56 protein-coding genes and 2 tRNA genes (2 of these 58 only partly in view) are annotated in these 57,671 nt (G+C 34.1%); 46 read left to right on the top strand and 12 right to left on the bottom strand.

The window, feature by feature from the left end; all coding sequences use genetic code 11:
* Positions 1-556: the 3' portion of an AAA family ATPase gene (locus ABW637_RS12800; protein WP_367585093.1), read on the top strand. Its footprint begins 437 nt before the window's first position; the window shows 556 of its 993 coding nt (coding positions 438-993); its start codon lies off the left edge, out of view; the stop codon is at positions 554-556.
* Positions 556-1,890 (top strand): DUF58 domain-containing protein, encoded by a 1,335-nt coding sequence (locus ABW637_RS12795; protein WP_367585092.1) that lies wholly within the window; start codon positions 556-558, stop codon positions 1,888-1,890. The genes ABW637_RS12800 and ABW637_RS12795 overlap by 1 nt, the downstream gene beginning before the upstream one ends.
* Positions 1,891-2,028: 138 nt before the next feature.
* On the opposite strand, the gene ABW637_RS12790 is transcribed toward ABW637_RS12795, so the two are convergent.
* Positions 2,029-3,612 (bottom strand): hypothetical protein, encoded by a 1,584-nt coding sequence (locus ABW637_RS12790; protein WP_367585091.1) that lies wholly within the window; start codon positions 3,610-3,612, stop codon positions 2,029-2,031.
* A gap of 305 nt (positions 3,613-3,917) precedes the next feature.
* Here ABW637_RS12790 and ABW637_RS12785 point away from each other — a divergent pair, with 305 nt between their 5' ends.
* Both ABW637_RS12785 and ABW637_RS12780 read left to right on the top strand, forming a co-directional pair.
* Positions 3,918-4,340 carry a DUF2141 domain-containing protein gene (locus tag ABW637_RS12785; RefSeq protein WP_367585090.1) on the top strand — a complete coding sequence of 141 codons (423 nt, stop codon included), beginning with the start codon at positions 3,918-3,920 and terminating at the stop codon, positions 4,338-4,340.
* A gap of 155 nt (positions 4,341-4,495) precedes the next feature.
* Positions 4,496-5,446: a LysR substrate-binding domain-containing protein gene (locus ABW637_RS12780; RefSeq protein ID WP_367585089.1), complete on the top strand. Its 951-nt coding sequence runs from the start codon at positions 4,496-4,498 to the stop codon at positions 5,444-5,446.
* A gap of 18 nt (positions 5,447-5,464) precedes the next feature.
* Here ABW637_RS12780 and ABW637_RS12775 read toward each other — a convergent pair whose 3' ends face one another.
* The 3 genes from ABW637_RS12775 to ABW637_RS12765 all read right to left on the bottom strand — a co-directional run bounded on the left by ABW637_RS12775 (position 5,465) and on the right by ABW637_RS12765 (position 7,174).
* Entirely contained in the window at positions 5,465-5,662 is a 198-nt protein-coding gene (locus tag ABW637_RS12775; RefSeq protein ID WP_201920392.1) for a hypothetical protein, read from the bottom strand.
* Between the two features lie 136 nt (positions 5,663-5,798).
* Positions 5,799-6,599, bottom strand: a complete 801-nt coding sequence (locus ABW637_RS12770; RefSeq protein WP_367585088.1) for a TIGR00266 family protein — start codon at positions 6,597-6,599, stop codon at positions 5,799-5,801.
* Between the two features lie 119 nt (positions 6,600-6,718).
* A complete protein-coding gene (locus ABW637_RS12765) occupies positions 6,719-7,174 on the bottom strand; it encodes a DUF4442 domain-containing protein (protein WP_367585087.1) in 456 nt (151 codons plus the stop codon).
* A gap of 154 nt (positions 7,175-7,328) precedes the next feature.
* Here ABW637_RS12765 and ABW637_RS12760 point away from each other — a divergent pair, with 154 nt between their 5' ends.
* The 5 genes from ABW637_RS12760 to ABW637_RS12740 all read left to right on the top strand — a co-directional run bounded on the left by ABW637_RS12760 (position 7,329) and on the right by ABW637_RS12740 (position 11,758).
* Positions 7,329-7,781, top strand: coding sequence for a DUF4870 domain-containing protein (locus ABW637_RS12760; protein ID WP_367585086.1), 453 nt, complete (start codon positions 7,329-7,331; stop codon positions 7,779-7,781).
* Between the two features lie 52 nt (positions 7,782-7,833).
* Positions 7,834-8,169 (top strand): PadR family transcriptional regulator, encoded by a 336-nt coding sequence (locus ABW637_RS12755; protein ID WP_367585085.1) that lies wholly within the window; start codon positions 7,834-7,836, stop codon positions 8,167-8,169.
* Between the two features lies 1 nt (position 8,170).
* Positions 8,171-9,928 carry a PspC domain-containing protein gene (locus tag ABW637_RS12750; RefSeq protein ID WP_367585084.1) on the top strand — a complete coding sequence of 586 codons (1,758 nt, stop codon included), beginning with the start codon at positions 8,171-8,173 and terminating at the stop codon, positions 9,926-9,928.
* A 65-nt stretch (positions 9,929-9,993) separates the two neighbouring features.
* Positions 9,994-10,713, top strand: coding sequence for a head GIN domain-containing protein (locus ABW637_RS12745; protein WP_367585083.1), 720 nt, complete (start codon positions 9,994-9,996; stop codon positions 10,711-10,713).
* A gap of 184 nt (positions 10,714-10,897) precedes the next feature.
* A complete protein-coding gene (locus ABW637_RS12740; protein ID WP_367585082.1) occupies positions 10,898-11,758 on the top strand; it encodes a GIN domain-containing protein in 861 nt (286 codons plus the stop codon).
* 62 nt (positions 11,759-11,820) lie between these two features.
* Here ABW637_RS12740 and trxB read toward each other — a convergent pair whose 3' ends face one another.
* Positions 11,821-12,789: a thioredoxin-disulfide reductase gene (gene trxB / locus ABW637_RS12735; protein ID WP_367585081.1), complete on the bottom strand. Its 969-nt coding sequence runs from the start codon at positions 12,787-12,789 to the stop codon at positions 11,821-11,823.
* Positions 12,790-12,962: 173 nt separating this feature from the next.
* Here trxB and ABW637_RS12730 point away from each other — a divergent pair, with 173 nt between their 5' ends.
* The 12 genes from ABW637_RS12730 (at position 12,963) to ABW637_RS12675 (ending at position 22,888) form a co-directional block, all read left to right on the top strand.
* Positions 12,963-13,340, top strand: coding sequence for a nuclear transport factor 2 family protein (locus ABW637_RS12730; protein ID WP_367585080.1), 378 nt, complete (start codon positions 12,963-12,965; stop codon positions 13,338-13,340).
* Between the two features lie 61 nt (positions 13,341-13,401).
* On the top strand, positions 13,402-14,025 hold the full coding sequence (locus ABW637_RS12725; protein ID WP_367585079.1) for a trimeric intracellular cation channel family protein: 624 nt from the start codon (positions 13,402-13,404) through the stop codon (positions 14,023-14,025).
* Positions 14,022-14,471: a PaaI family thioesterase gene (locus tag ABW637_RS12720; protein WP_367585078.1), complete on the top strand. Its 450-nt coding sequence runs from the start codon at positions 14,022-14,024 to the stop codon at positions 14,469-14,471. The genes ABW637_RS12725 and ABW637_RS12720 overlap by 4 nt, the downstream gene beginning before the upstream one ends.
* Positions 14,472-14,477: 6 nt before the next feature.
* Entirely contained in the window at positions 14,478-14,888 is a 411-nt protein-coding gene (locus ABW637_RS12715) for a hypothetical protein (protein ID WP_367585077.1), read from the top strand.
* 13 nt (positions 14,889-14,901) lie between these two features.
* Positions 14,902-15,354 (top strand): GNAT family N-acetyltransferase, encoded by a 453-nt coding sequence (locus tag ABW637_RS12710; protein WP_367585076.1) that lies wholly within the window; start codon positions 14,902-14,904, stop codon positions 15,352-15,354.
* 234 nt (positions 15,355-15,588) lie between these two features.
* Positions 15,589-15,915, top strand: a complete 327-nt coding sequence (locus ABW637_RS12705) for a hypothetical protein (protein WP_367585075.1) — start codon at positions 15,589-15,591, stop codon at positions 15,913-15,915.
* A gap of 118 nt (positions 15,916-16,033) precedes the next feature.
* Positions 16,034-18,148 (top strand): TonB-dependent receptor domain-containing protein, encoded by a 2,115-nt coding sequence (locus ABW637_RS12700; RefSeq protein ID WP_367585074.1) that lies wholly within the window; start codon positions 16,034-16,036, stop codon positions 18,146-18,148.
* A gap of 72 nt (positions 18,149-18,220) precedes the next feature.
* Positions 18,221-19,480, top strand: coding sequence for a PepSY-associated TM helix domain-containing protein (locus tag ABW637_RS12695; protein ID WP_367585073.1), 1,260 nt, complete (start codon positions 18,221-18,223; stop codon positions 19,478-19,480).
* Between the two features lie 35 nt (positions 19,481-19,515).
* Positions 19,516-20,259: a PepSY domain-containing protein gene (locus tag ABW637_RS12690; protein WP_367585072.1), complete on the top strand. Its 744-nt coding sequence runs from the start codon at positions 19,516-19,518 to the stop codon at positions 20,257-20,259.
* A gap of 203 nt (positions 20,260-20,462) precedes the next feature.
* Positions 20,463-20,897, top strand: coding sequence for a hypothetical protein (locus ABW637_RS12685; RefSeq protein WP_367585071.1), 435 nt, complete (start codon positions 20,463-20,465; stop codon positions 20,895-20,897).
* A gap of 68 nt (positions 20,898-20,965) precedes the next feature.
* Positions 20,966-21,793: an OmpA family protein gene (locus ABW637_RS12680; protein WP_367585070.1), complete on the top strand. Its 828-nt coding sequence runs from the start codon at positions 20,966-20,968 to the stop codon at positions 21,791-21,793.
* Between the two features lie 141 nt (positions 21,794-21,934).
* Entirely contained in the window at positions 21,935-22,888 is a 954-nt protein-coding gene (locus tag ABW637_RS12675) for a bifunctional helix-turn-helix transcriptional regulator/GNAT family N-acetyltransferase (RefSeq protein WP_367585069.1), read from the top strand.
* A 131-nt stretch (positions 22,889-23,019) separates the two neighbouring features.
* On the opposite strand, the gene ABW637_RS12670 is transcribed toward ABW637_RS12675, so the two are convergent.
* The gene (locus ABW637_RS12670; protein WP_367585068.1) at positions 23,020-24,354 is read right to left on the bottom strand and encodes a GntP family permease; all 1,335 of its coding nucleotides are present in this window, start codon (positions 24,352-24,354) and stop codon (positions 23,020-23,022) included.
* 163 nt (positions 24,355-24,517) lie between these two features.
* On the opposite strand from ABW637_RS12670, the gene ABW637_RS12665 reads away from it, so the two are divergent.
* The 3 genes from ABW637_RS12665 (at position 24,518) to rraA (ending at position 27,660) form a co-directional block, all read left to right on the top strand.
* Positions 24,518-25,972 (top strand): SLC13 family permease, encoded by a 1,455-nt coding sequence (locus tag ABW637_RS12665; protein ID WP_367585067.1) that lies wholly within the window; start codon positions 24,518-24,520, stop codon positions 25,970-25,972.
* 10 nt (positions 25,973-25,982) lie between these two features.
* Positions 25,983-27,107 carry a glycerate kinase gene (locus ABW637_RS12660; RefSeq protein WP_367585066.1) on the top strand — a complete coding sequence of 375 codons (1,125 nt, stop codon included), beginning with the start codon at positions 25,983-25,985 and terminating at the stop codon, positions 27,105-27,107.
* 64 nt (positions 27,108-27,171) lie between these two features.
* Positions 27,172-27,660 carry a ribonuclease E activity regulator RraA gene (gene rraA / locus ABW637_RS12655; RefSeq protein WP_367585065.1) on the top strand — a complete coding sequence of 163 codons (489 nt, stop codon included), beginning with the start codon at positions 27,172-27,174 and terminating at the stop codon, positions 27,658-27,660.
* Between the two features lie 16 nt (positions 27,661-27,676).
* On the opposite strand, the gene ABW637_RS12650 is transcribed toward rraA, so the two are convergent.
* Positions 27,677-28,903: a DUF418 domain-containing protein gene (locus ABW637_RS12650; RefSeq protein WP_367585064.1), complete on the bottom strand. Its 1,227-nt coding sequence runs from the start codon at positions 28,901-28,903 to the stop codon at positions 27,677-27,679.
* Positions 28,904-29,154: 251 nt separating this feature from the next.
* Here ABW637_RS12650 and ABW637_RS12645 point away from each other — a divergent pair, with 251 nt between their 5' ends.
* Positions 29,155-29,604, top strand: coding sequence for a hypothetical protein (locus tag ABW637_RS12645; protein ID WP_367585063.1), 450 nt, complete (start codon positions 29,155-29,157; stop codon positions 29,602-29,604).
* A gap of 239 nt (positions 29,605-29,843) precedes the next feature.
* On the top strand, positions 29,844-30,071 hold the full coding sequence (locus ABW637_RS12640) for a hypothetical protein (RefSeq protein WP_367585062.1): 228 nt from the start codon (positions 29,844-29,846) through the stop codon (positions 30,069-30,071).
* A gap of 215 nt (positions 30,072-30,286) precedes the next feature.
* Here the strand turns inward: ABW637_RS12640 and ABW637_RS12635 are convergent.
* From ABW637_RS12635 to ABW637_RS12615, 5 genes are all read right to left on the bottom strand, one after another.
* A tRNA-Pro gene (locus ABW637_RS12635) sits at positions 30,287-30,361 on the bottom strand.
* A 32-nt stretch (positions 30,362-30,393) separates the two neighbouring features.
* Positions 30,394-31,428 carry a cytochrome d ubiquinol oxidase subunit II gene (locus ABW637_RS12630; RefSeq protein WP_367585061.1) on the bottom strand — a complete coding sequence of 345 codons (1,035 nt, stop codon included), beginning with the start codon at positions 31,426-31,428 and terminating at the stop codon, positions 30,394-30,396.
* Between the two features lie 2 nt (positions 31,429-31,430).
* Positions 31,431-32,732, bottom strand: a complete 1,302-nt coding sequence (locus ABW637_RS12625) for a cytochrome ubiquinol oxidase subunit I (protein WP_367585060.1) — start codon at positions 32,730-32,732, stop codon at positions 31,431-31,433.
* Between the two features lie 179 nt (positions 32,733-32,911).
* The gene (locus ABW637_RS12620; RefSeq protein WP_367585059.1) at positions 32,912-36,043 is read right to left on the bottom strand and encodes a starch-binding protein; all 3,132 of its coding nucleotides are present in this window, start codon (positions 36,041-36,043) and stop codon (positions 32,912-32,914) included.
* A gap of 441 nt (positions 36,044-36,484) precedes the next feature.
* Positions 36,485-39,814, bottom strand: a complete 3,330-nt coding sequence (locus tag ABW637_RS12615; RefSeq protein ID WP_367585057.1) for a starch-binding protein — start codon at positions 39,812-39,814, stop codon at positions 36,485-36,487.
* 405 nt (positions 39,815-40,219) lie between these two features.
* Between ABW637_RS12615 and ABW637_RS12610 the strand changes: the two genes are divergently transcribed.
* From ABW637_RS12610 to ABW637_RS12515, 20 genes are all read left to right on the top strand, one after another.
* The gene (locus tag ABW637_RS12610) at positions 40,220-40,576 is read left to right on the top strand and encodes a hypothetical protein (RefSeq protein ID WP_367585056.1); all 357 of its coding nucleotides are present in this window, start codon (positions 40,220-40,222) and stop codon (positions 40,574-40,576) included.
* 209 nt (positions 40,577-40,785) lie between these two features.
* Positions 40,786-40,863, top strand: a tRNA-Pro gene (locus ABW637_RS12605).
* Positions 40,864-41,094: 231 nt separating this feature from the next.
* Entirely contained in the window at positions 41,095-42,210 is a 1,116-nt protein-coding gene (locus tag ABW637_RS12600; protein WP_367585055.1) for a PQQ-dependent sugar dehydrogenase, read from the top strand.
* A gap of 1 nt (position 42,211) precedes the next feature.
* On the top strand, positions 42,212-42,676 hold the full coding sequence (locus ABW637_RS12595) for a c-type cytochrome (RefSeq protein WP_367585054.1): 465 nt from the start codon (positions 42,212-42,214) through the stop codon (positions 42,674-42,676).
* A gap of 104 nt (positions 42,677-42,780) precedes the next feature.
* Positions 42,781-43,551: a hypothetical protein gene (locus ABW637_RS12590; protein WP_367585053.1), complete on the top strand. Its 771-nt coding sequence runs from the start codon at positions 42,781-42,783 to the stop codon at positions 43,549-43,551.
* 55 nt (positions 43,552-43,606) lie between these two features.
* The gene (locus tag ABW637_RS12585) at positions 43,607-44,689 is read left to right on the top strand and encodes an anhydro-N-acetylmuramic acid kinase (RefSeq protein WP_367585052.1); all 1,083 of its coding nucleotides are present in this window, start codon (positions 43,607-43,609) and stop codon (positions 44,687-44,689) included.
* 79 nt (positions 44,690-44,768) lie between these two features.
* Positions 44,769-45,377, top strand: coding sequence for a uridine kinase (gene udk, locus ABW637_RS12580; RefSeq protein ID WP_367585051.1), 609 nt, complete (start codon positions 44,769-44,771; stop codon positions 45,375-45,377).
* Positions 45,378-45,415: 38 nt separating this feature from the next.
* Entirely contained in the window at positions 45,416-45,775 is a 360-nt protein-coding gene (locus tag ABW637_RS12575; RefSeq protein WP_445012722.1) for an FtsB family cell division protein, read from the top strand.
* Positions 45,768-47,135 (top strand): methylmalonyl-CoA mutase subunit beta, encoded by a 1,368-nt coding sequence (locus ABW637_RS12570; protein WP_367585050.1) that lies wholly within the window; start codon positions 45,768-45,770, stop codon positions 47,133-47,135. The genes ABW637_RS12575 and ABW637_RS12570 overlap by 8 nt, the downstream gene beginning before the upstream one ends.
* 88 nt (positions 47,136-47,223) lie before the next feature.
* On the top strand, positions 47,224-47,850 hold the full coding sequence (locus ABW637_RS12565; protein WP_367585049.1) for a hypothetical protein: 627 nt from the start codon (positions 47,224-47,226) through the stop codon (positions 47,848-47,850).
* Positions 47,851-47,973: 123 nt separating this feature from the next.
* The gene (gene scpA, locus ABW637_RS12560; RefSeq protein ID WP_367585048.1) at positions 47,974-50,106 is read left to right on the top strand and encodes a methylmalonyl-CoA mutase; all 2,133 of its coding nucleotides are present in this window, start codon (positions 47,974-47,976) and stop codon (positions 50,104-50,106) included.
* 80 nt (positions 50,107-50,186) lie between these two features.
* On the top strand, positions 50,187-51,068 hold the full coding sequence (locus tag ABW637_RS12555; RefSeq protein ID WP_367585047.1) for an SDR family oxidoreductase: 882 nt from the start codon (positions 50,187-50,189) through the stop codon (positions 51,066-51,068).
* Between the two features lie 139 nt (positions 51,069-51,207).
* Positions 51,208-51,972, top strand: coding sequence for a ParA family protein (locus ABW637_RS12550; RefSeq protein WP_367585046.1), 765 nt, complete (start codon positions 51,208-51,210; stop codon positions 51,970-51,972).
* Positions 51,973-51,978: 6 nt separating this feature from the next.
* A complete protein-coding gene (locus ABW637_RS12545) occupies positions 51,979-52,887 on the top strand; it encodes a ParB/RepB/Spo0J family partition protein (RefSeq protein WP_367585044.1) in 909 nt (302 codons plus the stop codon).
* A complete protein-coding gene (locus ABW637_RS12540; protein ID WP_367585043.1) occupies positions 52,877-53,461 on the top strand; it encodes a DUF5683 domain-containing protein in 585 nt (194 codons plus the stop codon). Before ABW637_RS12545 ends, ABW637_RS12540 begins: the two co-directional genes overlap by 11 nt.
* Positions 53,462-53,517: 56 nt before the next feature.
* Positions 53,518-54,216 carry a 4-hydroxy-tetrahydrodipicolinate reductase gene (gene dapB, locus ABW637_RS12535; RefSeq protein ID WP_367585042.1) on the top strand — a complete coding sequence of 233 codons (699 nt, stop codon included), beginning with the start codon at positions 53,518-53,520 and terminating at the stop codon, positions 54,214-54,216.
* Between the two features lie 51 nt (positions 54,217-54,267).
* On the top strand, positions 54,268-55,845 hold the full coding sequence (gene lepB / locus ABW637_RS12530; protein ID WP_367585041.1) for a signal peptidase I: 1,578 nt from the start codon (positions 54,268-54,270) through the stop codon (positions 55,843-55,845).
* A 14-nt stretch (positions 55,846-55,859) separates the two neighbouring features.
* On the top strand, positions 55,860-56,483 hold the full coding sequence (locus tag ABW637_RS12525; protein ID WP_367585040.1) for a WbqC family protein: 624 nt from the start codon (positions 55,860-55,862) through the stop codon (positions 56,481-56,483).
* 254 nt (positions 56,484-56,737) lie between these two features.
* Positions 56,738-56,968 (top strand): acyl carrier protein, encoded by a 231-nt coding sequence (locus ABW637_RS12520; RefSeq protein ID WP_367585039.1) that lies wholly within the window; start codon positions 56,738-56,740, stop codon positions 56,966-56,968.
* A protein-coding gene (locus ABW637_RS12515) for a cytochrome P450 (RefSeq protein ID WP_367585038.1) crosses the window boundary here: on the top strand, positions 56,947-57,671 show its 5' portion. The gene runs 478 nt beyond the window's last position; only the first 725 of its 1,203 coding nucleotides appear in the window; its start codon is at positions 56,947-56,949; the stop codon falls past the right edge of the window. Before ABW637_RS12520 ends, ABW637_RS12515 begins: the two co-directional genes overlap by 22 nt.

Genomic DNA, 57,671 nt, shown 5'->3' with positions numbered 1-57,671 from the left:
AGACGGAATTGAAAATAAAATGCAGAGTCCACTTCTGGTATTTGCAACACAAAACCCTATAGAACAAGAAGGCACTTATGCTTTACCCGAAGCGCAATTAGATCGCTTTTTGTTTAAAATTAATGTGGGTTATCCTTCAGTTGAAGAAGAAGTAACCATTCTAGAAGGACATCACCAAAGAAAGAATGCTGTTCCTACAGAAATGATTCAGCCGGTTCTAAATGCCAAGCAAATTGCAGAGTACCAGGAAATCATTAAAAGCATCATCATAGAGAATAACTTATTAAAATACATTGCCTCTATTGTAAACAATACCCGAAACAATGGAAATCTTTACCTTGGGGCATCTCCCAGAGCATCTATAGCGATTATGAATGCCTCAAAAGCAATGGCGGCTATTAGTGGTCGAGATTTTGTTACTCCCGATGATATAAAAAAGGTGGCAGCCCCTGTGTTAAGGCATCGAATTATATTAACCCCAGAAAGAGAAATGGAAGGTTTTACAGCCGAAAAAGTAGTATTGCAGATTATTGAAACAATAGAAATACCTAGATAGTGAAAGCTTTTTTAAAGAGTTTATACCTAAGACAATTATTTTTTACGCTACTCTTTTCGATAGCGGCACTTTTTATTGTTTCCTATTTTTTTGAAAACTTGTTTAGCATTGCTAAACTTTTACTCTTTATACTTCTGGGCGGACTTATATTTGACATTCTACTGTTATACAGAAATAAAATAGGCACTCAAGCTCATCGAGCCCCGCCCGAAAAATTATCAAATGGTGATCAAAACAATATTGAGATTACCATAGTTAATCGATATCAATTTACGAGTGCCATTAAAATTATCGATGAGTTGCCAATACAGTTTCAGCATAGAAATTTTGCTATTGAATCGCGTCTAAAACCTTCTGAAGAGAAAAAATTCATCTACGAATTACGACCTACCCAACGCGGTGAGTACCACTTTGGAAACCTTACCATTTTCACCTCCTCTCCATTAGGACTTATCGCAAAAAAAAGGCAGTTTTCTACTAATGTAATGGTACCTAGCTATCCTTCGTTTTTACAACTTAAAAAGTATGATTTTATAGCCTTTACCAATAAGTTAAGACAATACGGACTTAAAAAAATAAGAAGAATAGGCCATACACTAGAATTTGAACAAATTAAAGAATACGTATCTGGTGATGATATCCGAAACATTAATTGGAAGGCCACTGCCAAAAAAAACCACTTAATGGTAAATCAATACCAGGACGAAAAATCGCAGCCTATATATTCTGTTATCGATACAGGTCGTGTTATGAAAATGCCTTTTAATGAGTTAAGCTTATTAGACTACGCTATTAACGCCACTCTGGTAATTTCGAATATTGCTATCAAAAAGCAAGATAAGGCGGGTATGTTTACATTCTCTAGAAGAGTAGAAAACACTATTGTAGCGCAACGAAGACAAAGCCAGATGAATTTGATACTGGAAACGTTATACAACATCAACACAGATTTTGCAGAATCAGATTTTGCACGATTATATATAGATGTAAAACGTAATATTACACATCGAAGCTTACTTCTACTATATACAAATTTTGAAACTCTAGATGGATTGCATAGACAACTACCTTATCTACAAGCTATTGCTAAAACTCATTTATTAGTGGTTATTTTCTTTGAAAACACAGAGTTGAAATTAGTATTAGACCAATCTGCCGTCTCTACCAAACAAATTTTTGAAAAAACCATTGCCGAAAAATTCGTGTACGAAAAGAAAATGATTGTTAATGAATTAAGTAAACATGGCATCCATTCGATACTTACGGCTCCAGAGGATCTTACCATAAACACTATCAATAAGTATTTAGAAATTAAAGCCAGAGGACTTTTGTAATTTTCAATTTAAAAACTCAAATTGATAAGTATAAAGTTATTATTAACCTCCCCATAACAAAAAAGTTCGTGCGTTACATACTTTTGGCATATAACACACGAACTAATAGCTAAGATTATTATTCCCCCTTGCTCTTAACTATTCTAAATATTTCCAGCCTTCCAGAAAGTCTTCCCAATTGTTTTTAAAATATGCCGCAGGAGGATAGGATCCAGGTTTAAAAATACCTGCATACATTTGTGTATTACCAACTTTGTAGGATTCAAAATCAATCATACGAAACCCTTTTGATTCTAGTTCACTCCATTTATTACGAAATTGAGTCCAGTTACTTTTAAAATAAGCCGCTTTTGCATACGATCCAGGCTTAAATATTCCTGCATACATTTGCTTATTCCCAACTTTATACGATTCAAAATCGATCATACGAAATCCTCTTGATTCAAGATCACTCCATTTAGCCACAAAATCATTCCAATTATCTTTAAAATATGCAGCTCTGGCATAGTTTCCTGGCTTAAAAATCCCGGCATACATTTGTTTATTTCCAACTTTATACGATTCAAAATCGATCATACGAAACCCTCTTGATTCAAGATCACTCCATTTAGCTACAAAATCATTCCAATTATCTTTAAAATATGCAGCTCTGGCATAGTTTCCTGGTTTAAAAATGCCTGCATACATTCGCTTATTCCCAAGCATATATGATTCAAAATCAATCATACGAAACCCTTTCGATTCGAGATCGCTCCATTTGTTACGAAATTGAGTCCAATTATCTTTTATATACGATGCACTATCATAACTTCCTGGCACAAAAATACCTGCATACATTTGTCTATTACCCACTCGATATGATTCAAAATCCATCATACGATACTCTCTACGCCTAGGAGCATCAATCAATACGCGTCCGTGTGGTATTTCTTGTCCATTAAAACTTTGCCATCCACTATGAAGCGTAGTTTGGTTATGCACATACGTTTTAGCAGATCCTTTTCTAAATTTCATTGCTTTAGCACTTCCATTCTTCTCTACATGTATATGCAAATGCGGACCGGTTGAATTACCAGAGTTCCCTACTCTACCCAAAAATTGTCCTTTTACAATATTAACCTGATCTGCAGGGTCATACATAACATATTGGTTTTCGTTATTAGTTGATGCGGGAAAAGTAGCTTCTTGTATATCACATAAACTTAATGGTATAGACCCAGGAATCATATGCGCATATAATACACGAGATCCATCAGCATGTTCTACCCATAACATATTACCTCCTCCTGGAATCAATTTTGCTGCTACAAAGGGGTGTTTTGTTCCATCACCAGGGTTTTCTGGGGCATTACGCCATCCTCCAATTATTTTACCGTTTGCAATGGCGTATATCGGTTTTCCGTAAATAACATCATCAGAATTTTTGCTTCCATCGGTTCCCGCTTTTAGATGCGTCCATTTGTTATTACCTATATAGCGTTTTACATGAATATCTTTACCTTTTTGTTGAATCCCCGCTGCATGATTCCTTGTATATACCCGTTCCTTAGGTTTTATATCTTCTCCCCTAAACGGAAATTCATAAAGAAGTTGTCCCAATGGAAGAATGTTCAAGCCTTTTTCTGAAGTTTCCTCAATTGAAGTAGTAATTTCATCCTTTTCGCAAGAGATAAATGAGATCAGAAACGAGCAAATCAATAGCCTTAATTTAGTAGTTTTCATAAATATGGTTTTAAGAATTATATGTGAATCTATACTATTAAAAAAGGGGTAGTTGTTGATATCACATAAATGTATGCAAACGCCATCGTACTTCTTACATACAATGTATGGCTGATAGGTTTGAATTGATAAGACTCCTTTTTGAATTGATATTTGACAATACTCATCCTAGCAGATAGTATCTAAAAGCTAAACTACATTCTATCCCTTAAAAATAACAACTCGGTACTTTCTTTTGGCATATAGCTATAGATATATAGACATTTGAATCATCAAAAATCAAATAACTATAAAACTTTAAATACATGAAAACTCTCGCATTAATTATTGTCTTTCTTATTTCGAACTTTATATCTCAGGCACAAGAAGAAACTAAAGGAATAACTATTACCGTTACAGTTCCGAATGTAACAAGTTCTGAAGGAGATGTTGTTTTTGGACTCTACAACGAAGATACTTTTATGAAAGCAGCTCCCATACAGGGGCAAAAAAGCAAAATAACAGAAGGTATTGCAAAAATCACATTTACCAATGTTCCCGAAGGTATATTCGCAATCTCTTGTTTTCATGATAAAAACAGTAACAATCGAATGGATTTTGAAGACAACGGAATGCCAAAAGAAAGCTATGGAGTATCTAATAACAACATGAGCTATGGCCCACCAATGTGGAGCGATGCAAAGTTTGAAGTTGGATCTAAAGATATGGAGATGGAAATTAGAATGTAGGAACAGATTATATTCATTAATCAAAAAAAGGAAATTATCTGTAGTGGATAATTTCCTTTTCTTCAATATCAAACAATAAACAAAATAAATTTTTAATTAAATATTAATAGTTTTTATCAATAGCTTTATTATTTTTGTAGACCAATTTGATAAAAATGACAATCACACAATTAAAATACGTTCTTGCGGTAGCAGAACATCAAAACTTTACCAAAGCAGCAGAAAAAACTTTCGTTACTCAACCCACCTTAAGTATGCAAATCCAGAAACTTGAAGAAGAACTGGATATCCTTATTTTTGATCGTAGTAAAAAACCGATAGCACTTACCGAAGTTGGAGCTAAACTAGTGCAGCAAGCAAGAAATATTGTTAATGAAAGTGAGCGCATACAAGACATTGTAGATCAACAAAAAGGATTTATCGGTGGTGAATTTAAACTAGGTGTTATCCCAACAGTTATGCCTACTTTACTTCCAATGTTCTTAAACAATTTTATAAAAAAATATCCCAAAGTAAAATTAAAAATCGAAGAGTTAAATACAGAGACTATTGTAGAACGACTCATGGATGGACATCTAGACGCTGCTATTGCTGCTACTCCATTAGAAAATGAAAATCTTAAGGAAAGAGTGCTATATTATGAGCCTTTTGTAGGATATATACCCTCTACACACCGACTAAACCAAAAGAAAAAGATTGACACCGGAGATCTTGATATCGATGATATGCTTTTACTAGAAGATGGGCATTGCTTTAGAGATGGTATTATTAACTTATGCAAAACCAAAAAAAGTTATGATGAAGATCATTTTCAGTTAGAAAGTGGAAGTTTTGAAACACTGGTAAAGTTAGCAAACGAAGGCTTAGGGATGACACTTCTACCCTATTTACATACGTTAGATATAAAAAATGATGAAAAAAGTAATCTTCATTACTTTAATGAACCATCCCCTGCAAGAGAAGTGAGTTTGATTTTTAATAAAAGTGAGTTAAAAATGCAAATTATAGATGCACTGCACTCTACAATTGCTGGTGTAGTAAAGGGAGCCATTGCTTTTCAAAACGTGCAAATTATTAGTCCTCTTCAAAAAACAAAAAGCGACTAAAAAGTCGCTTTTTTTTTATTATGTTTTTAAATAAATTAAACAAGATTGTAATTCTGGTTGTTTAACGGTCAGAGATTGAATCCAAATTTTTAATTCTTCAATCTCATGTGGAAGTAATCTGTTTAGTGCTTTAAGAACTTCCTTTGTAAAAAGATTAACATCAAAACTTACTTTTCTTAGTACAGTTTTTGTGTAATCAAACATTGCTCTAGCCATAAATTAATAGGGGTTTAAAAAAATGTTAGGTTTAAACAAGTAATTGTAGGAATAGGCTTACGTTTTTAAAATTAGTATACGCTAATATATGCAAATAAAACTAAAAACCTGGTCATTTAGCGCATTTTTAACAATACTAAAAACTATTATCGCCATCTAAAAGATCTCCTATACCTCCCAGGATACTTCCTTCACCTTTACTTTTACCTCCTCCTCTGGGAGCTAATGCTAATACTCGATTTGCCAATCTACTAAACGGAAGGGATTGTACATACACTACCCCTGGCCCAGTTAAAGTCGCAAAAAACAGACCTTCGCCTCCAAAAATTGTGTTTTTTATCCCTCCAACAAACTCGATATCATAATTTACATCTTTAGAAAACCCAATAATACAACCGGTATCAATTTTTAATTTCTCTCCAGGTTGCAATTCTTTTCTCGCAGTAGTTCCTCCTGCATGTACAAAAGCCATACCGTCACCTTCAAGTTTTTGCATAATGAATCCTTCTCCTCCAAATAAACCTCGACCTAATTTTCTTGAGAATTCAATTCCAACAGAAACCCCCTTTGCAGCACAAAGAAAAGCATCTTTCTGGCAAATAAACTTCCCGCCATAGTTAGTTAAATCTATCGGTATTATTTTACCCGGGTATGGAGACGCAAAACTTACCTTTTTTTTCCCGGAAACTTGATTATAAAAAGCAGTCATAAACAAGCTTTCTCCTGTTAACAGACGTTTACCTGCTCCAAATATTTTTCCCATGACACCTTGGTTTTTAGCAGAGCCATCTCCAAAAATAGTGTCCATTTTGATACCATCCTCCATCATCATAAAACTTCCAGCTTCAGCAATTACGCCTTCCTGTGGATCAAGTTCTATCTCTACATATTGCATTTCTTCACCAATGATCTCATAATCTATTTCGTGTGCAGTCATAATTAAATGTATAGTTTTTAGTTACCTGTTCGCTTACAGGTAGATTAATGAATCTTTTCTTTATCAGTAAACAATTTTAGAAATGTGTTACAATTAAATCTTCATTTTACTATACATTATTAACTTTTCACCTTTACTGTCCATTCAAAATTAAAAGTAGACACCTCTATCCCTTCTTTATTAGTACCTATAGATTTCATCCATACGGTTTGCCCCTCTCCGGTTTCTATTGTTTTTTGGATTGCATCTGCTACCAAATGCCCATCATTACATACAAATGTAATTCTACCTGTAGCCTTTTTAGTAAAAGTTGCATTATTATTGGCCACCAACATGGATATTTTTTTTCCACTATTTCTTATATACCCCGTTACTAAAGCACCGGTTGTTAATTCTGCGGCCATACCTTGTACAGCCCAAAACATAGAATTGAACGGATTTTGATTGATCCATCTATGTTTTACTGTAACGGTACAATTATTTCTATCGATTTTTTTTACCCGTACTCCGCACATCCAAGCAGAAGGTAATTTAAGTAGTAAGAATGAATTAAGTTTTCCAGGAGTGATATTCATAGTATTTGCTTTTAATTATGACAATATAGGTAAAAGAATGGTCTAGAAAAAACATCTTAAATCTTAAATTTATGTTAAATTATGGTACTATGTTTTGCATAATACCTTTTTAAAGATATATATTTGCATAAGAAACTATTATATACTTTTAAAAATGTCAATCAATAATCATAAAAATATTGCCGCTTTCATGCATCTGGGTGTATTTTCTAAATACTTTATCCCTTTCGGAAATTATATCGTTCCCATTCTTTTATGGACAACGAATAAAGATAAATCAGACTTTATAGATACTAATGGTAAGGAGGCAATTAATTTTCAGTTAAGTATTTTATTATATACTGTAGTATTAGGAATATTATCATTTCCATTCTTCATTTTTAATGTTTTTGGAGATGCGACCATTACGGATCTATTTCATTTTAATGATATATCAATCAACTTTTCAGATCCGGGAGGATTTAGAACTCTAATTGGAGCATCCTTTATTGGCATTATTGCATTAATTGGTTTTTTTCTGGAAATAATTTTTGTGATAACAGCGGCATTAAAAGCAAACAAAGGTGAAACATATAAGTATCCTCTTTGTATACGATTTATAAAATAACCATCAATCATCAATCAAAAAATGAACAGTTTAACTTTTAAAAATTAGTTTTATGAAGATCGAAAACACAAAAGCGCAAATGCGCAAAGGTGTTCTGGAATATTGCATACTTTCTATCCTTAAGGACGATGATGCCTATGTTGCCGAAATTTTGGAAACCCTAAAAGATGCAAAAATGTTAGTGGTAGAGGGTACAATTTACCCTTTATTAACGAGACTAAAGAATGCCGGATTGCTAAGCTATCGATGGGAAGAATCTACATCTGGGCCTCCTCGTAAATATTATGGCCTCACAGAAACAGGAAAACTATTTCTAAAAGAATTAAATACCACCTGGGACGAATTACGACATGCTGTAAACCTGGTAACCAAACAAAAAAAGAAGTAAAATGAACAAGACAGTTAATATAAATTTAGCAGGTATATTTTTTCATATCGATGAAGACGCTTATCTAAAACTGCAACGTTATCTAAATGCCATTAAACGTTCGTTTACCGATTCGCAAGGTAGAGATGAGATTATTGCAGACATCGAAGCTAGAATTGCAGAATTATTTAGTGAAAAAATAAAAGACGAACGACAGGTTATCGGCGATAAAGAAGTAGACGAAGTTATAGCAGTAATGGGACAACCGGAAGATTACAGGCTAGATGAAGAAATCTTTGAAGATGAACCCAAAGCGGCATCTCAAAAATCGAGAACATCAAGAAATCTGTTTAGAGATACTACAAATTCTTACGTCGGAGGAGTAAGCTCAGGATTAGGTCATTATCTAGGCATAGAACCAATATGGATTCGATTAGCATGGATATTGTTTACAATATTCTCTAGTGGAGCCTTCATACTTATCTACATAGCATTTTGGATTTTTGTTCCTGAGGCTAAAACCACTGCCGATTTTTTGGCAATGAAAGGAGAAGCAGTTAATATTAGTAATATAGAAAAGAAAATCAAAGAAGGGCTTGATGATGTCACCGATACCGTAAAAAATGTAGACTATCAAAAATATAGCGATAAAGTAAAAAGTAGCTCAACTACTTTCTTTGAAGCCTTAGGAGATGTGTTATTAGTCTTATTAAAAATATTCGTAAAGTTTATCGGTGTACTTCTAATCATAGTGGCCGGAGTTACTTTAATTAGTTTATTTATTGGATTATTTACACTAGGCACCTTTGGATTTATGGACACACCATGGGTAGAATACTTTGAAGTAAGTAATCACCCAGAAGTTCCATTATGGTTACTCTCTCTAATCACCTTTTTTGCTGTAGGAATTCCATTTTTCTTTTTATTCATCCTTGGGTTACGAATTTTGATAAGTAACTTAAAATCTATAGGAACCCCCGCCAAACTTGGTTTATTAGGAGTATGGATAATTTCAATTATAAGCCTAGCTGTTATAGGGGTTAGACAAGCAACTCTAGAAGCATACGATGCCGAAGTAATTACAGAAAAGAAATTATTACCGGTTACCAGTAATGATACCTTAACTATTAAAATGGAATCAAATAATAGATACGTAAAACACCTTAAACACAGAAATGATTATAAAATCAAGAGAGACTCGCAAGGTAACAGGATAATTGTGATACAGGATATAGAACTTTATTTTAAAACGTCAAAAAGAGATTCTATGGTAGGTATTACTATAGAAAAGAAAGCAGAAGGAAGATCATATGATGAAGCATCACAAAGAGCCGAAGAGTTAGATTATGCTTACGAACTTGATGGCAACCACTTGTTACTAAATGGATATGCAATTACAGAGTATGCCAGTAAACATAGAGACCAAGAAGTTAATGTAATACTTACCCTACCAGAGGGAATCACAATATTTGCCGATAAAAACACATCTGGGTTTAATAATTCCTGGAAATACGATGACTATATAACAATTGATAACAAAGAAGGTAAATATATCAAGGTAGTCGATGGAAAATTTGAATGTGAAAATTGCCCAGAAAAAGGAGAAGAAAATGATTGGGAATACAATGAATGGCAGGATGATGATGAAGTGAAAATTAATATCAACTCTGATGATCAAAATACTAACCTTAAAATTGATGAAGACGGAGTACGACTCAAAAGTGAAGAAGTAGATATAAAAATAGACGAAGACGGAATAGAAATTAAAACCGATAATTAAATCAATCCTTGCAATAAGCAAGATCAATCAAAAAACGAACAGTTAAATAATTAAAATGTAAAACCATGAGCACACTAGTCAAAATTTTAGTAACCTTTTGTTTATCGATAGCCTGTTGTTCCTGCAATGTAGTCTTCGATGGGATTAAGGGACAAGGAGAAGTTGTAAGAAAAGAAAGAACCATTAATGAAAACTTCGATGCTATAAAGGCGAGTAGAGGATTAGATGTTATTCTGATACAGGACGAAAGTAGAAAGGTAATCGTAGAAGCCAATAAAAACCTGCATGAACATATCGAGGTATATGTAAAAGAAAATACACTTTATGTAACTTCAGATCAAAACATATATTTCGCTGATGAAAAAAATGTATTTGTATCGTATGATAAATTAAACCAATTAAGGGTGAATAGTGGGGCCAGTATAACTTCTGAAGAAGCTGTAAAACAAAAAGACATCGAACTTAGAGCAACCAGTGGAGCAGATATCAAGCTAAACATAAAGGCAGAATCTGTAACTTCTTCGGCTACTAGTGGAGCCATGATCGACCTAGCAGGAAAAGTGAATTTTCATAAAGCAAATGCAACCAGTGGAGCGAACTTACGAGCAGAAGACCTTTTAAGTCTTGTCTCTGAAGCCAAGGCTACTAGTGGAGCTTCGATCCGAATTCATGCAAAAAACCAATTCACAGGAAAAGCAACCAGCGGTGCTGATGTGTTATACTATGGAAAACCAAAAAAAGTATCTGAAGTAGATAACTCTGGAGGTAACGTAAGAAGACAATAAATATAATTAACCCCCAACCGAACCAATCAAAGCCAAAGCCTCTTCAAAAAGGGGCTTTTTCTAATTAATCATTTTTATGTAATTCCTCTTTTATTCTCCAGTCTATTATATTTGTAAACAAGTTTCGCCAATCACTATACTTAAACAAAAAAAAATCTGTTATAATTATAAATTTCACACAAATATGAGAACACTTCTGTTAGTATTACTTTCATTTCTTTTATTGGGAAATGTTTATGGACAAAGAGAAAAAGTTAAGGGCAATAAAATAGTGAGTACCGAAGAACATACCTTAGAAAGTTTTCATACTATAGAAATATATGAAAATTTCGATGTAACTCTAGATGAAAGCAGTGATAATATGCTAAAGATTGAAGCAGATAGTAATCTACAGGAGCTTATCAACTTTGAAATTGTTGATGGTATATTAACGATAAAATCTAACAAAGATTTGCGACGCGCTAAAGCTTTAAATATTGAAATATTTTATGCTTCAGAACTAAAAAAAATTGTGTTACATAACAAAGTAAATGTAAAATCTTTGTCGCCTATAACTTCTAGCCAAATAACAGTAGAAGTAAATGACAATGCCGAGGTCTTTTTAACCACAGATACCAATAAAATAAACTGTGTCTCCAATGGTAAAGCCCATGTAGAGTTACATAGCACTGCTACAGAAGTTATTTATCAGATAAATGAAAACTCAGAAATAAAAGGAATCGTTACGGCAGATAGTCTTAAAGTAGATTTATATCAAAAAGCGTCTTCAGAACTACAGGGAGAAGTACAATCCATGTTACTACGGGCCGATAACGAAACCGACTTTTATGGTGAAAAATTAAGTTCAAAAAAGATGTCTTTAGTTGGTGAAGGTTCTAGTGACTGCTATATATTGGTTAATGAAGAAATAACCATTGAAGCCAGAGATAAAACTGAGATATTTTTACTAGGTGAACCTAAAATCAATATCAATACTTTTTCTAATGAGGCTACATTGTTTAAGAAGAAAATAGATTATGTGCCTAGCAAATTAAGATTAAATTAATAAAAAGGCGTCTTACATATGATAAGTAAGACGCCTTTTTTTAATTCTTATTCTATTTGTATTTATGCAGAAACTTCTTCGCTAGTCTCTACTGTTGCCAGATAGCGTTCTGCATCTAATGCTGCCATACACCCTGTTCCTGCCGCAGTCACTGCTTGTCTGTACTCTTTATCCTGTACATCTCCAGAAGCAAATACACCTGGTATATTGGTTTTGGTAGATTTACCTTCGGTAATGATATATCCTGTATCATCCATATCAACCTGTCCTTTAAAGATATCTGTATTAGGTTTATGCCCAATTGCAATAAACAATCCTGTAATTTCGATTTCAGATTTCTCTCCAGTTTGGTTATTTACCATTCGTAATCCTTCTACAACCTGCTCTCCCAATACTTCATCAACCTCAGTATTATATAATACTTTAAGATTTGGAGTATTATTTACTCGATGTTGCATGGCTTTAGAAGCTCTCATATAATCTTTACGCACTAACATCGTAACACTAGAACATATATTTGCCAAATAAGTCGCTTCTTCTGCAGCAGTATCCCCTGCTCCAACTATAGCCACATCTTGATTTTTATAAAAGAAACCATCACAAACAGCACATGCAGATACACCACCACCTCTTAATTTTTGCTCACTAGGAATTCCTAAATATTTAGCTGTCGCTCCTGTAGAAATAATTACAGATTCGGCTTCAATCTGTGTTGTACCATCAATGGTAATTTTATGAATCCCTCCTACTTCGGTACTAAAATCAACTGCAGTTGCCATTCCGATACGCACTTCTGTACCAAAACGTTCTGCTTGTTGTTGTAGTTGCACCATCATTGTTGGGCCATCAATCCCTTCCGGGTAACCGGGGAAATTATCCACCTCGGTAGTCGTTGTCAATTGTCCCCCAGGCTCCATCCCTGTATACATAACAGGTTTAAGATCAGCTCTAGCTGCATATATTGCCGCAGTATATCCTGCAGGTCCTGAGCCTATAATAAGGCATTTAATTCTTTCTATTGTGTCAGACATAGTCATTTCGTTTTTATCTGATGTAAAAGTAGCAATTTGACGATAAACCTTACATTAAAGTTATTAAGAATTGTTATTAACCCATAAACTTCAATTATTGAATTTTTTCTTACAACTCAATACTATTACATTTACATCTATATAAAAGTCATTTGCAACTAAAACTGTCGTATATGAATTTAAAAGAAAATAAGAAAAATGCAATCGCATTTTACAAAGCTGCTTATGAAGGAAATCCTAAAGATGCTGTAAAGCAATTTGTTGGTAAAGAATATATTCAGCATAATCCTGATGTTGCAGATGGAACAAAGGGGTTTATCGATTATTTTGAAAGAATGCAAAAAGAATATCCTGATAAATCAATTGAATTTGTTAGATCTATTGCCGAAGGAAATTTAGTAGCACTTCATACGCATCAAATATGGCCTGGAAATGATGAATATGTTACAATGGACTTTTTTAGGTTTGATGAAGATGGAAAAATTTGTGAACACTGGGATTCAATTCAGCATATTCCTAAAGATTCAGCGAATCCTAATAAAATGTATTAACGCAAAAAACCTGATAACAAAACATTAAAACGCACTGAACTCATCTTTTTTCTATACAATTATGACATTTTTTGATGTATTAGATATTTTAGGAACAGCCGCCTTTGCAATTTCGGGAGCATTGAGCGCAATGAAACGAAGACTTGATCTTTTTGGTATTTTTATCATTGCTTTTGTAACCGCGATTGGTGGGGGGACAATACGGGATATATTAATAGGAAGCACACCTGTTTCCTGGATGCAAAACACCACGAATTTATATCTAATTGGTGGAGTTACTACCCTATCCATTATCTTCAGAAACAAATTAAATTATCTTAAGAAATCTCTTTTCTTATTCGATACTATCGGATTAGGTATTTTTACGATTATTGGGGTAGAAACAGGTATTCAAGCTAACTTAGAGCCTATAGTTTCTGTTGCTTTAGGAGCAATGACAGGGTGTTTTGGAGGAGTAGTGCGGGATATTTTATGTAATGAGATTCCAGTAATTTTCAGAAAGGAGATCTATGCCACCGCTTCGATAGCCGGAGGAATTTGTTTTATGGTATTACATTCTTTTAGTGTTAATCAAAACATAATATACTTCTCTACTACCCTTTTTATTATTATCATTAGATTACTTGTAGTAAAATACAAGGTATCACTACCATCATTCTTTGTCAAAAATCAAATTATTAAATGAAATTTGAACCTAAATCGGACAACTACAAAAAAAAAGTAGAAGAAAGCTTTGAGCGCCAGCAATTCATGAAATTGATTAAAGCAGAATTAGTAGATGTTCGACCTGGTTATTGCGAAATTCAGGTTCCTTATCATTCAAATCTTACGCAACAGCATGGTTTTTTTCATGCGGGTGTAATAAGTACAATAGCAGACAATGCAGCTGGTTATGCTGGTTTTTCATTGATGGAAGAAAGCTCTTCTGTATTAACCGTAGAGTTTAAAATTAACTTAATGACTCCCGGAGATGGAGAATTACTAATCGGAAAATCTAATGTGATAAAAAACGGAAGAACATTGACCATTTGTAAATCTGATGTGTACATAATAAAAAATGGAAAGGAAAAGTTATGTGCAACTGCACAATTAACATTAATTGAACTTAAAAATAGTCCTGATAAAAAATGATTTGAAATGGAAGAACACAGAAAACTCACCGATTCAAAATTTCTTAAAGAATTTGCAAACTGCACTTTAACTCCTACTCTTTTTACTCATGAAGCCCATTTACGTCTGGCCTGGGTTAACATTAACGAATATGACGTGAATACTGCTTGCATATCGATTCCAAATCAGATCCTAAAATTTGCTACTAAACATGATGATCCCGATAAATTCAATAAAACTATTACTATCGCAGCTATAAAAGCAGTACATCATTTTATGCAAAAATCAAGATCAACCAGTTTTCAGGATTTTATTAACGAGTTTCCTAGGCTTAAATACAACTTTAAAGAATTACTGGGGTATCATTATAGTATTGATATTTTCAATTCTGAAAAAGCACAAAAACAATATATCGAACCAGATTTACTGCCTTTTTAACATCAAAATGTATATGAAGTACAGAAAAGCTACCCTGGATGATGTTTCAATTATTATACAAATGATTGCTAATGATGAATTGGGTATAACAAGAGAAAACTATCAAGATCCACTACCAAAACAATATCTTGAAGCTTTCAAAAATATAAATACAGACCCTAATCAGGAATTAATTGTAGCAGAAAGTGATAACCAGGAAATTATAGGAACACTACAACTTACTTTTATTCAATATTTAACGTACCAAGGAGGAATACGAGCTCAAATTGAAGCTGTTAGAATTAGAGAAGATCAAAGAGGTCAAGGTATTGGGCAAAAAATGTTTGAATGGGTAATAGAACGCGCAAAACAAAAAGGTGCACACGTACTGCAACTTACCACAGATAAAAAACGCTCAGAAACTATCAGATTTTATCAAAAACTAGGGTTTAAAGCTTCTCACGAGGGTATGAAGCTTCATTTCTAAAATTGACTCCCGATATCTTCAATCAAAAATTAATTTTCCTTTTCAATACATAGTATAACATTGTATAATAGGCTACATTAATTAAGAAATAAATCCCATTTTTTAACACCTCCTTATTCATTCTTTAGTATAAAAGAATAATCAAATTTAGTACTTTTGCACGAAAATTATCATTACTTGATAAGAGTTGTTTTCTCCATATTGCTGTTTGCCTCTTTTGCCATACGCCCGGCTATGGAAATTAGCACTGTTTTGTATTATCAACTCAATATTGATACTATCGTAGAAAAATATTGTGTTAATAAAGAGCGACCAAGATTAAATTGTAACGGAAAGTGTTATCTAATGACACAAATGAAGACTGCCAATAAACCATCTTCATCAGAAAAATCTGAAACCATTATTATTACAGAAGCTTTTATCCCTTTATTTTTTCAGGAAAACACTTTTCAATTAAAAAATATCATTACCAACTATAATATAACACATAACTGGAAATCTCATCATCTACAAGTACTAGAGATTTCTAACACTATCGACCACCCTCCTCAGTACATGTAATACCATATACACTTATTATTATTTTCAAGTCAATTTCTGACTTGAAGCAATCATTTATTAACATTTTTGTAGAGTGTTACACCTACACTCTTTTCTTAAAACCTATAAACCAATAACAATGAAGAAATTTATTATACTCGTATTACTATATACGAGTTGGACCAGTTATGGTCAAGAATCAATAGACTTAGAAGAAGTTCTAGTCACATCTGCAAGTAGAGAAATCCAAAAACGTTCTGAAGTGCCAGGATCTATTGCAACTATTAATGCAAAAACTATTGAAAAAACAAAAGCTTTTGGTATAGATCAATTAGTTAACCAGGTTCCAGGAGTATTTATGTCAACCTCAAGAGCTGCTAGTAATGAGCAACACTTTATGGCGGTACGCTCTCCTATCTCAACAAAAGCTTTGTTTTTATATCTAGAAGATGGATTACAAATTAGACCTACTTCGGTATTTAATCACAATGCATTATTAGAAATGAATGATACTTCTTTTGGTCGTATAGAAGTATTAAAAGGACCCGCATCAAGTATTTATGGCAGCGAATCAATTGGCGGAAGTTTCAATTTCATTACCAAAAACCCTACAGAGAAACTAAGCGGTAGCGTTGGCTTTCAGGCTAATGATTTAGGATTAAAGCGTTATGAATTTGAAGTTTCGGATCAAACCAGCGAAAAATTTGGTTTCTATCTAGGCGGACATTATGTGCAGCGCGAAGATGGTCCTATAGAACATAGTGACTATGAAAAAACCGCGGTTACCTTTAAAACAGTATATGATATAAATACCACTACAAAATGGACAACCGTTTTTGACATTGTAGATTATCGATCAGACATGAGTGGTTCATTAAGCGAAACTGATTATACCAGTGGAAATTATGAGAGTGACCAGACTTTTACCGAAAGAGAGGCTATTTCATTTAGAACCAGAACTACCTTAGACAAATCGTGGAATGATCAGAACAAAACGTCATTCAATGTAATCGTTAGAAATAATCGAATGGATCAAAATCCGTCATATAGGGTTCGTCAATTTAGAGATCAAGGACAATTAACCGGTTTTGGATCTGGAGAAGTTAATTCTAATCAGTTTAAAAGTTTTGTGGGTTTAATTCAGCATAAATTAGATTTTAACTTTGCAAATTCTTCTTTGATTGTAGGAGCTACAACAGATTATTCTCCACAGGATTATGTGGCAGAAACAACCGACATTATAGTAGATCCAGAAACTGGAAGAAATCTTGACTTTACCATTAACACAGGAGATTTCATTCTTAATTATGAAGCCAATATTTTTAATTACGCCTCTTTTTTCCAATATGAAATATCTCCAATTGATGCGCTTAAAGTTACCGCAGCGCTTCGTTATGATGGTTTTGAATACGATTATGATAACCTGGCCAATGGGACTGTAGGAGTTGATGATTCGATTGATAATTTCAATAATCTAACACCAAAGCTTGGCATCAATTATAATTTTAATACTAAGGCTGGTGTGTATACAAACTACTCGCAAGGGTTTACTCCTCCTCAAGTTTCTACACTATATCGTAATCGAAATGAGTTGCGCGGAATCAAACCCAGTCGTTACCATAATTATGAACTAGGTGGATACTTTACGATGTCCTCAAAACTAAAGTTAGATGCAGCTGTATATCTTCTCGAAGGAGAAAATACGTTAATTACACTAAGGGATGTAGATGATAATTTCTTCAACACTAATGCAGGTAAAACTAGATCTTATGGTGTAGAGTATGGCATCACTTGGTTTCCTATTAAAGAATTATCTATCACTCATAATGGGAGCTATGCGCAGCACCGATATGTAGAGTTTTTTGAACGAGGAGTTGATTATTCTAATACAGACAGAGAAACGGCCCCTAATTTATTAGGCACATCCTTAATTACTTATCAGAAAAATTTTAAAGATGATTTTGGTTTCAGCATTACTGCAGAGCATGAATTAGTAGGAGAATACAACACTAGTTTCGAAGGACAAATAGATAACGAAGATGGAACCTTTGATACCGCAACCTATAATGGGCACAATGTTTTTAATGTAAGAGCCAATGTAAGTTTTAAAAGTTTTGAAGTATGGGGTCATGCACTTAATATTTTTGATGAACTGTATGCAGCACGGGCTTCATTTAATCGATTTAGAGGAGAAAATAGCTTCACAATCGGTAACCCAATAGCATTTCACTTTGGAGCAAAGTATAATTTCTAATAAAAAACAAACCTCACAGGTTTGCAGTACATTCAATACTTTATGCCTGTGAGGCTTAATGCAAATAAAGAAATGAAAAAAAACGAAAAACTAAATAAGTGGCTGTGGAAATGGCATTTTATAGCGGGGGTTATCTCGCTTCCATTTATACTCATACTTTCAATAACGGGAGCAATCTACCTTTTTAAAGCCGATTATGAGGCTCCCAGACAACAACACATTAAAGAAGTTGTGGTACAAGGGGCTCCAATTTCTTTACAGCAACAATGGCAAATTGCCAATACAAATGCAGTTAAAAAACCTAATGCCGTCATCTTAACCACCAAAGCAAATCAAGCTACAGAATTTGTTTCAGGGCGTTTTGGTGGAAAAAGCAGCGTATTTGTGAATCCGTATTCTGGAAAAGTTTCAGGAAAGATTGTTAGTAGTAAAACCGATATGTTTAAAATCCGGAAGCTTCATGGTGAACTATTGATGGGAAAATTTGGAACCAAAATCATAGAGTTAATTGCAAGCTGGATGGTAGTTTTAATTCTTACAGGCCTATATGTCTGGTGGCCATCGAGAGGCTGGAGCTTAAAAGGTTTTTTTATACCAAGAGTACGCGAGGGTAAAAGAGTATTATTTAGAGACTTACATGCTATAACAGGATTTTGGGTTTCAGGCTTATTAATTCTTATTCTAGCAGGAGGTTTTCCTTGGACCGATGTGGTGGGGTCGAATTTCAAACAACTTCAAAAAATAACAAATACAGGTTTTCCAGCGACCTGGGATAGTCGACAACTACAATCTCAACCAAAAGAAAATGCACTAACATTAGACCAAATGGTTGATGTAGCCGGAACTTTAAACCTTACGGGTATAGTAACGCTTCATTTTCCAAAAGGCCCTAAAGGAGTGTTTAGTGTATCTAATTTTAACCCAAGTGATCTAGGTTCTCAAAAGAAAATTCATTTTGATCAATATACAGGAAAACAACTCCAATTTAATGATTGGCAGAATGTTGGGATACTCATGCGGGCAAGAATGTGGGTAATGGCTTTTCATCAAGGCGAGTTTGGTGCCTGGAACTGGTGGTTAATGTTCTTTACAGCTATAATTTTAGCCATAATGAGCATTTCGGCTTTAATATCGTATGTGCTTAGAAAACGTAAAGGCAGTTGGGGAGTACCAAAAGTACCGATAACGTTTAAAGTAGGGTATGGTATAATCGCTATAATAGGTATCCTTGCTCTTATATTTCCTTTATTTGGGGCTAGTCTATTAGTGATACTTATCTTTGATTATATAAGAAATATAAAAGAGAAAAGAAAAGTAGCTATTTCGAGCTAATAAAGTGGTTTAATTTTTTTCAATACGAAATCAAAATGAAAAAAAGAAAAGTAATACAATTAACTCGTAAATGGCATCGATATCTTGGTGTTGTTCTGGGAATCCAGTTTTTATTATGGACAATAGGAGGGCTTTACTTTAGTTGGACTACCATTGATGAGATTAGAGGTGATCATCTAAAAAATGAAGCTCCTTGTATTCCTAAAGATTTTGCATACGTTTCTCCAGAAGTATTTTTAACAACACTACTTAATAAAAATGATGATCTCATTTCATTAGAACTAACTTCTATCTTAGAAAAACCAGTGTATCGTATACAGTTTCTTTCTGAAGGAAAAAAGAAAGCGCTACTTATCAATGCAAAAAACGGAAAGTTAAGACACGCTATTAGCAAAGAAGAAGCCATTAAAATAGCCGAAAAAAAGTTAAACATAAATGCTAAAATCAATGCTATTGAATATATAACCGAGACTGGAAATCATCACGAATATCGCCGACGTCCTCTTCCGGCTTATGCTATTACTTTTGATCAACCCGCCAATACCACTGTGTATATATCAAAAGAGTATGGCAATGTCCAAACTTTTAGAAATAATCAATGGCGGATATTCGATTTTTTGTGGATGTTACACACTATGGATTATCAAGAGCGTGATAATTTTAATAATATACTTCTACGTGCTTTTTCTCTCTTTGGAATTTTTACTATTCTTTCTGGGTTTACACTTTATATACTGACTTCAAAAACACTAAATAAAAAAAAGAAACTTATAGAATAGCTAAACTTCATATAGCGCCTATATTTTAACTTATATTGGCACTATTTGTATCAATTTTCATTAATATCAACGTATTTTAACAGATCGGAAAATAAGCAAAAACCCTAAAACTATATAATGCTGCAAAGCTTTAGCAAGAGAAGGAAAAGTAATATCTTTGAAATAAAATTACCCGCACTATACAACTTTAAAATTTTTAAATTATGAAATTATCGTTTTTATATTCAGTATCTCTGATATTGCTGATATGTGCATCTTGCAATCAGCTTACTGGAGAAGAACAAAAATTTGACACATTAATGCAAGAAGTGATCGATGTACATGATGAAGTGATGCCTAAAATGGGAGAAGTAAGCACCTTAATCAAGTATCTGGATCCAAAAATCGACACTACAGCCGTAGGAAAAACTCATGCTAAAGCGCAACAAGATCTAAAGGATTCGTATGACTTTATGATGAAGTGGATGAGTGATTTTAGCGACACTTTTCCGCATGAAAATGAAGACAGTAAAATGAGTGCAGAAAAGCTATCTTCACAAATGAAACTACTACAGGAAGAAAAAGTTAAAGTACATCAATTAAAAGATCAAATCAATTCAAGTATTAAAAATGCTAAAAAGCTATTAGAAAAGTCATAGCGTACTGTTACTTTGTTATTTGTAAAAAAGTTTTACTTTAGCAGCTGCAACAAATCATATTCAAACCGATGAAAAAAATTATTTTATTAGCCTCTGTTCTATTGATCACAAGTTCATCTGTATATTCTCAGAAAAAAAAAGATCTTTTAGACGAAATAGATAAACTAAGAAAAGAGTTAAAAGTAGCCAAAGGAGAATTAAATGATTCTCGGAAAAAAGAAAAAGCTACACTTACCCAGGTAGAAACGATACAAGCCCAGGTTAAAGACTTAAAAGAAACCAATGCATCGCTTTTAGCCAACATGGGGAATTTTACCGAACTTTCTAAAAAGAAAGCTCAAAATTTAGAATCTTCATTAGAAAGTCTTCAGGAAAAAGATAAACAACTTAAGACCATTAATGATGCCATTGGTCAAAGTGATGCTACAAAATTAGAAACTTTAAAAGTTTTAAAGAATGCACTTGGAGACCAAGCTAATACTATTGCATTAAAAAACGGAAGTGTTCTTATAACATTGGCAAACACCTTACTATTTGGAGAGAGTGATAAAAGTTATACTATTGATGACAAAGCTAAAGCCTTATTAGGAAAAATAGCAAATGCTTTAAATGCAAAACCCGACTTAAAAATCATTGTCGAAGGAAATAGCAATGCTTTAAATATTAAAGATAAGAGCATCAGTGATAACTGGGACCTTAGTGCAAAACAAGCCGCTGCTGTGGTGAGAACTTTGCAAAATGATTTTAAAGTAGATCCAAAGAGAATGAATGTCTTAGGAAAAAGTGAATATGGATCTCAAAGCATAGAAACTGCAACAAGAATTATAATTGATGCCAAATTTGATGAGTTTTATGCTTTGGTAAAAGAAAACATGAAAAACGGAGCCAAAAAATAAAAACATCAACAACCTTATAAAAATCCGATCCTAAACGATCGGATTTTTTTGTTTGTATTTTTAGTGATTTATAGGGTGAATTTTGAAAAATGACATAAAATTTTTATATTTACGTAACCAATTACGTAGTTATATTTGTATATGAATTTCTTTGATGATATAGGCAGTATTGCGATAGGTACCAGGTTAAGAATGCTTAGCGACAAAGTTGCCGAAGACGCAGCTAAAATTTACCCAATGTATGATGTAGGTTTAAAACCAAAATGGTTTCCGGTTTTTTATATTTTGTCGCAGACTAATGAAAGATCAATTACAGAAATCGCCGATGATATAGGTCACTCCCATCCTTCTGTTAGCAAAATAGTGCGTGAAATGATCAAAGCAGGAATCGCAAATGAAAAACAGGATAAAAATGATAAAAGAAAAAACAACATTCAACTTTCTGATCAAGGAAAAATATTAGCCGTCCGAATTGAAGAACAATATATTGATGTAAAAAAAGCCGTAGAAGAAATTCTAAATCAAAGCAGAAATAATTTATGGAGTGCGATGGAAGAATTTGAATTTTTATTGGATCAAAAATCAATTCTTCAGCGTGTTAAAGAGAATAAGAAACAACGAGAGTCGGAAAAAGTGAGGATTGTCCCTTATGAATTAAAGCATCAAGAATTTTTTAAGCGTTTAAATGAAGAATGGATAACTACCTACTTCAAAATGGAAGAGGCCGATCGAAAGGCATTAGATCACCCAAAAAAGCACATTTTGGATAAAGGCGGATACATCTTGATCGCACTATACGATAATGAACCGGTTGGAGTATGTGCATTAATAAAAATGAATGATCCGAATTATGATTTTGAGCTTGCAAAAATGGCTGTCTCCCCTATCGCAAAAGGAAAAGGAATAGGTAGGTTATTAGGTAAAGCTGTCATAGAAAAAGCAAAATCTTTAGGCGCAAAAAACATATACCTAGAGAGTAATACAGTTTTAAAACCGGCCATAAATTTATATCACAAACTTGGTTTCAAAAAAGTCATTGGGCGTTCGACTCCTTATGAGCGGTGTAATATTCAAATGGAATTAACTTTAAAATAAAAAAGGCTATAAACTCGGCATGAAAAGGAATTGAATTTCAAAAACCCATTCATAATGGATTTGTTTACATGTTTATTTCAGTTCTTTCATGCCGAACTATAGCTTAATTCTTAATAAATAATTATTTGCAGTTATATAACAAAAAGCCAAATCAAAATAGAAAGGGTTAACACCAATACTCCCTGTATCCCAGTAATTAAAGTAAAAGATCTGTTCGTGTCTTTAGCGCTCATTCCGCTAAACTGAGAAACCACCCAAAAATAGCTATCATTAAAGTGAGATACTGTCATAGCTCCTCCTCCAATGACCAAAACTGCCAATGCAAATTGAATGGCAGAGTCCCAACCCAACGCCGGGATCAATGGGGCTAGAAGCGAAGAAGTAATAACCATTGCACTGGTTGAAGAACCTTGGGCCGATTTTAAGACAGCAGCTATTATAAAAATTAGAATTAGAATCAAAACATCATTAGAATCTCCAGAAGTCATCCATAGTGATACATATTCAGAAAGGGGAGTTGCCTTTAATACACCACCAAATGCACCCCCTGCAGCGGTAATAATTAGTATCGGCCCAGACACTTTAATTGCTTCCAAAAACCAATCCGAATATTCGTTCTTATTCCTGGGGCGTAACAATAACATCGCAACAATTGCGCCTATAAAAATCGCTACCACAGGCGCACTTAAAAAATTTAACCACGGCGTTTCAATTCCGGTAAAACGAAATATTGTACCTAATGCAATTAACAAAATTGGAAGTAACAAAGGGATCAGAGCATTTTTTAAAGAAGGCATTATAGTAAGATCGTCCTCCTCTATTTCATTATGCACTTCTTTAGTAACAATATGTTTCCCCAACCTTTTAGAAAGTAATTGGGTGATGAATAATACGGGAATGCTAAAGCATATACCCAATAAAATAATCGTTCCTAAATAACCTGAGGCTCCTATATTTCCTGCTGCGGCGATCGGACCAGGCGTAGGAGGCACCAAAGTATGTGTAGTATACAATCCTGTAGCTAATGCCAGGTTTAAACTAGCCTTACTCGTATGACTTAATTTACTTAGTTTATTTGCTAATCCAGAAAGCAAAATAAATCCGCTATCACAAAAAACAGGAACACTTACAACTGCCCCAATCAATGAAATAGCTGGAATTGTCTTCTTTTCACCTGTGAGTTTAATAATACGCTGTGCAATTTTCATGGCACCACCCGATTTTTCTAAAAACACTCCAATCACACTACCAAAAATTACAATCATCCCAATGTAGCTCATGATACCTCCAAAACCTTTTTCCATAGATTTTATAAGTTCGGGTAAAGGAATTCTCACCGTAATCCCAAGAAAAAAACAAGCTATAATTAATGCCAGAAATGGATGAAGTTTGAATTTAGCAGTCAGAAGTATAATCAAGACTATCGATGCTAATATTAGAAGTAGTAAAGATGGTCCAGTGATCATACCTGCTAAATTAAGAATTATTTCTTCTTAATTCTATAGCCATAATGTTTTAATGCTGTTCATAACTAAGTCTACCGTACCAAATATAAAACAGATCCAAATATTTGCACTAAATTCACAAAGTCTGTTTCACAAAACAGAGATCTTAAAAACTGATACTAATATGAAGACAAAGTCTATCGGACTCTTTGCAGGCCCCATTCTGTTTTTGTTAATTTTCTTTTTTTTTCGTGCAGAAGGGTTAACACTCGAAGGGACCGCCACATTGGCAATAGGCACCTGGATAGCCATATGGTGGATTACTGAAGCTATTCCTATTTCTGCTACCGCCTTATTGCCATTCATATTATTTCCAATAACCGGGGTTATGTCGGTAAAAGGGGTATCAGCGGCGTTCGCCAATCAAATGATATTTTTATTCTTAGGGGGATTCATTTTATCGGCAGCCATCGAAAAAACAAATCTTCATAAGCGTATCGCTCTCAATATAATTCATGCCATAGGAAGCAACTGGAATAAAGTAATATTAGGATTTATGATTGCTACAGCGTTCTTAAGTATGTGGATATCTAATACGGCAACAGCGGTAATGATGCTTCCTATAGGAATGGCGGTTGTTTCTCAAATCCAGGCTGAAGATGAAATTAAAAAAAGTATGGGGAAATCATTAATGTTTGCCATTGCTTATGGTTGTTCTATTGGCGGAATCGCAACTATTATAGGCACCCCCACTAACATCATTTTTGTTGGTATCGTAGAAGAATTATATGGTCAGACGATATCATTTACCCAATGGATGGCGCTGGGGCTTCCGTTTTCTATACTAATGCTAGTTATTGGTTGGCTATATCTAACTAAAGTAGTATTCCCAGTTACCGAAGAAGGTATTCCGGGAGGAAAAACAACAATAACCAAACAGCTTAAACAACTAGGAAAAATATCCTATAAAGAAAAATCTGTATTCATTGTATTTATAGTAGTTGCACTGTGCTGGATCACAAATTCGTTCCTCCTTAAAAAAATCATTCCAGGGATTAATGATACTTTAATAGCTATTGCAGGAGCCGTTACACTTTTTATAATTCCCTCTGGAGAAAAGAAAAAAATTGGAATCATTAACTGGCAAACTGCCGAAAACATCCCTTGGGGTATATTATTGCTCTTTGGAGGTGGTCTTGCCCTGGCCGAAGGATTTAAAGTCTCGGGATTAGCACAATGGATTGGTAATCAACTTACTTTGTTTGAAGTTTTACCAACAATAGTATTACTACTGGCAATCATAACAGTTATTAATTTTCTTACCGAAATTACTTCTAATGTTGCAACAGCAGCTATGTTAATGCCTGTATTAGCAGCCTTAGCCCTCTCTATAGATGTACATCCGTATTTTTTGATGGCTGCCGCGACCATCGCAGCATCTTGCGCATTTATGTTGCCTGTAGCAACACCTCCAAACGCCGTAGTTTTTGGTTCTGGATTGCTAACCATACCTGTTATGATTAAGGCTGGTTTTTGGATGAATATAATCTCTATTTTTGTAGCTACCATTTTGATTTATTTTCTATTACCTATCATGTGGGATATTGATGTAACTATTTTCCCTGAGTTGTTTAAATAACAAATGCGTTATGAAAATTCTTATAGCACCAGATAAATTCAAAGGGTCACTTAGTGCTACAGCTGTATGTGATGCTATTGCAACAGGAATTAATAAATATGATCCAACTATAGAAGTGGTAAAACACCCTCTTGCCGACGGTGGTGATGGTTCACTGGATATTCTGGAACAACATCTGGATCTCAAGACTATTGCTGTAACCGTAAATGACCCCCTATTTCGACCCATAAAAGCTCATTATAAAAAAACAAATAATATAGCTTATATCGAAATGGCTACAGCTTCAGGCTTAGCATTACTTAAGAAAAAAGAACGTAATTGTATGCATACTACCACCTATGGTACAGGTGAATTAATCCTAAATGCCATACAGAGAGGAGCAACTACTATCTATTTATCGATTGGCGGCTCTGCAACATGTGATTTAGGTATCGGAATGGCCAATGCACTGGGGTATACTTTTTTTGACAAAAATGAAAAACAAGTGAGGCCTATTGGCAAAAACCTCAGAAAAATAGTTTCAATACAACGCCCTGAAAACAAGGATTTGCTTAACAGCGTAAAGTTTATTACGTTATGCGATGTAGATAACCCTTTATATGGTCCACAAGGAGCTGCACAAGTTTTTGCAGCACAAAAGGGAGCTAATCCGAAAGAGATTGAAATTCTGGACAAAGGATTATCTCATTTCTCTACCCTTATTTCGCAACAATTACATAAAAACATTGCCAAACAACCTGGTGCAGGTGCTGCCGGAGGAATTGGCGGCGGAAGTATTGCTTTTTTAAATTCTACACTTCAATCGGGAATTAAGACGATGTTAGAAATTACTAAATTTTCGAAGGCTTTGGAGCAAGTTGATCTGATTTTTACAGGCGAAGGTAAGATTGATCAACAAACACTACACGGAAAAGTAGTTTTTGGAGTCTCCCAATTCGCAAAAACCAAAAACATTCCGGTTTATGCTATCTCTGGAGCATCGGACTTATCTGTTCCTGAAACAAAGTCTTTAGGGGTCATAGCGTTAAGAACAGTTCTATCTGTAAGCCAAAATGAAGAAGAAGCATTTACTAATGCCCAACATATCGTTGAGGAACTCTCTTTTGAAATGATCAGAGCTAAACTATCAAAGTAAACAGCTATATTTAAATTCTATTAGAAAGAATTCTTTTGAAGATAATATTAATACAATGTTGAAAATGAATACTTACAATTTTCAAACAGCAGATTTATGGGATCAGCACTTCAATAATCTTAGCTGTGCAGATCCAATTTTTAAATCGTTTGGTAAGAAAACGGCTTTCTGGGGCAAAATCACGACATTAAAACTTTTTGAAGACAATTCGCTTGTTCGAAAACAACTTGAAACTAAGGGAGATGGCAAAGTCCTGGTGGTAGATGGTGGAGGGTCATTAAGATGTGCTTTGGTGGGTGATCAATTGGCACAATTAGCAATCAACAATACCTGGGAAGGCATCATCGTTTATGGCTGCATAAGAGACAGTCGGATCATAAACAATATGAATGTTGGTATTAGAGCAATTAACACCAACCCAGTAAAGAGTATCAAGCAAAATATCGGAGAACATAACATTACTGTAAAGTTTGCCGGAGTAGAGTTTATACCCGGAAACTTTGTATATGTCGATGAAGACGGAATTTTGGTGAGTAGTCAGAAATTATTGTAAGGTAAAATCATTAACGTTATTGACTCTGGGTTTTGATACGTAAAGGACTTTTCTTAATTGGAAGAAGCTTTTGATATGTAAAACATCTCCAAACCCATTCTAGTGGTCCATACATAAAATATGTAAGCCAAATTTTACTATACATCAATTGAAAACAAAAAACAATCAATGCTGTAATTAGTGTTTGAGAAGGACTCAATGTTTCATAAAGTGAAAACCCAATCGATGAAAATAATAGTAACCCAATAACGCTTTGCATGATATAATTGGTCAATGCCATCCTTCCAACATACTTTAACGGGCTTATTATTTTTTTCCATTTTGTTTTATACCAAATCCAAGCCACTAACCACAAATAAAATAAACCCATCACGATATCTGACAGAAACATAAGTTTCAAAAAAATGGGGCGTGCATATTCGTTTGAATATATTTCGAAATCCGGAAGAAAAAACAAAAATATAATTCTATACAGGTTTGTACTAATAGCTATAATTAAGCTTGGTTTTTTAATACGATCGATCAATGTCTCTATTGAGGTAACAAAGTTATTCTTACCAAAATAAAGACCTAATAAAAACATAGACAAGGCAACGGGCGCTAAGAAAACAAAAAGCAAAGGGATATTAGACAAATATTCTAAAGTACGCAGCTTTACTCCGTTAGTATAGCTTCCATTACGTATTGTATCTATAACATCATTAGACGAAAAATTCTTCAAATAGCTTTCTGGATTATACTTTGTAATGCTAAAAAGATAGTCTGCTACCTGATCATAAAATGGGAACAACAAGAAAACTAATGATAACCAAAGTATGAGCCTATTCGATTTTTTGATCAACAGCGTGGTTAATAATCCAAGTACCGCATATAAATGAATAACATCCCCCGACCAGAACAAAAGAACATGTAATGCTCCGAAAACAAATAAAACCAGCATTCGTCTTGCAAAAAATGAAAACCTGAGCTTATTTTTCTCAAACAGGCTTAGCGCCTGCATGGTAATTCCTAATCCAAAAAGAAATGAAAAAATCGGAAAAAATTTACTGTAAAAAAATAGCTGAAAAATCCTTACCGACATTATATCAATGGGAGCAGTCCATTGTGCACTATATGCATCTTGATTCATAAATACACAATTCATGATTTCGATATTCACTACAAAAATTCCTAATATCGCAAATCCACGAAAAACGTCTAATATTTCGATTCTTTTTTGGGGTTGAGTAGGTTGAGTATTCATTTAATTTTAATTAATCACTTTAATTGGCCGCTAAATTTACTAATACCGTAATAATAAACTTAAAAAATGCCTCTACAAAAAAGTACGAGTATATCAAACCATTACATATTCGTTTTTAACCCTTAATATTTTAAACGTAAAATTAGCTAAGTATCAAAAGTTTAAATAAATGATAAAGCCTGTAGAATTAAAACGAATCTCATAAAATTTTTGTAAATTAATAGAATACAGATCATAAAAACCTCTCAATAATGAAAAACTTAGTGCTGCTTTTACTCGGAATCTGTTCTATCTTAGCGTTTACAGAAACAAACAATAATACATCTATTGAGCCTTATAACTTAGAAGGTGTTTGGGAACTAAAACATCAATTTCTTTATGATGAAAACAATAACATAAGCGATACCGTTTTTAATCAAAATGGTTATCGACAAGTAAAGATGTATAGCAAAGGAAAGGTTATGTGGACTCGATTTGATCCAAAAGATAGCAATGAGTGGTTTGGTTATGGAAATTATACGATTAAAGATGGTATGCTTGAAGAACGATTAGAGTATGCTTCTGGACCTATGATGAAAATTGTGGACACTACCCAGGTTTTTAAATTTGAACTGGTTATGGGGCAAAAAATGTATCAACAAATTTCGGTGGATGAAAATGGGCATTATACCTTAGCCGAAAACTATGATCGGGTTGAATAATACATTATTTATATTAGAAACTCCCAAGCTTACTTAGGAGTATTGTAAATAAAAAATCCAATGCCAAAACATTGGATTTTTTGGTTGGGTATGTAGGATTCAAACCTCTATTAAAATTTAGTTTTCTAAAACCTTTCTTTTTGTTTTGAACTTTCTCTTTGCATTTTTTGAACCATCGCCAATACATAATCGTTTTATTGCTTATCTTTAAGGGTTAATCAATTTAAAATCATACTGTTATGAAAAAAATATTAAATCTTGGAAAACCTTTAAGTAAAAAGGAACAATTAAATATACATGGTGGGCATGGGGTGAGTGGACTTTTCTGTTTAGCAAAATGCGCTGCTAAATTTAAAATATGTGCAGATGAATGTGGTCTATTAGACACAAATTGTGTTTTTCAATGTGAAATTGATTTAAGATGTTGTAAAGAGGAATGTGGTCCAGAAGGAGGACAACCGAGATAAATCATAAATCACACCCCTTGTAGAGATATAGACGTAAAAATAGATAAGCGGGATTCGGTTTGATTTTTTTATCAAACTATTCGTTTATCATATTTCGAAATTCCCTATGCAAAATAAACTTCAAAAGGGCATAAAAAATCCCATTCACATTTTAGATGGATTTTACTAACTAAAAAAACAAAAACCCCCTTTGTCAAAAGGGGGTTTGATAGGTGTCGGGTAGAGAGGATTCGAACCTCCGATCTCTGGTCCCCCAGACCAGCACTTTAACCGGACTAAGCTACTACCCGAAAATTAGGTTGCAAATATAATAATCTTGTTCTTAATTAGAAGTACTATTTCGTTCTAAAATCTTAATCATTTTGAATGATTTTAGTAAATGAAATAGCCCTGGAAGAATCACTGTTCCTCCAATAATTAATGTTATTCCTAGTACATTAATCACAGCATCTGGAGCTATATTATCAATAAGACTAATACTCCCTGTCTTTGTAATAATGATATTGGGAAAATGTGAAACCAAAGCCGCTAATAAAATTAAAAATACTTGTAAGCCGGCGAAAAAACGACTCCACACTTTATTTCCATTCTTAATAGTTTTCCATAACGGAAATAATAACATTGCAGAAAATACAACTAAGATCATGGCAAAAGGGTTTTCTACAAAATCTCGTACAAATATATTTTCTGAAAAGAACCCGTAACCAAAAGTTATAAGTCCCACAACAAAAACGATTATAGCGGCAATAGTAGACTTTCTGATATAAATATTCTCGTTACCTCCTTCAGACTCACCTATCAACAAAACAGAAGATAAAAAAGCACAAAGTGCAGCAAAAAACAATCCCACTAATACACTAAAAACATTACACCAGGGTCTTATAAAGGCTTCATAAAAAGATAAGGTAGAAACCTCTTCTACCACCATAATTTCACCACTTATTAATGCTCCAAATACCATCCCTAAGAAAATAGGAGTAACCAAACTAGACACCTTAAACATAGTGTCATACAATTGCTGTGAATTATCAATTATTGCATCATAATGTCTAAATACAAAAGCCACTCCTCTTAATGTAACTCCTAATAACACAATGGTGATAGGAATATGAAGGTGTACCACCATAATATTATAATACGCAGGAAAGGCAATCCATAAAATTACAATCAAAATTATAATCCAAATATGATTTGCTTCCCATACGGGTCCCATAACCCTATAAATGGTTTTTTTGGTAATCTTTTGATTTTCTTCAGAGGAAAAAAGCTCAACTATACCTGCACCATAATCTGCACCACCCAAAACCACATAGAGATACAATGAAAATATCAAAAAGAATAAAACAACGTATAACATACTTAATGATTTGAATGATTTAAAACTTTTATTTGGCGAAGCATTAACCAAGTTACTGCAACAGATAAGGTTAGATATACTGCGATATACATATAAAAGCTAAAAACGATACCCGGCATAGGTGTTACTGCATCTTTAGTTCTCATAATTTTATGAATAATCCAAGGTTGTCTGCCTACTTCGGTTACTATCCATCCTGCTTCTAGGGCAATAAATCCTAAGGGAGCTAGTAAAACAAATAATAGCCAATACTTATTATTACCGAACCATTTCTTTCTCTTTAGTGAGATAAAGTATAAGATGCCGGCCAGTAACAATATCCCTCCTATACCCACCATAACCTGAAACGCATAATGTACTATGGCTACATTGGGGTGCTCGTCTTTAGGAAAATCGTTTAGTCCTTTTACTTCAGCATCAAAATCTCCGAAAGCAAGAAAGGATAACATTTTAGGCAATGCTATTTTATATTTCACTTCTTGTGTTTCGGTATCCACTACTCCACCGATATATAATGGAGCACCTTTTTCTGTATTATAATGGGCTTCCATAGCCGCTAATTTTACAGGCTGTCTTACCGCAATATCTTTTGCCGAAATATCGCCGCTAATCGGTTGAAGAATTGCTGCAATAGCACCAAAAGTAATCGCAATCTTAAATGCTTTTTTGTGCAATTCGACCTTTCTTTTTTTATACACCTGATACGCATGAATACCTGCTACAGCAAAACCAGTAGCAGTAAATGCTGCGAGTGTCATATGCAGTGCCTGTGTAAACCAAGCCGGATTAAGCATGGCCTGTATGGGGTCTATATTCAGGAATTTTCCGTCAATATAATCAAACCCACTGGGAGAATTCATCCACCCATTTGCTGCGACTACCAAAATCCCCGATGCTACTCCCGATACACCGATAATAATACCAGTAAACCAATGAAATTTCTCGGGTAGTTTGTTCCAGCCATATAAATAAAATCCTAGTGCAATCGCTTCAACAAAAAATGCCGCTCCTTCTAATGAAAAAGGCATCCCGATAATAGGACCAGCATGTTTCATAAATTCTGGCCATAACAACCCTAGTTCAAAAGATAGTGCGGTGCCGGAAACGGCACCAGTTACAAAGAAGATTGCAACTCCTTTTTGCCAGGACTTGGTAAGCGTAAGATAAATCTGATCACGTGTTTTTAACCATTTATAATGAGATACTACCATAAAAAAAGGCATGACCATACCAATACAAGCAAAAACAATATGAAATATAAGAGTAAATGCCATTTGGAGTCTCGCCGCATCAAGGTTTTCCATAGATAAAATTTAGAGAAGAAACAGGTTTCCAATTACGCCTATAAAGATACGACCTGACCTTGACTTAAAGTATAAAGAAGATGTTTATTTTTCTTAAAAAAAATCCAATTTTACGTATAAAAAAACCTGCCAAACGACATAAGTCATTGGCAGGTTTTTAAACCGTATAAAAGTTAGTGCTACTTCACCAATTTGATTATTTCTGTTCCTTGATCAGAAATTACTCTCACCATGTATATTCCTTTTTTAAGTAAAGAAGTATTTAATGTAAGGCTTTGAGTTCTCACTGCTCTATTAGGAGTTACATTCATTCTTTCTCCGCTAAGGTTATACATTACTACTTGCACTGGGCTTTTTGATGTATCACCAGTAAAAGATAATGTTAATGTCTCTCCAAATGGATTTTCGGATACTAACACCATGCTTGTTGTATCAGTTTTCCCAAATCGACTAGAACTTGTTAATGCCGCGTTTGACCCTGGGCATTCGCTTGGACAATTATCAAACCATTGGTTATCATACCAACCGTCTGTAGTTCTAAATACATCTGCTGTTTGGGCATTTCCATTATCATTAAACACGATTCCTACCTCTACAGACTCATCTATTGTAGCAACATACCAAGGAGAGCCTAATAAAGGTTCCATTTGTACTCCTGGCCATGCTGGTGCTCCAGGAATTGATGTATTTGAATTTTTATCATAAATGTATATGTATGCCGTACTCCATGAAGCAGGTTTCTTAAAATACACATCAAAAGACGGGTCTACAACAATTCCAGGGCATTCACTTGGACATGCATCAGTCCATTGGTTATCATACCATCCTTCTGTAGTTCTAAATAAATCATCGGTTTGGGCTCCTCCATTATCGTTAAATACAATACCAACCTCAACACTTTGATCTACATTATATTTATACCAAGGAGAATTTCCTTCTTTCTGCATAGCAACTCCAGGCCAACCAGGAAATCCTGGTAATGCAGCTCCAGTACTTTTATTAAAAATATACACAAATGCTGAGCTCCAATTTGTTGGCTTTTTGAAATGTATATCATATGGAGTATCTACAATGATTCCTGGACATTCACTTGGGCACTCATCAAACCATTGATTATCATACCAACCCTCTTTAATTCTAGTCGTATCATCGGTTTGTGCTCCTCCATTGTCATTAAACACAATACCAACTTGTACTGTTTGATCAATAGTATATTTATACCAAGGTGAATCTCCTTCTTTTTGCATTGCTACTCCTGGCCATGCAGGGAATCCTGGCAATGCTTCTCCAGTATTTTGATTGAAGAGGTATACGTAAGTTGAGCTCCACTCCGCTGGCTTTTTGAAATGTATATCAAAAGGTCCACCATCGCCTATTACATAATCTCTAGTAACTATATCGGACTCATTTCCTTCAGAATCTACAGCTATTGATTTAATAGTTGTACTGGTGCTGATCTCAAAAGAGCCATTGTATGGTGTACTCGTAACAGTTGGTGTATCTCCTCCTATCGTATAAAAAATCGAAACTGAAGCACCTTGCGTAGTCGTAGAAGCCGTCATATCCACATTTATGGGTGAAGTATACAACCCTGAGGCTGGATTTACTGATAAACTTACCGAATTCGAAACTTCAAAAGGTTCTCCAACGAGTACCATTCCAAAAGTGGTTCCAAAAGTTACTGTACCATTAGAAACAGTAGCTGTTAGATCAGAAAAATAATCTTTAAGTAATGTCCCATCAGGCCACATTCCAAAAACATTAAGAGCTCCTGCAAAGTCTCCATCTTGTCCTTGAAAAACTAATGTTTTATCATTTTCTCCATTACGGTTGTATTCTCTTTTGAAAATATAAGGTGAATCGCTTAATTTTTGGTGAGATCCCGCTCCTACTGAAGTATGTTCTCTTCTAAATGTTCCAAGTTTTCTCCAGTGAAATAGCATTCCTTCATCTAGAGAATCCCAATTCATAAAACCACGGTATCCCGCATCTGGATAGGTTTGGGCATCAAAAAACTGTCTTCCGGATTCATCTCCGTAGTAAATCTGAACACCACCGGGAGATAACAACAAAGTTGTCCCTCCATAGTACATATTCCCTGTATAGTACTGGCTAAAATCATGAGATCTTAAGTAACTCACCATGTTGTATTCTCCATTAGTACCAAAACCACCATCTTGATTAAGCTTAGCAGCGAAAGAGCTAAAAATTTCTTCTTGCCCCATATTAGTGTAGGCATCTTTAGGAGATTGAAAATTAATCATACTATTGAATTTACTAACCGTAAAATCTTCGGGTAATGGATCACCAGGATTTCCAATAATATTAAGTCCCGAATCCTCTCCTGTCATATAGAAATCAAGGTCGTCTAATTTCTTAGCTGGATTATTTTGTTTCCATTCTCTTAAAGCTAAAACTGCCTCTTCTTTTAGTTCCTTCCAAACATCGGCACCTACGTGACGTTCTGTATCTACTCTAAAGCCATCAATACCATATTCTCTTACCCAATCTGTTAACCATTTGATTAAATAATATCTCGGAGTTCTTGGTTTTCCAGTTCTAGCAAAATAGGCATTTAACTCATCAAGTTCTTGTTGTTTTCTCCCTTCGGTTTCCCACTTATCCAATAACCATTGCGGTAATTGAACTTCGTTAAAAGATTCCGTTCTTATATCTGGTAATCCGTATAAAGGCTGCGAGTAATCATCACAACGCAATTCTCCGTTATTAGGTTCACCATCTTTTTGGCATTCAAGTCTTACCCAATCAAGTGGGTACTCTTCGTCTACAAACTCTAAATTACCATTAACCCTTTTAAAGGTACGGTATCCAGTATGGTTCATTACGATATCCACAAGTACTCTAATACCATGGTTATGTGCTTCATCAATAAATTCTTCGAACTGCTCTGCCGATGTAAAATTAGGATCAAAGGCGGTCCAGTCATTGGTATGATACCCATGATAAGGATAATCATTAAATTCGGTACCAATAAACCCATGTCTGTTCTCTACCACCGGAGTAACCCAGATAGCACTTACACCTAATTCATCAAAATATCCTTCTTGAATTTTTTGTGTAACCCCAGGTATATCACCTCCTTGAAAATCAAGTTCGTTGGCTGTACTGTTTTTTTGGCGATCAAAACTGGTGTCGTTTGTAGGATCACCATTATTAAAGCGGTCGGTTAATAAAAAGTAAATGGTAACATTATCCCAAGAAAAAGGTAAATTTCTAAGGGATTGTGCAGTACTGACTTTTGGAAGCAATAAACATAAAAGCAATCCAAAATAGAGTAAGCGTTTTTTCATAATTAGTTTTGATTTGTGTATTAATAATTAAAACGTTAGAAAATTTATTTTTCAATAATCCTCAAACGTTGTAATAAATATTTCTAAAAAAAATTGGGTTTTGATAACAATGAAACCACCAATTTTTTGCGCAAACGTTTGAGTGTTAATATTTAGTTTTTTTAACGTTAAAAAATTGAAAACTCCATAAAAAAGAAGGCTAGAGTTTACCAAATACGAAATCTCTTTTAGCAATTATAAACTTACCAAATACTATACTCTAAAAAATGACTATATAATAAAGCTAGAAACAGAATTATATTAATTTCTAATCTTTAGGGTTCGAAATTTATTATTCTGCTTTTTCAATTATTGTCTATGTTGTTCCTTAATTTTATAAAAACAAAAGGCCTGGTATAGATGAACTATCTATACCAGGCCTTTTTTAGGTAAAAGTGTTAATTACTTCACCAATTTTATAATTTCAGTAAAATTATTAGAGGTTACTCTAAGCATATAAATTCCTTTCGGAAGATCCGCTGTGTTCAACGTTACTATATTTGTTCTTATATCTCCATTAGAAACCAATTTAGTTCTTCTTCCATTTAAATTATACACTGCCACCTTCACTGGGTCTTTACTCATATCACCAGTAAAAGATAGGGTTAACGTGTCATCGAATGGATTTGGTGATGCTTTTACCAAACTGGTACCACTATCTTTTGAAATGGTTGATACTGCTCTAGCTCCTGGACATTCACTTGGGCATGTATCAAACCATTGGTTGTCATACCAACCATCTTTAGTTCTAAATAAATCAGCTGTTTGCGAACCACTATTATCATTAAATACAATACCGACTTCTATAGATTCATTTATAGTTGCAGAATACCAAGGAGAACCTGCAAGAGATTTCATGGCTACCCCAGGCCAACCTGGTGCTCCAGCTATTGGCCCGTTAGCATTTTTATCAAAAATATAGATGAATGCATTACCCCAAGAAGCTGGTTTTTTAAAATATGCCTTAAAAGCATTTCCTGTATCGCCCGGGCAATCACTAGGACAAGTATCTGTCCATTGATTATCATACCACCCTGCTGAAGTTCTAAATAAATCATCGGTTTGTGCTCCACCGTTATCATTAAATACAATACCGACTTCTACTGCTTGGTCAATAGTATAATTAAACCAGGGAGAATTATCTATTACCGACATTTTTATTCCGGGCCAAGCTGGGAATCCAGGTATTGGAGTATTAGCATTTTTATCAAACAAATAAATATATGCCATATTCCAATCATTCGGTTTTTTAAAGTTCACTACATAACTCCCTATATCGGGTACTATTGTGTATGTTTTAGTAATTACAGAAGAGCTGCCTGCACTATTAATTGCTATAGCATTTACCTTGGTGACACCAACAGTATTTATCAAAAATGTATCTGTGTAAGGGGTACTGTTAGCATCTGGAACAGCATTACCAGTGGTATAGAATATCGAACCTGAGTTCGAAGCATTCATCGAAACACGTACATTTCCTGTAAATGTACCAGAATCTGGAGATACAGTAAGTTCTGGAACCTCGGTAGGTAGAGGACATTCACTAGGACATGTATCAAACCATTGATTATCATACCAACCTTCTTTTATTCTGGTTAGATCATCTGTTTGGGCTCCACCATTATCATTAAACACAATACCAACCTGAATATCTTGATCAACCTTATATTTAAACCATGGTGTACCGTTAATAGCCTCCATAGAAATACCCGGCCAATCTGGAAATCCAGGTATTGGTGCATCACCGTTGTTATCAAATAAATAAACAAAAGCGGAAGACCAGTTTACAGGTTTTTTGAAATATACATCAAAAGGGCCTCCAAACACATAATCTCTGGTAATTACAGAAGACTGATTTCCTTCAGAATCTACGGCTATGGCTTTTATGGTCTTATTAGTACTCACCATAAATGGATTTGTATACCGTTTGCTAGAATCTGAAGGCGTTGATCCATCATCAGTATAAAAAACACTTACCGATGCTCCTGGAGTCGTAGTTGATGCTGTCATCTCTACATTCACTGGACTTGTATAAAAACCCGAGGCCGGAGTTACGGATAGAGATGCTGAATTAGAAATTGTTAAAGGTTTTGCTATCAATACTAATCCAAAAGAGGTGCCAAAATTAACACTCCCTCCCGATACTACCGCTGTTTTATCAGAGAAATAATCTTTTAACGTTGTACCATTAGGCCATATTCCAAAAACATTCAATGCACCCGAAAAATCACCATCATTCCCTGTGTATACTAATGATTTATCTGTAATTCCTGAATTATTATATTCTCTCTTGAAGGTATAAGGTGTGTCTTGTAATTTATTATGTCTACCGGCACCAACAGAAACATGCTCTCTTCTAAATTTTCCTATTTTTTGAAAATGCTTTAGGGTTAGTGATGCCGTAGAATTAGGGTTGTTTAGTTCATTAAAATTCATGTTAGACCGTAATGTAGCATCACCTGTAGCTCCTCCTCCCGGAGTTAATGTTCTTGCTGTTTCATCTCCATAGTATATCTGTGCTGGCCCTGGGGTTAATAATAATTTGGTTCCCGCTTCAAAAGTTCGGGTTCGGTTTCTATCAAAAACTTCATTAGTATCATGATTTGCTAAAAAATTCATAGCGCTCTTCCCATTACCTAACTGATTTTGTAATAAATTATCGTATTTACTAAAAATACTTTCTAAGCCGTCATTAGCATTAAACCTAAATTCAAAATTAATAAGATTGGCAAATCCGTTATCGTAATAGTCTACATTAAAACCGTCACCAGTAAATCGTCTTCCCATACTAGGAGCAGAATAACCAAATACTTCTCCCGTCATCCAAAAATCCAAATCATCTAATTTCTTACCGGGGTTATTATTCTTCCATTCCTTTAAAGCAATTAAACCTTCTCTTTCCAATTCTTTCCATACAAATTCTTCGACATGTTTTACAGTATCTACTCTAAATCCATCAACTCCATATTTTCTAACATAATCAGTTAACCACTTTATGATATAAAACCTTGGAGCTCTTGGATGTCCTGTTCTGCTAAAAAAGTCATTTAATTCTGTTTCTTCTTGTTGTCTTCTACCTTCTTGACTCCATTTATTAAGTAACCAACCGGGAACCGAAACATTCCCATTAGATTCTGTTCTGATATCTGGCAAATTATCAACTAATTCACAAGGAATACTACCTCCAGGCCCCTGAAAATTGCAAGTAGGCTCTCGACGAACCCATTCATTTGGCCAGGATTCATCTCTAGAATTGTCTGGCCCTACATGGTTTAAGACGACATCCATAATCACACGAATACCATGATCATGAGCTCTATCAACAAAGGTTTTAAAAAGAGCATCTGTTCCAAGATTACGATCTATTGTAGTCCAATCTTTTGCCCAATATCCATGAAAAGCATATCCTGCCCCACCAATAGAACCATGTATATTTTCGTAAGGAGGAGTGACCCAAATAGCATTAACTCCTAAATCATCAAAATATCCGCTATCTATTTTATTAATTAATCCCTGAAGATCACCTCCTTCAAAACTTCTTAAGGGCGGGCCATTTCTTTGCCTTCCATAAGAAAAATCATTGGAGGGATCTCCATTTTCAAAACGATCTGTTAACACAAAATATACCGTTGCATTCTCCCATGCAAACGGTATATCTTTGTTGGATTGAGCCTTACTCATTTTAGGTAAACATAAAGTCAGTAAAAGCCCCAAATAAAATAATTTTTTCATGATACATTTTAATTTGTTGGTTAATAATTAATCGCTTGATAATCTGTCTTTTAAATAATTACTCAAACGTTGTAATAAAGGTTTCGAAAAAAAATGATTTTTGGTAGCAATTGGGCAACCATTTTTTTACGCAAACGTTTGATTGTTAATATATTATTATCTTTTTCGTTAAAAAAATGAGAACTCATTAGAAATTCAGTTAAATTTTAATGAATTAGGAATCTTATTCAGGAATTATAGATAAGCAAAAAAACCATTTCATTTGGAATTTCTATTTCGGGAAGAATCGACAAGCATTAAGGGAAAAACTACATTTTATGACAGCAATTATGAACGCATCTTTGTACCATTAAATTACAAGAGTAACTAATTGCTAATTAAAAATTAATTTAAAAAAAGAACAAAATGGAAAGTACAATTGAAAAAAACCTTAAGCACATTCATGAATTATTATCAAAAGGCGAGTTCATTGAGGCCATGGAAACTTATTTACATGATGATGTAGAATTAAAAGAAGCTAATGACGCTCCTAAAAAAGGAAAAGCATTTAATGTAAAGTTTGAACAAGATTTTATTGATAATCAACTTGCCGAATTTGTTAGATATAATGTAAACAATTATGCCGTAAACGGAAATCACTCTTTTTATGACGCGGTAATGGAATTAAAGTTAAAAGATGGCAGCACTATGCTTTCTGAACAAACGGTAGTTACCGAGTGGAAGGATGACAAAATCTATAGAGAGCGTTACTATCACGCGTAATACCCATCGTACTTTTATAAGTTCTAATCAAACCCACTGCATTTAATTAGATACAGTGGGTTTTTAGGATAACAGCGGTAAAATCATAGCTTCTAGATAGATTAAAGAAAATGTATTAACAAAATATCTATTATTTTATTCATTAATTTCATTTTTAAACTAAATGATTTACCTATATTTGCACTCCCTTAAAAGGAAAAGCTATACTTCGGGGTGTAGCGTAGCCCGGTTATCGCGCCGCGTTTGGGACGCGGAGGTCGCAGGTTCGAATCCTGCCACCCCGACCAAGAAAGTCCAATCACATATGTGATTGGACTTTTTGTTTATTAAACATCCTTTGATTCTTATATAGTACATATTAGATTTGAACAGAATTCTTCATCCTCTATGCAATGTATCCAAATATACGTTCCTATAATTTTGTAACTAACCACCTTTGATCATAGAGTGGGATTAACATAAATTATAGAGTATGGCATCGTATTTCTTTGTATTTTTCAAATGCAAACACTAGAGTAATGAAGCGTTTTATTTTCTCAATAACTTTCGTCTTTCTCACAACTTTATCCTGTGCTCAAGAAAAGAAAAACGATATCACTTTAGAACCCGATCCTAAAAATTACACCACAGAATTGGTTGTCCCCGAATTACAAATCCCATGGGGAATGGTTTGGCTACCAGACGGAAGCATCCTAATTACCGAAAAAAGCGGACAACTGATCCATTTTAAACAAGGTAAAAAAATTAGGATTGGTAATGTCCCAGAAGTCTATAACCGTAACCAAGGTGGGTTATTAGATATAGAACTGCACCCAGAGTATAAAGAAAATGGCTGGATTTACATTACCTATTCCTCAAAAGAAGGTATAGAAAAAGGTGGTAATACAGCATTGATAAGAGCCAAGCTCGAAAATAATAGCTTAACGAATATCGAAAAACTATACAAAGCAATTCCTAATACCACACGCGGTCATCATTTTGGCTCTCGTATAGAATTTGACAATGATGGTTATCTTTATTTTTGCATTGGAGATCGGGGAAATCGAGATGCAAATCCCCAAGACATTACTAAAGATGGTGGAAAAATATATCGCCTTAATGATGATGGTAGTATACCAAAAGATAATCCTTTTGTAGACAAGAAGGGAGCAAAAAAGGCAATCTTTTCTTATGGTCATAGAAACCCGCAAGGAATGGCGATACATCCCAATGGTAATATTTGGATCCATGAACATGGCCCCAAAGGTGGTGATGAAATTAACACTATAAAAAAAGGCGTAAACTATGGATGGCCGATCATAACATACGGTTTGAATTATAGTGGTACTTCGATAACAAATATCACGAAAAAAGAGGGTATGGAACAACCCATATATTACTGGACTCCATCTATAGCACCAAGTGGAATGGATTTTATAACCAGCGACAAATATCCTGATTGGAAAAACGACCTACTCGTAGGTTCGCTTAAATTTCAGTATTTGGAATTAGTCGAATTAACCGACAATAAGGTTGCAGGGCGAAAAAAATTATTAGAAGGCATGGGACGTATTAGAAATGTAAGACAAGGGCCTGATGGTTTCATCTATGTTGCTATCGAAAATAAGGGCATCATAAAAATAATTCCGAAATAACATGAAAAAGCATCTAAAACGACTCTTTTTATTAGAAACTATAATGGTGATCATGAGTATTTCTATTGTTGCACAAAGCGGAAATTCAGATACAGAGTATAGAAAAGACTTTTCTGCAGAAATTCAGGATAATAAATTAACAGAGAGTATGACCCGAGGAAGTGAAATATATACAGGTTTTTGTATGCAATGCCATTTACCAGATGGAAAAGGGACTCCAAAAATATACCCTCCTTTAGCTGGGTCAAATTGGTTAGTCGATAAACGAAAAGAAAGTATACACTCTATAAAATACGGTTTAAATGGCCCGATAGAAGTAAATGGTGAACCATATAATAGTGCCATGACCTCTTTAGGGTTAGAAGATGAAGAAATTGCTGATGTAATGAATTATATCATGAATAGCTGGGGAAATACCCAAAATATCATAGTTACCCCAGAAGAAGTAGCAATGATTAAAAAATAATCTTTATTCAAAATATGTTTTTTGTATAACAATACTATAACATAATGCGTTAATTTACTTTATTGTATTTTTGTTACATCACGTAAATCAAAGAATAAAGGCTTTTGTTCACCAAATTACGACATATAAATTTCTTATTATGCCTTAGCACATTAATGCTGGTATACCAGGGTAATGCGCAATATGATGAAAACGATTCTCCTAATAGATATAGATTTAAATACCGATCAGAAGTTTATAAAGGTTCCAAACTTCAGATCAATACGCAATTAAGAACATTAAAAACCAGTTCAAAATTTTTAGGAATTCCTGAAGAAATACAAGAAGAATTGAATACTCTTTTTATCGCTACAAAAAAACAAGCCATACCCAAATACTATAAAAAGCATGCGGTACTATTTTTAGATGCTATTTATAATTATGAGGATTTTGCTAGTGTCTATGAAAATGCTCTTCATGAAGCGGTTAGAAAAGTAAAAAAAGATATACATGTTGTTGATTTTAAGTTTGAAAGACAATTCACAAAAGCTAAGGTTGCACTGGATCGAGCATTAAAAGAAGATTTTTCGGATCTGGAGAAATTTGATCAACTTAAAAAAGAGCTTCAGGATAGTCAAACCAAATTGTTATGTCATCGTTGGATGAAGAACAAATTTGAAAAGTACAAAGGTATTGATATCGTAAAAACACCAGACGAACTTATGATGGCTTTCAAAAAATCTGAAGCGATACCAGTGTATACACTGTATAATGAAAACCATATCGAAAAAATCATCCCTTACCTCGAAAACCGAATCATTGATTTTTATTATAAAAAATCATTGCCCGAAATCAATCCAGAGATACTGGATCTTCAATATATTACCAAAATATAAAGAATTTAGAAAAAAGATACCCTGATTAATGTTTTGCTAATGTATATTCGTAAACATGCACGCTTCAAAAACATATAAGGTTATCGGTCTTATGTCTGGAACCTCACTAGATGGTCTAGATATTGCCTGTTGTCATTTCGAAAACAAAAATAATACTTGGAGTTTTTCCATAGTAAAAACCCAGAGTATTGACTACACCTCAGCACTTAAAGAACAATTAAAAAACACTGTACATCTTGAAGCATCTAAATTATTAGCTTTTCATAACGAATACGGAAACTGGCTGGGAGAGCAAGCTAAAAATTTCATCAAAAAGTATACTTTAGAAATAGATTTTATTGCCAGCCATGGGCATACCGTTTTTCATCAACCAGAGATCGGACTAACGCATCAAATAGGCTCAGGACAACATCTTGCCAATTCTAGTAATCACAAAGTTATTTGTGACTTTAGAACTAACGATGTTGCTTTAGGTGGACAAGGAGCTCCTTTGGTGCCTATTGGTGATCAGTTATTATTTAATGAGTATGACTTTTGCCTGAACCTTGGTGGGATTAGTAATATTTCTTTTGATAGTAAAGCACAAAGAATGGCCTACGATATTTCGCCTGCAAATATGTTACTTAATTTTATTTGTCAAAAAATCAACCTCGAATACGATCAAGGTGGACAACTTGCCAAAACCGGAAAAATAAACCCTCAGCTTTTAGATCTGCTAAATGCTTTGGAATATTACAACCTACCCTTTCCTAAATCATTAGGGTATGAATGGTTTGCAGAAAAAGTAATTCCAATCATTGATAATACTCAAGATAGTGTTGAAAATCTCTTGCATACATCTGTTGTACATATTGCCACTCAGATTGCCAATGGCATTAAAAACACTCAAAAGAGTGATTCTACCTTATTAATTACAGGTGGTGGTGCAAAAAATAATTTTCTAATCGAAATGCTACAGCAAAAACTGACAGGTTTTGCCAAAGTTGTAATTCCTTCTGTAGACAGTATAGATTTTAAAGAAGCATTGATCTTTGCTTTTATGGGCGTACTAAGGGATCGAAATGAAATAAACTGTCTCAAATCTGTAACCGGAGCATTAAAAGACTCCTCTTCGGGAGTGACCTACTATCCCAATTAGTAAGAGATCTTCAAAACTTTGAATCTTTGAAAGCAAAATACTCAAAAACTATAATTAAATTTGCCCAAAAAATTAAAGAATGCTAATTATAGGTATCGCCGGAGGAACGGGTTGCGGAAAAACCACTGTTGTTAATCAAATTGTTAATGAATTACCCAAAAATGAGGTATGTGTAATTTCTCAAGATTCATATTACAAAGACACTAGTCATCTCTCCTATGACGAGAGAGTGAAAATAAATTTTGACCATCCGCAATCTATTGATTTTGATTTACTAGGAGAACATTTGGCAGCATTACGCAAAGGCGAAACCATCGATCAACCTGTTTATTCTTTTGTTGATCATAACCGCACAAGTGAAACTATTAGTACAAAACCAAGAAAAGTAATGATTGTTGAGGGTATCCTGATTCTTACAAATCCAGAAATACGAGATATGTTTGACATCAAGATATATGTGCATACAGATAGTGACGAACGACTAATCAGAAGGTTAAAACGAGATATTGCAGAACGTGGCCGTGATATGGATGAAGTATTAGATCGTTACCAAAACACCCTAAAACCTATGCATCAGCAATTTATTGACCCTACCAAAGAATTTGCCGATCTTATTATACCAAATAATCACTATAATAATGTAGCTGTTGATATCGTACGTACTATTATCAAGGAACGCTTGAATTAACTTTTGTACCTTTACAACCAATATTAATCGTATTAAGATTGAAGCTTAAAAGTTATTTTCAGGAATTAAAAAACAAACCGGCACTAATCCCGATATTTGCCATATTTCTAAATAAATATGTCTTAATCGTACTTCTTTTTGTGGTGTGGATGTTGTTTTTAGATACTAATTCCTGGTTAATTCATAAGGAGTTGGATCAAGAGATAAGAGAACTAGATGATAACAAAGAGTATTACATTAAAGAGATCATCAAAGATCAAAAAGATATAAAAGTCTTAAAGGATAGTAATGAATTAGAAAAATTCGCTCGCGAAGAATATTTCATGAAACGAGATGATGAAGAAATTTATATCATCGAATACGAAGATAGTATACCCAAAAACAACAAAAATGACTAAGTCCTTATTTGATAGCTTTGAAAAAGTTTCTGCCAAGCAATGGAAACAAAAAATTCAATTTGATCTTAAAGGTGCAGATTATAATGAAGCATTGATTTTTAAATCTTTAGAAGGTATTGATGTAAAACCTTTTTATGATCAAGAAGATCTTTTACATAGTAATAATCGGGCCTCCCATCCTTCTATCTGGAAAAATTCTCTAAAAATTGAAGTTACGGATACAGCCTCTGGAAATCAAAAAGCTGTTGAAGCCATAAAAAAAGGGACTGAAAGTATCTATTTTGTTATTGAGAAAGATACTATTGAGCCAAAAGAACTTATACAAGGTATTACTTCTGAAGTATCGATATTTATTGAAACCAAATTTCTTTCGACTTCATATATCAAAAAAATAAATGAAGTTTCTAAAACTTCTGATCTAAACATTTATGTCTTAACAGACATAATAGGCAATCTGGCAAGTACTGGTAATTGGTTTAACAACCTTAAAGAAGATCATCATTCGTTAACCGAACTTGCAAAACTAAACACACACCTAAAAAGTACAATAAGCATAGACATTGATTTATATCAAAATGCTGGTGCTACCATGATTCAACAATTAGCATATGCATTAGCTCATGCCAATGAATATCTTAATTATTTCAACGATAAAGAGACCAATCCTTTTAAAGAATCACCAATAGTATTCAAAGTTGCAGTAGGTGGGAATTACTTTTTTGAGATTGCAAAACTACGAGCCCTTAGATTGTTATGGAGCACCTTGGCTACAGAATATAATGTTTCCGAAAAATGCCACATTATCGCATACCCATCTCATCGAAATAAAACCATCTTAGACTATAATGTAAATATGCTACGTACCACAACCGAATGCATGAGTGCAATATTAGGAGGAGCCGATACGGTTTATAACCTTCCGTATGATAATATTTACAACCTCGAGAATGATTTTGGTACCAGGATTTCGCTCAATCAACTTTTAATCCTGAAAAACGAAAGCTACTTTGATATTGTAGAAAATCCAGCTTCGGGATCATATTACATAGAGTCTATAACCGATCAGTTAGCCGGTAATGCACTCTCTTTATTTAAAAATATTGAAGAAGGAGGCGGTTTTTTGAATCAATTAAAATCCGGCACTATACAGAAAAAGATAAAAGAAAGTGCTTTAAAAGAACAGGAGCTCTTCGATAATGAAGAAATTATACTAACAGGAACTAATAAATATCGAAATCCTGAAGAAATTACACCTACTTTTCAAAAACAGGTGTTTTCAGAAAAAAAAGTAAGAAAAACCCTACTAGAACCAGTTCTTAAGAGACGATTAAGTCATTTTATAGATAAAAAAACACAATAAAACGTTAATATTAACTAACTTATTGTTAACTTGCAGCTCATTTAATATAAAATATAGCCTATACATTAACATTACTAAATCTAAATCAATGCCCCTTAAGATTAGATCTGGAATTTTAGCCATTTTTCTGCTAACATCTGTTACTTCATCCTATCCACAATCAGGCAGTTATTGTCTTGATGTTGATGAAACAGGGATTATAAAAAAAGCCTACGATTCATTTGAGAATGATTTATTTAGTTATTACAAATTCGGTAACGACTCGATAAAAACTTATAGAACTTTTTTAGCAGAAGTAGCTAGTTTGTCTCTGGATTTAAGAAAACTTCCATCAAATAACTCTATACAATTAACGCGCTCATTTAAGAAAATTGCAACTAATAAAAATTCTCTATGGGTTAAATTAAGTGAATACGAAAATCACGAGGCTACAAAAAAATCAAACCCATCAACATCCGGAAAGAACGAAGAGGAAATTTTAATCTTTAACTATAGAGGTGGTTTTATACAATGTTTAAAAAACAGTAGTGAGAGTGATGACTTTAAGGATATAATTAACACACTCGAAGAAGACGGAAATATTAGTACATCTCTTGTATCTCAAAAATTTTATTACCTAACCGACAGAGAATTATGTGCCGATGAAATAAAGAAATTTATTGCATTTGATATTTACTACTCTATTTTAATGGTAATTGAAAAAGCCTTTGGATAGTTTTTTTTATCATATTCTCATCAAAACCACAAATAGAGCGCGATTTTTTTATAAAAATCATTTCTAAAAGCTTAATTTTATAGCCTTGTTAATTTGTCATTTCGAAAAACGAGGCTTTGCGTAATGAATAGAAAAGATATACAGCATTTACAACTGCCAAAAAACACAGAATCAAGTACCAAAAATGAGGCGGTAACGATTAACACTTCAGAAGGTATACCCATTAAATCGTGTTACAATAAGGATGATATTGCTCATCTGGATCACCTAAATTTTTCTGCCGGATTACCCCCATACTTAAGAGGACCATACTCAACAATGTATGTTCGCAGACCATGGACAATTCGACAATATGCAGGATTCTCTACAGCAGAAGAAAGCAATGCATTTTACCGTAGAAATCTTGCCGCTGGCCAAAAAGGACTGTCTGTAGCTTTTGACCTAGCAACACACCGTGGATATGATAGTGACCATGAGCGAGTATTTGGAGATGTAGGAATGGCTGGCGTAGCTATTGATACTGTTGAAGATATGAAAGTGCTGTTCGATCAAATACCACTCGATAAAATGTCTGTTTCTATGACCATGAACGGTGCAGTACTACCAATAATGGCATTTTATATTGTGGCAGCCGAAGAACAAGGTGTTGAAAAAAAATTACTTTCGGGAACGATACAAAACGACATTCTAAAGGAGTTTATGGTACGTAATACGTACATCTACCCTCCCACTCCGTCTATGCGAATTATTAGTGATATTTTTAAATATTGTTCTAAAAATATGCCTAAATTCAATCCAATTAGTATTTCGGGATATCATATGCAGGAAGCTGGTGCTACTTGCGATATAGAGTTAGCATATACGCTAGCAGATGGGTTAGAATATATTAGAAAAGGTATCGATGCCGGGTTAGATATTGATTCATTTGCTCCACGCTTATCCTTCTTTTGGGCCATTGGCATGAATCATTTTATGGAAATAGCTAAAATGCGAGCCGCTCGTATGCTTTGGGCTAAATTGATAAAACAATTTAATCCTAAAAACCCAAAATCTTTAATGCTTCGTACGCATTGCCAGACTAGTGGGTGGAGTTTAACTGCCCAAGACCCATTTAATAATGTTGCCCGTACTTGTATCGAAGCTAGTGCTGCCGCTTTTGGGGGTACACAAAGTTTACATACCAACGCTTTGGATGAAGCTATTGCACTCCCTACGGATTTTTCTGCAAGGATTGCGAGAAACACACAAATCTATCTTCAGGAAGAGACACAGATTACTCGTACCGTAGATCCATGGGCAGGAAGTTACTATGTAGAATCTTTGACCAATCAAATTGCAGAAAAAGCCTTACAATTAATAGAAGAAGTAGAAGAATTAGGTGGCATGACCAAAGCTATTGAAGCTGGGATACCCAAAATGCGTATCGAAGAAGCTGCCGCCCGTAAACAAGCCAGGATAGATAGCGAACAAGATGTAATCATAGGGGTTAATAAATTTAAACTTGAAGAGGAAGAAGCTATTAACACTCTTAAAGTAGATAATCAAGCTGTTCGAACTCAACAAATAGATGGACTTAAAAAAGTAAAAGCATCTAGAGACGAGCAAGCCGTAAAAGAAGCGCTACATAATTTAACAAAAGCAGCAACAAATGATTCCCAAAATTTATTAGCTTTAGCAGTAGAAGCAGCCAAATTAAGAGCTACCCTAGGCGAAATTAGTGATGCTTTAGAAAAAGAATTTGGAAGATATAAAGCAGAAATCAAATCATTTACAGGAGTGTACGCGAAAGAAATAAAAGATGACCAATCCTTTAACAAAGCAAGAGAACTAGCAAATAAATTTGCTGATTTAGAAGGCCGTAGACCTAGAATAATGATTGCTAAGATGGGGCAAGATGGCCATGATCGCGGAGCAAAAGTAGTAGCCACAAGTTATGCAGATGTAGGTTTTGATGTAGATATCGGACCGCTTTTTCAAACACCGGTTGAAGCTGCCAAGCAAGCTGTAGAAAATGATGTGCATATCGTAGGTGTATCTTCTCTTGCAGGAGGACATAAGACATTAGTGCCACAAATTGTTTCAGAATTAAAAAAATACGGTAGAGAAGATATAATGATTATAGTCGGTGGTGTAATTCCTCCAGATGATTATGATTATTTATTCGATGCTGGAGCTGTAGCTATTTTTGGTCCAGGAACCAAGATTAGTGATGCAGCGATCACAATTCTAGACATTTTAATTTCTGCATTTGAGTAAAAGAGCAGAAAAATATACTATGCATGCATAGTATTTAAAGTATAAATTGTAACTTTCACCAAATTGACAATAATATACATATGAGCCATACAGAAAAAATGCTTCGTGATGGAGCACTAAAAGGAAAAAACATAGTAGTTACCGGTGGTGGTAGTGGATTAGGGAAAGCAATGACTAAATATTTCCTAGAGCTAGGAGCCAAAGTAGCTATTACTTCTCGAAATTTAGAAAAACTCGAAAACACTGCTAAAGAACTAGAAGCCGAAACTGGAGGCACTTGTTTACCATTGCAATGTGATGTTCGTCATTATGATCAAGTCGAAGCAATGAGAGACAAGGTTTTCGAAACCTTTGGAACAGTAGATGTATTACTTAATAATGCAGCAGGAAATTTTATTTCTCCAACAGAACGTTTATCTGCCAATGCTTTTGATACTATTATCGATATTGTATTAAAAGGAACCAAAAACTGTACGTTGGCTTTTGGGAAAAATTGGATCGACACCCAATACAAAAACACAACAGTTCTTAATATTGTTACCACATATGCATGGACCGGATCAGCCTATGTAGTGCCAAGTGCTACCGCAAAAGCAGGTGTGCTTGCTATGACAAGATCTTTAGCTGTAGAATGGGCAAAATATGGGATGCGCTTCAATGCAATTGCGCCAGGGCCTTTCCCAACAAAAGGAGCATGGGATAGATTAATGCCAGGAGACCTAAAAGAAAAACTTGATATTACTAAACAAGTACCCTTAGGACGCGTTGGTAATCATCAAGAACTAGCTAATCTAGCTGCCTACCTAGTATCAGATTTTTCAGCTTATGTTAATGGTGAAGTAGTTACAATAGATGGTGGTGAATGGTTAAAAGGTGCTGGAGAGTTTAATATGCTAGAACAGGTTCCTGAAGAAATGTGGGATATGCTAGAAGCTTCAATCCGATCTAAAAACAAGAAATAAGTAGTTATTAACAATATGATATGTACATCAGACCATCCCTAAAAGCGGATGGTCTTTTTTATTAACTACTGTTAACATTTTTCATTTTTATAATATATAATAAATTGTATTTTTACCTCTTAAATCCAAATCTCCCCACATGGGTAAAATAATAGCGATTGCCAATCAAAAAGGTGGTGTAGGTAAAACCACTACCTCTGTAAATTTAGCAGCTTCTCTAGGTGTTTTAGAGAAAAAAGTATTACTCATCGATGCTGATCCACAAGCCAACGCGACTTCTGGACTTGGTTTAGATGTAGATAGTATTGAAAAAGGCTCCTATCAAATCTTAGAGCATACAGTAAAACCTGAAGATGCAATTGTAGAAACCAGCTCGCCCAATGTGCATATTATTCCTGCACATATTGATTTGGTAGCTATAGAAATTGAATTAGTAGATAAAGATGAACGGGAGTATATGCTTAAAAAAGCAATTGAAGCGCTTAAATCAGAATACGACTATATTCTGATCGACTGTGCTCCTTCACTTGGTTTATTAACACTAAATGCATTAACCGCTGCCGATTCTGTTATGATACCTATTCAATGTGAATATTTCGCATTAGAAGGTCTTGGAAAACTTTTAAACACTATAAAAAGTGTACAAAAAGTACATAACAAGAATCTGGATATTGAAGGGCTTCTACTTACCATGTATGATTCTAGATTACGATTGTCTAATCAAGTGGTAGAAGAAGTTCAGAAACACTTTAGTGAAATGGTATTTAAAACAATCATTCAACGAAATATACGTTTAAGTGAAGCACCTAGTTATGGTGAGAGCATTATAAATTATGATGCAGCCAGTAAAGGTGCTAGTAATTACTTAAGTTTAGCACACGAAATTATTAAAAAAAATAGTTAAGGATTCATGGCGAAGGCAACAAAAAAACAGGCACTAGGTAGAGGATTATCGGCGCTGCTCAAAGACCCTGATAATGACATAAAATCTGTAGAAGATAAAAATGCCGATAAAGTAGTTGGCAATATTATAGAGTTAGAGCTAGAGAGTATCGATGTAAACCCATTTCAACCTCGTACTAGTTTTAATGATGAAACACTGCGCGAACTCGCAACTTCAATAAAAGAAGTTGGTGTAATACAACCTATTACCGTTAGAAAGCTAGATTTCAACAATTATCAACTGGTAAGTGGAGAACGACGTTTTCGCGCCTCAAAATTGGCGGGGTTAAAAACAATCCCTTCATATATTCGTATTGCAAACGACCAAGAGTCATTAACCATGGCTTTGGTTGAGAATATCCAAAGGCAGGACTTAGATCCTATTGAGATCGCATTATCATACCAACGCCTTATCGATGAAATAAGCTTAACACAAGAACAATTAAGTGATAGAGTTGGTAAAAAAAGATCTACAATTGCTAACTATCTTAGATTATTAAAACTAGACCCTATAGTACAAACCGGAATGCGAGATGGATTTATCTCAATGGGACATGGGCGTGCATTGATAAATATTGATAATCAGCAACAACAATTAGATATCTACGAAAAAGTTATTGGTAAATCATTATCTGTTCGTGAAACCGAAAAAATAGTTAGATCATTAAATGATCCAACAGAAAATAATAATGTTGGGACTAAAGCCCCTAATCAATTACCAAGACATATTTCGAAAGGAATTAAAGACTTCTCTGAGTATTTTGGTGCAAAAATTGATATAAAGGTTTCTAGCAAAGGAAGCGGTAAATTAATTATACCCTTTTCTTCAGAAGAAGATTTTAAACGCTTAAAGAAACTTATCAATAGTGAGGATTAAATGCTATTATATTACTTTTTTTGTACTTTTTACCTTTCAAAGTATTCTTTCTCAAGAGAATGAAGAATTGAAGGTTACCACAGAAGAGGTTGCTGTAAAAAAGAAAAAAAGAGAAAAAAAAATTCCTCCTTACGAACCTTTGGCTCCAGCAAGAGCCGCATTTTATTCTGCTGTTCTTCCGGGACTTGGGCAAGCGTATCAAAAAAAATATTGGAAAGTACCCATAGTTTATGCAGCATTAGGTACAGGAGTTTATTTTTATATTCAGAATAATGACAATTATAACCGAGTGCGAGATATCTTTAAACGAAGACTTGCGGGTTTTACCGATGACGAATTTCCGAATATTACTAATGACCAACTGATATCATTACAGGAACGCTATAGACGTGATCAAGAATTATCATTATTGGTTACCGTAGGAATTTACCTTTTAAATATTGTAGATGCCAACGTTACAGCGCACTTGCAACAATACAATGTTACTGAAGACCTTTCGTTTAAACCAAAAATAAATTTCAACGAATTTGATGTTGGACTCAATTATGGGGTATCGCTCAATTACAGTTTTTAAGAGATAAAACAGTTTACTTTACAAAGCACACTAATAAATACTATAGTAATCAAAATATGAAAATCGCACTACTTGGATATGGTAAAATGGGAAAAACCATAGAGAAAATTGCAATAGAAAGAGGCCATACTATTGCTCTAAAAGTAGATAAGGACGACAGGGACTATGACCTGTCTGATATCGATGTTGCCATCGATTTTAGTATCCCTGCTGCAGCTGTTAACAATATTACCAATTGTTTTAACGCAGGAGTTCCAGTAGTTTCGGGGACAACAGGATGGCTAGAATACTATGATATGATAGTAAATCTATGCAAAGAAAAAAAAGGCAGTTTCATTTATTCGTCTAATTACAGTTTAGGGGTAAATCTTTTTTTTGAACTCAATAAAAAGTTAGCAAAGATGATGAGTCCGTTAGAAGGTTATGATATTGAAATGGAAGAAATTCACCATACCGAAAAATTAGATGCACCGAGCGGCACCGCAATTACACTTGCCGAAGGAATTATAGAAAATACTGATAAAAAGAACTGGCAATTAGAAAAAGGAGACCAGACTACAATCCCTATTGTAGCAAAAAGAATTGATAAAGTCCCGGGTACACATACGGTGACTTACTCGTCTGAAGTTGATGACATAGAAATTAAGCATACAGCTCATAATAGAAACGGTTTTGCGCTGGGTGCTGTTGTAGCTGCCGAATGGCTTTCTGACAAAACAGGAGTGTTTAGCATGAAAAATGTTTTAGGGTTATAAAAAATGTAACACTTTACACATAAGAAGTACTTATATAAAAAATTAATAGAGATGATACTAACAGAATGGTTTATTTTTTTCCTGATACTACAGGTAATTCATTTTCTAGGCACTTGGAAATTATATGTTAAAGCAGGTAGAAAGGCTTGGGAAGCTATAGTGCCAGTTTATAATGCAGTGGTATTAATGAAAATCATAAACCGCCCATGGTGGTGGGTTATTTTACTATTTATACCAGTCATCAATGTAATTATGTTGCCCGTTATTTGGGTAGAAACCATTAGAAGTTTTGGTAAGAATTCTACTACTGATACTGTATTAGTAGTTATTACTCTTGGATTTTATATCTACTACGTAAATTACATGTTAGATGTAAATTATATACAAGATCGCAGTTTAAAACCAAGAACAGCAACAGGAGAATGGATTAGTTCAATACTATTTGCTGTTGTTGCAGCTACTATAGTTCATACTTATTTCATGCAGCCTTATACGATTCCTACTGGATCTTTAGAAAGAACATTATTGGTTGGAGATTTCTTATTTGTAAGTAAGTTTCATTATGGTGCACGAACTCCTATGACGGCTGTATCTTTTCCAATGGTACATGACACTATTCCACTAATTAGAACAAAATCATACACTAACAGCCCGCAATATCCATACTTTAGATTGCCCGGCTTTCAAAAAATCAAGCGCAATGATATTGTGGTATTTAGTTGGCCTATAGATACAGTTCGTTTTTTTAGAGACAAATCCAAAAAAAGCTTTTACAAGCCTATTGATAAGAAATCAAATTATGTAAAACGATGTGTAGGGGTACCAGGAGATTCTTTATCGGTTGTGGATGGATATGTACACATTAATGGTAAAAGAAACCAACTCCCTGATCGTGCTCAGTTACAATTTACGCATGCCGGAAGTACAAAAGGTGAAAGTTTTAATCTTCAAAACCTTTATAATCGCTATAAAATAAAGGCAAAAGATCAACAAGAATTTGGATATGACCAACAGCGTTTTTTTATAAAAGGTATGACCGAAGATGCTGCGACTCGATTTAAAAATCATCCCAATGTAGCAGATATTCGAAGAATATTTTCTCCAAAAGGTCAAAAAGACCCTAATATCTTTCCTAATAACGGAAAGGTAAATTGGAACTCTGACAACTTTGGTGCTATATATATTCCTGAAGCAGGTAAAACGGTAAAGATGGACCTTAAAAGTTTTTCTTTATATCGAAGAATTATTGAAGTCTATGAAGGCTCTGAGTTAGGGATTGAAAATAAATTAACAGTTAATGGCACACAAGTACTTCTTAACGGAAAACCTATAGACTCCTATACTTTTAAACAAGATTATTACTGGATGATGGGAGACAATCGTCATAACAGTGAAGATAGCCGAGTATGGGGATATGTTCCTGCCAATCACATTGTAGGTAAGCCTGTTTTTGTATGGTTTAGTTGGGATACCAATGCCAAAGGATTGTTTAACAAGATCCGTTGGGATCGTATGTTCACAACTGTAGGAGGAAACGGTCAACCAGTTTCTTATTTCAAATACTTTATAATTCTTTTAGCAGGTTGGATTATTTATAATCAATACCGAAAAAGAAAGAAAGCAGCATAATATCAAAGAGTACATTGAAGACAATCTTACTCCATCCAACATACTTTGGGTCTATAGCTCAAAATGTCGCTATTGCACAATCAGATTCGATTGTTTTTGAAAATGAAGACAACTATCAAAAGCAAACCTATCGCAATCGCACCTATGTATACGGGGCTAACGGTAAGCTCTTATTATCTATCCCCATCAAACATAACGGAAAGGTAGGGAGACAATTGTATAAAGATGTTTGTATAGAAAATGATTTTGAATGGCAGACATTGCACTGGAAATCATTAGAAACGGCGTATAGAACCTCCCCCTTTTTTGAGTATTACGAAGATGAATTTGCTCATTTATTCGAAAAGAAGAAAAAATTTCTGTTAGATTTTAACTATGAATGTATGGAGGCTGTTTTTGACTGTCTTCAGTTAGAATCTAGTTTCACTAAAACAAACGAATATATCAAGACTCCCAAGGAAATTAACGATCAAAGAGAGCTTGTAAATGCTAAAAAAGAAAAACGATATCATTTAGAATCATACATCCAGGTATTTTCAGAAAAACACGGATTTATACCTAACCTCTCTATTTTGGATTTATTATTTAATGAAGGCACAAATGCATTGACGTATTTAGAGAAACAGGCTATTTTTTAGCAAAATCAACTCTATACTGCTGCTAATAATCTTTTTCCATATTCTCAACCTCCACTGTTAAAATTATTTTTAAAAAATTTTCTATTAAAGTTTAATTGAATTTCTAAGAAAAAAATACTATTTATGCACTAATAAAGAGATACAAGTTTTGTATTCTATAAACCTACCCTAATTCTTTAATTATACCTATTTGAATTAATCGACGTTTATTGACTAATTCAAAAAAAACATATTAAACCAACTATTCAATTACTATGAGTATAAAATTATGGCTTCAGGAAAGAGTTGCTGAAGAAACCGACCTACCTATCGATGAAATATCATGTGATCTGGAATTTACCAATTTTAATATGGATTCTTTGTCTACGTTAACTCTAGCATTTGATTTAGAATCTAAGCTCGATGTAGGAGAAATCGACCCTACAATTTTTTCTGAATATGACACTATAAACAAGCTTGTTGAATGGATAGAGCATCAAAAATAATTTGGAATCCGTATACCAAAGGATATTTTGACAATCCGTACCCACATTTAAAAGAGTGCCGAGAAAAAAACCCAATCCATAAAGGAGTACATAATGAATGGAGTTTCTTTAAGCATCAGGACGTAAACACCATTATACGTTCTAACAATTTTGATGTTTCCGAATTAAACACATATTTTAAAACCAAAGAGCCTTACATTTTTAAAAATACAGATGCCTGTCCATATTTATCTAAAGGAACCCAAAAATGGGCAATGTATTTAAATAATGATCAGCATAGAAATTTAAAAGTGGTTATGGGTAAATCTTTTAAAGAGTTTGATTTGGATGCGGTGATAGCTGAATCTATGGATATTTTGAACGATAAATACAAAAATGTCAAAAACATTGATCTTGTAAATTATTGTGCTTATTTTATTTTTTTAGTAACCGAAAAACTATTTGGAATTAAGAATTTTGAAAGTTTTGAAAAAGTAAAAAAATATTCAAACATGTTGGCTCGAAGTCAGGATCTTTTTATCCCTAAACAGATATATCAAGAAATAAATTCTTGGTTTTTATGGGGTAAAGGGATTTTTCATGACTCAGAATACAAAGAAAATATAAAAAAATTCGCAAATCAATTAAATATCAAATACACAGATGAAGACATTTATTCTATTATGTCTGTTTCTGTAATGGCAGCTTTTGAAACTTCGAAAGA

The sequence above is a fragment of the Aquimarina penaris genome (assembly GCF_040786285.1).
GTDB lineage: Bacteria > Bacteroidota > Bacteroidia > Flavobacteriales > Flavobacteriaceae > Aquimarina.
This window is presented reverse-complemented; position numbering and strand designations above follow the sequence as displayed.

Bases quoted from the DNA above. Each gene is read 5' to 3' on its own strand.
- ABW637_RS12790 (WP_367585091.1), bottom strand. From the start codon at position 3,612: ATGAAAACTACTAAATTAAGGCTATTGATTTGCTCGTTTCTGATCTCA.
- ABW637_RS12785 (WP_367585090.1), top strand. From the start codon at position 3,918: ATGAAAACTCTCGCATTAATTATTGTCTTTCTTATTTCGAACTTTATA.
- ABW637_RS12780 (WP_367585089.1), top strand. From the start codon at position 4,496: ATGACAATCACACAATTAAAATACGTTCTTGCGGTAGCAGAACATCAA.
- ABW637_RS12775 (WP_201920392.1), bottom strand. From the start codon at position 5,662: ATGGCTAGAGCAATGTTTGATTACACAAAAACTGTACTAAGAAAAGTA.
- ABW637_RS12770 (WP_367585088.1), bottom strand. From the start codon at position 6,599: ATGACTGCACACGAAATAGATTATGAGATCATTGGTGAAGAAATGCAA.
- ABW637_RS12765 (WP_367585087.1), bottom strand. From the start codon at position 7,174: ATGAATATCACTCCTGGAAAACTTAATTCATTCTTACTACTTAAATTA.
- ABW637_RS12760 (WP_367585086.1), top strand. From the start codon at position 7,329: ATGTCAATCAATAATCATAAAAATATTGCCGCTTTCATGCATCTGGGT.
- ABW637_RS12755 (WP_367585085.1), top strand. From the start codon at position 7,834: ATGAAGATCGAAAACACAAAAGCGCAAATGCGCAAAGGTGTTCTGGAA.
- ABW637_RS12750 (WP_367585084.1), top strand. From the start codon at position 8,171: ATGAACAAGACAGTTAATATAAATTTAGCAGGTATATTTTTTCATATC.
- ABW637_RS12745 (WP_367585083.1), top strand. From the start codon at position 9,994: ATGAGCACACTAGTCAAAATTTTAGTAACCTTTTGTTTATCGATAGCC.
- ABW637_RS12740 (WP_367585082.1), top strand. From the start codon at position 10,898: ATGAGAACACTTCTGTTAGTATTACTTTCATTTCTTTTATTGGGAAAT.
- trxB (WP_367585081.1), bottom strand. From the start codon at position 12,789: ATGTCTGACACAATAGAAAGAATTAAATGCCTTATTATAGGCTCAGGA.
- ABW637_RS12730 (WP_367585080.1), top strand. From the start codon at position 12,963: ATGAATTTAAAAGAAAATAAGAAAAATGCAATCGCATTTTACAAAGCT.
- ABW637_RS12725 (WP_367585079.1), top strand. From the start codon at position 13,402: ATGACATTTTTTGATGTATTAGATATTTTAGGAACAGCCGCCTTTGCA.
- ABW637_RS12720 (WP_367585078.1), top strand. From the start codon at position 14,022: ATGAAATTTGAACCTAAATCGGACAACTACAAAAAAAAAGTAGAAGAA.
- ABW637_RS12715 (WP_367585077.1), top strand. From the start codon at position 14,478: ATGGAAGAACACAGAAAACTCACCGATTCAAAATTTCTTAAAGAATTT.
- ABW637_RS12710 (WP_367585076.1), top strand. From the start codon at position 14,902: ATGAAGTACAGAAAAGCTACCCTGGATGATGTTTCAATTATTATACAA.
- ABW637_RS12705 (WP_367585075.1), top strand. From the start codon at position 15,589: ATGGAAATTAGCACTGTTTTGTATTATCAACTCAATATTGATACTATC.
- ABW637_RS12700 (WP_367585074.1), top strand. From the start codon at position 16,034: ATGAAGAAATTTATTATACTCGTATTACTATATACGAGTTGGACCAGT.
- ABW637_RS12695 (WP_367585073.1), top strand. From the start codon at position 18,221: ATGAAAAAAAACGAAAAACTAAATAAGTGGCTGTGGAAATGGCATTTT.
- ABW637_RS12690 (WP_367585072.1), top strand. From the start codon at position 19,516: ATGAAAAAAAGAAAAGTAATACAATTAACTCGTAAATGGCATCGATAT.
- ABW637_RS12685 (WP_367585071.1), top strand. From the start codon at position 20,463: ATGAAATTATCGTTTTTATATTCAGTATCTCTGATATTGCTGATATGT.
- ABW637_RS12680 (WP_367585070.1), top strand. From the start codon at position 20,966: ATGAAAAAAATTATTTTATTAGCCTCTGTTCTATTGATCACAAGTTCA.
- ABW637_RS12675 (WP_367585069.1), top strand. From the start codon at position 21,935: ATGAATTTCTTTGATGATATAGGCAGTATTGCGATAGGTACCAGGTTA.
- ABW637_RS12670 (WP_367585068.1), bottom strand. From the start codon at position 24,354: ATGATCACTGGACCATCTTTACTACTTCTAATATTAGCATCGATAGTC.
- ABW637_RS12665 (WP_367585067.1), top strand. From the start codon at position 24,518: ATGAAGACAAAGTCTATCGGACTCTTTGCAGGCCCCATTCTGTTTTTG.
- ABW637_RS12660 (WP_367585066.1), top strand. From the start codon at position 25,983: ATGAAAATTCTTATAGCACCAGATAAATTCAAAGGGTCACTTAGTGCT.
- rraA (WP_367585065.1), top strand. From the start codon at position 27,172: ATGAATACTTACAATTTTCAAACAGCAGATTTATGGGATCAGCACTTC.
- ABW637_RS12650 (WP_367585064.1), bottom strand. From the start codon at position 28,903: ATGAATACTCAACCTACTCAACCCCAAAAAAGAATCGAAATATTAGAC.
- ABW637_RS12645 (WP_367585063.1), top strand. From the start codon at position 29,155: ATGAAAAACTTAGTGCTGCTTTTACTCGGAATCTGTTCTATCTTAGCG.
- ABW637_RS12640 (WP_367585062.1), top strand. From the start codon at position 29,844: ATGAAAAAAATATTAAATCTTGGAAAACCTTTAAGTAAAAAGGAACAA.
- ABW637_RS12630 (WP_367585061.1), bottom strand. From the start codon at position 31,428: ATGTTATACGTTGTTTTATTCTTTTTGATATTTTCATTGTATCTCTAT.
- ABW637_RS12625 (WP_367585060.1), bottom strand. From the start codon at position 32,732: ATGGAAAACCTTGATGCGGCGAGACTCCAAATGGCATTTACTCTTATA.
- ABW637_RS12620 (WP_367585059.1), bottom strand. From the start codon at position 36,043: ATGAAAAAACGCTTACTCTATTTTGGATTGCTTTTATGTTTATTGCTT.
- ABW637_RS12615 (WP_367585057.1), bottom strand. From the start codon at position 39,814: ATGAAAAAATTATTTTATTTGGGGCTTTTACTGACTTTATGTTTACCT.
- ABW637_RS12610 (WP_367585056.1), top strand. From the start codon at position 40,220: ATGGAAAGTACAATTGAAAAAAACCTTAAGCACATTCATGAATTATTA.
- ABW637_RS12600 (WP_367585055.1), top strand. From the start codon at position 41,095: ATGAAGCGTTTTATTTTCTCAATAACTTTCGTCTTTCTCACAACTTTA.
- ABW637_RS12595 (WP_367585054.1), top strand. From the start codon at position 42,212: ATGAAAAAGCATCTAAAACGACTCTTTTTATTAGAAACTATAATGGTG.
- ABW637_RS12585 (WP_367585052.1), top strand. From the start codon at position 43,607: ATGCACGCTTCAAAAACATATAAGGTTATCGGTCTTATGTCTGGAACC.
- udk (WP_367585051.1), top strand. From the start codon at position 44,769: ATGCTAATTATAGGTATCGCCGGAGGAACGGGTTGCGGAAAAACCACT.
- ABW637_RS12570 (WP_367585050.1), top strand. From the start codon at position 45,768: ATGACTAAGTCCTTATTTGATAGCTTTGAAAAAGTTTCTGCCAAGCAA.
- ABW637_RS12565 (WP_367585049.1), top strand. From the start codon at position 47,224: ATGCCCCTTAAGATTAGATCTGGAATTTTAGCCATTTTTCTGCTAACA.
- scpA (WP_367585048.1), top strand. From the start codon at position 47,974: ATGAATAGAAAAGATATACAGCATTTACAACTGCCAAAAAACACAGAA.
- ABW637_RS12555 (WP_367585047.1), top strand. From the start codon at position 50,187: ATGAGCCATACAGAAAAAATGCTTCGTGATGGAGCACTAAAAGGAAAA.
- ABW637_RS12550 (WP_367585046.1), top strand. From the start codon at position 51,208: ATGGGTAAAATAATAGCGATTGCCAATCAAAAAGGTGGTGTAGGTAAA.
- ABW637_RS12545 (WP_367585044.1), top strand. From the start codon at position 51,979: ATGGCGAAGGCAACAAAAAAACAGGCACTAGGTAGAGGATTATCGGCG.
- dapB (WP_367585042.1), top strand. From the start codon at position 53,518: ATGAAAATCGCACTACTTGGATATGGTAAAATGGGAAAAACCATAGAG.
- lepB (WP_367585041.1), top strand. From the start codon at position 54,268: ATGATACTAACAGAATGGTTTATTTTTTTCCTGATACTACAGGTAATT.
- ABW637_RS12520 (WP_367585039.1), top strand. From the start codon at position 56,738: ATGAGTATAAAATTATGGCTTCAGGAAAGAGTTGCTGAAGAAACCGAC.